The sequence below is a fragment of the Trinickia sp. genome (genome assembly GCF_036503415.1).
GTDB lineage: Bacteria > Pseudomonadota > Gammaproteobacteria > Burkholderiales > Burkholderiaceae > Trinickia.
In genome coordinates this window covers 1-44875 of sequence record NZ_DASXWY010000003.1, presented here as the reverse complement: position 1 = coordinate 44875, position 44875 = coordinate 1, and the positions used below count along the sequence as shown (strand labels likewise).

Here is a 44875-nt window from a genome sequence, read left to right as displayed (position 1 = left end):
ATATGCAGCGCCAGCATCGTCAAGCCCAATGCGCCAAGCGCCAATGCAATCGAGGCAATTCGATCCGCAAGCATCACGACCTCAACCGGGCGAGACGATAGAGCAGGCAGCCACCGGCGCCCTGAAGCCCGAATGCGACATAGACGAGCGTGCGGCCGCCCGCGTCCTGCCACATCGCATTGAAATACTCCGGATTCGATGCGATCAGGAATCCGCCAATGAGGAGCGGCAGCACGGCGAGTACCCACGCCGACATGCGCGTTTCCGCCGACATCGCCGCGAGTTCGCGCTCGGCCTGCTCGAGATCTCGCATGAAGGCGGACATGCGTTCGAGCATGACGTCCGCCCGGCCGCCGTATTTGACGGACAAGCGCAGCACCGCGCCCACGAGCGCGAACTCGCGCAGGCGATAGACGCTGCCGACCTGCGCCAGCGCGCGATCGATTTCCACGCCGGCGCGCATCGTGCGCGCGACGCGCTCCAGGCACTCGCGCAACGGCTCGTCCGTCGTGGCGAGCGCAGCCTGGAAGGCTGCCGGCACGCTGTTGCCCAACGTGATGAGCCGCACGATACCGTCGAGAAACGTCGGAAGCTGCCGCACGATCGAGAGCTTGCGTCGATGCGCACGCGCGTTGACGGCGAGCGCGAGTGCCGCGACGCAGGCAACGCATGCCGCGACGGCCGCGAGCGTGCCCGCGTCGAATGCCACCCAGACCGTGATGGCGCCCGCTAGACCGAACGCAGCCAGTATCGGCATGCGAGCGCCGTCGAGGCCCGCGCGCGCGGCCATGTCGTCGAGGACCCCCCGAAAAGATCCGCGTGGCTCGGACGCGGGTGTGCCGCTGGTTTTCGGGAGAGCGGCACGCCCAAGCGGCCGAGCCGATTTCGGCTCGGCGTTGCCGCCGCGCGATGGATGCGTCGCGGGCTGCGCGAGACGGCTTTCGACGAAGCGCTCCGTGCTGACGTGCTCCTGCCTGCGCACCGCGCGTTGCCACAACAGCAAGCCGAGCGCGGCGCACAGGAGGGCGAAGGCGAGCGCGACGATCGAAGCAACGACGCTAGACACGGAAGCCCCCGCCCATATCGAAGCCGCCGCCGAACGTTCCCCCCGTGGCATGCCGCGCACGCGCGAGCTTCGGCGAATGCGGATGGATGCCGAGCGATACCCAGTTGTCGATCTCCTCTCCGTCGGCGCCCAGAATCGGCTCGTAGCGATACAGCTCCTGCGTTGCGATGATCGTATCCGAGAGGCCCGTCACTTCGGTGACGGACAGAATACGGCGCCGGCCGTTCGAGAGCCGGCCGATCTGGACGATGAAGTCGATCGCGTTCGCAATCTGCCGACGCAGGCTCGACTCCGTTCCCTGGAAACCCGCAAACCCGGCCAGCATCTCGAGCCGATAGAGGCACTCGCGCGGCGAGCTTGCGTGCACGGTCCCCATCGAGCCGTCGTGGCCGGTGTTCATCGCTTGCAGCATCTCGAGTACTTCGCCGCCGCGCACTTCGCCGACGATGATGCGATCGGGCCTCATGCGCAGCGAGTTGCGCAGCAAATCCCGAATCGTCACCAGGCCCGCGCCGTCGAACCCGCCGGGACGACTCTCCAATCGCACCACGTGCGGGTGATTGAGCGAGAGCTCGGCGGTGTCTTCGATTGTGACGATGCGCTCCGGCTCGGGAATATGAAAGGCGAGCGCATTCAAGAGCGAGGTCTTGCCGGAGCTCGTGCCACCCGAGATCAGCACGTTGCAGCGCGCGGCAACCGCCGCCTCCAGCAGTTGGCCGATCTCGTCGTGGTACGTGCCGTTCTCGAGCAGGTCCGAAGGACGCAGCGGGTCCTTGCGGAATTTTCGGATCGAGACGACCGGACCGTCGATCGACAGCGGCTCGATGACCACGTTCACGCGGCCGCCGTCCGGCAAACGTGCGTCGACCATCGGGTTCGATTCGTCGAGGCGCCGGCCGATCGGCGCAAGAATGCGCCGCACGATGCGCAGCAGATGCGCGTTGTCGGTGAAGCGCACCGGCATTTTCGCCAGCATGCCGTGGCGCGAGACGTAGACGTCGCGGTATCCGTTGACGAGAATGTCCTCGACGGCCGGATCGCCGAGCAAGTCTTCGAGCGGCCCGAACCCGGCAAGCTCCTTGGTCAGTGCCTCGGCAATGAGCCGGACTTCAGTCTCGTTGATGGGGATATGGCGCAGCCGCACGAAGCTGTCCATCTCCAGATCGACGAACTGCTTTATCGCGCCGCGCGACCATCGCCCGAACTCCGCCCCGAGTTCTTCGATACGCGTGAGCAAATGCTCGTGGGCGGCGTTCTTGACGTCGTGGAACTGCTGTGTATGGGCGAAGGACGTGCCGTCGTCGGCGAATTCGATCGGGTTTGCCATCGTCTATGACCGCTCGTGAAGGAAAGGGATGAAGTGCCGAAGGCGTTCGAGGACCGACACCGTCGCACGTGCTTCGTGCACGGGCGCTCCGCTCTCCTCCGAGCGCCCGACGACGCGCTGCACGAGCGCGCTCACCGCGCGCACATAGGGGTCCCGCTCCGCCGTTTCCGCGAGCAGTTTGCCCTGATTCGCCGCCTGACCGAGCGGCACGCTGCGCGCCGGCAACGTCGCGACGAGCGGCAGCTCGAGACGCAGTGCGATCTGCTCGGCCGAGAGTCCGAGATGCGGATCGAACTTGTTGACGACGAGACCTAGCGCGCCGGCCTCGAATTGCGCCGCCGTCAATTCGCGGATCAACGAGCTCGCCGAAACGATGGATGCGATCGACGGATCGCAAACAAGCCACACTTCATCGGCTGCGCTTGCAACATGCGCGATGAATTCGATGTTGCTGAAGCCGCCAAGGTCGACGATCTGCTGATCGAAGAACGCCCGCAGCCGGTTCAGCAAGGCCACCGCGGAGGTGAACGAAATCGTGCGCAGCAAGCTCAGGTCGGGCGGCAATGCGGTCAGCGCGAGCCCGCTTGCGTGGCTCGCGAACGCGGTATGGACGAAAGTCTGATCGAACCGCCTCAGGTTACGCACGGCTTCGACGAAATCGAATTCGCCGCGCGCATTCAGGTAGAGCATGGCGTCGCCGGCCGGCAAGCCGAGATCCACCAGCGCCGCCTGATGTCCGGCAGCGGCGCCGCGCCGTTGCAGCGTCACCGCGAGATTCGCCGCGAGCGTCGAGACCCCGACACCGGGCCTCGCACCGATCAGCGCGGTCAGCCGTCCATGGCGTACGACGGGCTCGGCCACGTGCTCCAACACGTTGCGTGCGATACGTGCCGCCTCCTCGGCGCCCGCGCTCAGATCGATGAAATCGCGTACCCCCGCGCGCAACGCGGCCAGCGCGCTTTCGGGCTCGGCGATGGTGCCGACGGCGACGACCTGCAACTGTGGCGCGATCGAGCGCACCGCATGGACGGCCTGTGCCGCCGCGACGGTACGCCCGCCCGAGAAATCGACGAATACCAGTAACGGATCGAGTGTCGCAATGCGCTCGGCGAGCGCGGTGGTCCCGAGTTCCGCTGGCTCGACGGCGCCCACGGCCACGAGCGTATCCGCGAGCCAGCGTATGTTCGTCGCGCTCGCGGACGCGAAGACGAAAGATTCGACGACCGCCCGCTCGGCCAATGGCTCCGCCCTAGCATTCATGCCGCACCTGTTCCCCGGCCCAACACGCCATGTGCCGGGCTCATTTGGAAAAACCCGGGCCCGCGGCGCGCGACAGCGCGCCGCCGAGATAGCTGCGCCACACGGGCCCATCGTGCTGGTCCGCTTGTTCGCCCGGCGTGGCCGGCAGCCGCGCGCCTTTGGCGAGCGGCGAGACGAGATGCGGCGTGACGACGATGACGAGCTCCTTGTCGCTTTGCTGATAGCTAAGTTCCTTGAAGAACGCGCCGATGATCGGCAAATCGCCGAGCAGCGGCACCTTGCTCACGTTCGAGCGCGTTTCGCGATCGATCAGGCCGCCGATGACGAAGCTCTCTCCGTCGCCGAGCTCGACCGTCGTATCGGCGCGCCGCGTCGTAATGGCCGGCACCGATACGCCGTTGATCGTGATCGCGTTCTGGAAATCGAGCTGGCTCGCCTCGGGCGCGACTTTGAGGGCAATGCGCTTTGCGCTCAGGACCGTCGGCGTCAAGGTCAGACCGACGCCATAGGGCTTGTATTGAATGGACGTCGTCCCGAGCGCCTGCGGTACCGGGACGGGGATTTCGCCGCCGGCCAGAAAACTGGCGCTTTGACCCGACAGCGCGACGAGCGACGGTTCCGCCAACACTCTCGCGAGGTTGTTGCCTTCCATGAGGCTCAAGTCGGCAAAGAGCCCATGGCTGGCCGAGTTCAGCACGAGATTGAAGGCCGACGCGATCGGTGCGTTGGTCTGCGCCTGAAAGCTCGATGTCGCGCCACCCGTGAACGAGCTCAGCGCGGACGGCGCGAACGAGCCGAACGCAAAGCCGTTGCTCTGCTTGAACAGGTTGATGCCCGCTGCTTTGAGCACAGCGCGGCTGAATTCGACGACGCGCACATCGACTTGTACGATGCCGGGTGTCTCGATCGTCGACATGTCGACGATACGGCCATCCTTTCCTTTGGCCGCCGTCGCGGCGGCCACGGCTTTACGGTGCGTCTCCATCGTCGGAGTCGAGCCGGAGATCACGGCATCGCCGCCGAAGGCCCGCACGCGCGGCGTCGAGCCGTCGAGCAGCACGGCGCCCGCGGCCGGGCCAACTTCGATCGGATAGACGACGGGCGTTGCCCGCCCCCTCGACCAGACCATCAAGTTGGTGGCACCCGGCGCCTTGCCCACGAGCAACACGCCCCCGGCTCTACGGTTTTCATCGCCTTTCATGACCAGCACATCGGCCACTGCCGGATCCCCGATCGCGACACGGGCGAGCGGCCCCTCAGCGTCGATCTGGCGCTGCTCGCCGACTGCCAGCGAAACGGTCGCCGTGGAAGCCTCCCGCTCGGTCGATGCGCCATTCGTGGTTCTTGCCGCGCCGGCCTGGCCGACGAGACCGAGGAGGCCGATCGCCACGCCGGCCGCCATGACGATGCCGCGAACCACCGCTCCCGCCCATCCGCTCGATGCTGCCACTAGACGCCTGTTTGTCATGTCGTATCGTGTAATCCGTTGCCGCTGGCAGTACGGTTTGCTATTCCCTACAGCGTTGCCCGCCGCGAAGCAGCTTCGTCGCGGGCACCCTCACCTCGGCTCAACCGCCGGTCGAATCGACATGCCCTGCCCGCACCACCTCGACCCGCCCCGCACCGCTCATCGACCGGCGCATCGTTGGCGGCCGAACGGCCGGCGTCGCCTCGACACCGCCGTCGCTGCCCGAAAGTGCACCGAGCGAAACGCCGGCGTCCGCCACCGTCGACGGCCGGACCGCGCCCGCCGCGCTCCCCCCCACTCGCGCCAACGCAGCGCTCGACGAGCGCTGTCCGCCCTCGATGTCATGTGGATTGCGCAGCGCAAGCAGCAAGTGTCCCGCGCTATCGGCGAGGGCGAGGCGATCGACTTCATCCGTCGGCACGGCAAGAACGACGGTGCGCGCGTGCACGTCGTGCGTGTTCGGCCCGCCGCCCGCGGGCTGCGCATCGCCAAATGCGAGCACGCGCACCCGCGAGAGCAGCAGTTTGGCCTGCGATCGCGCGATCTCGCCATGGCCGCCGATACCCGCGCCATCGCGTTTCAAAGTCAGGAAAACGTCGACGACATTGCCGGGACGCACGCGATCGCCCACCGCGCCCGCTTCGTCGACGCGGACCGCCACCGCGCGCTCGCCCGCCTCGACCCGGTCGGCAAACCCCGACGAAAGTTGGCCTTCGAAAACGGGCGTACCCGGTTCGATGTCAGCGAGCGGTACGCGCTTCGAGACGAGCCGCGGTTCGGCGAATGCGCCGCTCGGAAAGGCGCTCACTTTGTCGACACGCAACGCGTCCCTGGCGATGGGCTGCCCTGCCGGCAGCCGTCTTGCCGCGACGACCACGGCAAATCCGGTCTTCGCGACAGACACGGTTTGGGCGGCGTTCGGCGCATGCCTGCCGAGCAGCCAGGCGTAGATTCCGAGCAAGAGCGCCGCGGCGATGAGCACGCCCGCCGACACCTTCGTGAGGTTCAGCATTGCGCCGCCGCGCGAGCGATGTAGCGAGCGCGGCAAAGGCCAGTAGACTCAAACTGTCCGCCCGGCGAAACGTGCGCATCGTTCATAACAGGTTCTCCGGATTGATCTGCGCTGTCGCGGCACTCGTCAGCGTGCCGGGCAATGCCAGGCCCAGCAGCGGCAACGTCGGCACGAGCGGACGGCTCGCGTAGTCGTAGGTCAGCGTCACCTCGACGCAATCGAGCGATGCGTCGTAACTGCATGCCTGAGCCTGAGCCGCGCAATTGGCGGCGCCGCGCAGCCACGCCGCCGAATTCGTTGCCACCGTGCAGGCGCTTTGACTGCGCGCGCTCAGCGCGGCAGCCGCGCTTGACGCGCTCTGATAGTTGAGCGCTGCGCGCGCGCCTTCCTCAGCTGCAAGCGTCAAGCTTTGCTTTGCCACGAAAATCATGCTGTAAGTCACGATGCCGTAGAGCATCACGAACAGCAGAGGGAATACGAGCGCGAATTCGATAGCCGCTGTGCCGTGTTGGCGCTCACGAGCACGGCTATGCATCGCCAACCATAAGGGCTTCAAGGCGCCACTCCCGGCAACGGCGCGCCGAGTAGCGCAATCACCCCCGCTCCGACAAGCAACGCGGCATAGGGCGCCGCACGGCGCGCGCCGACCGCGAAGGTTGGCGCATTCGCGGTACGCCAAGGCTGGCGCGATCGTCTCGCCATGACGATCAGCGCAAGCGCATGGACCGCAGCGGCGAGCGACCCGAGCACCCATAGCCCGATGAGTGCATGAACACCGCACCACGCGCCGAGCGCCGCGAAAACTTTCACGTCCGCCGCGCCCATGACACCCAGCAGGAAAAACGGCAGCAGCACGGCAAAGCCGAGCGCCGCTCCGCCAGCGGCCTGCAGCGGCGCGACGGGGAAAGGCCCCGCCTGCGTCACCGAACAAACCGCAGCCGCAACGAGGCCCGTCGCGACCAGTCCGTTCGAAACCCGCCGGTATCGACAATCTGAAAGCGCGACCGCGGCGGCCCAGCAGATGAACACAGTGCTTCCCGGCTGCATCGTCGAAATGAAACTCAATGTGAATTGGCCGCACCGGCCCGCACGGATTGCAGGACGCAATCCGCGATTTAACTTTCTTTTAGAAAGAGGCTTGCCTTTCGGCGCTATTTGCGCCGCGACTACGGCGTCAGACTGGTGACGATGTTGGTGAACACCGTCACGATACTCGTCTTTACATTGTTCAATGACGCAACGATTGCGAGCGCGATAAGCCCGGCGATCAATGCGTACTCGATTGCAGTTACACCCCGTTCTTGCCTCAGGAAACGCCCGATGAGCTTGCTCATGATGATCCTCGTATTTTTTTTGACGGCGGTCGTGCAGAACAATCGGATTCACGCAGCGGAAGGCCGCGCTCCAGCGCAGCACACTCGCCGAGGCGCGTTTCCCACATGCAAACATCGAATAGTGTTGAAGTTCCCCCCGCATGCTGACGCATGCGGTTCATGCTTTATCGACAAGAGCCGAAAAAGCCGGTGACAGCGCCTTGCTCGGTCCTGTTTCTCGTGTATTTCCGAGTTTTCTTGAAGCTCAGATGTCTTTTACACTGAATTCGTGCACTCGCTAAGTTAGGGGTTACGATAGTTTAGATTAAGTCCACTAGAACTGTAAATCGCAGTCAGCCGCGTTACGGTAGTCATCGTAACGGATGGTGCGTGCCGTTACGTTACACGCGGACTCGGAACACGCAAAAATCATCGTCCGCGTGTTTACTTCGCGCGTCATCATGACTCTCGCAAAGCGCCGCCAATCCTCGATTAGCGGATAAACATCCATTTCGCGCCATCGCTTTGTCTTGTTCGAAAGCCCTCACTGGCATAGCCATTGCAGAGCTACCGCCCGCAGCATTTCTAATCGACAACAAAAGCGGGTGACATCGTGCGAAATCCAAAAAGCGACGGGGCATTCAGGACCCTATTGGCCGCGAGTGTGGCGAGCGCGCTACTTTCTCTTACCGCTTGCGGGGGATCGGGGACCCTGAGTCAGGGACTCGGATCGAAAGGCGGCAGCAGCTCACTCGCCAGTTCGGACAGCGGGGCTTCGGGCGGCGGCAGCGATTCGTCGGCGGGCGGGACGACCGGGACGAGCGGCACGGGCGGGGCGACAGGATCGAGCGGTTCGGGCTCCGACTCGGGAGGCACCGCCAGCGCCAACGCGATCGGCAAAGTTGCCGCCGACGGCGGCGGCATCGTCAGCGCGATCGGCTCGACCGTCTCGTCGATCGGCTCCTCGGCCGGCTCGCAGGCCATCCCGGGCGTCAGCTCGCAGACGGTACAAGACGCCGGTGCCGTGGTGCAGAACATGGGCGGTGCGGTGTCCACCCTCGGCAATGGCATTTCTCAAGGTCTCGGCCAACTGGGCAGCACCGCAAACCCTGTCGGCACGACGCTCGCCAGTGCGGGTCCTGCGCTCGGCCAAGTCGGCTCCGCGATCACGAATGCGGGAAATCTCGTGACCAGCCTGGGCAGCGGGCCGCTCGCACCGCTGTCGCCGCTCACCTCGGCCGTCGGCGGCGGCGTCGCCACGCTCGGCACCTCGATCGGGAATGCGGGGTCGACGCTTGGCGGCGCGCTGTCGAGCGGCCCTGTCGAGCAGGTGACGCAACAACTCAGCACTGCGATCACACCAATCACGACATCGCTCGCTTCGACGACGCAAAGCGTCGGCACGATCACCGGTGCCGGGCAGCCGCTTGCCACTCTCTTGACGACAGCGGGGGGTGCGCTCGGCAAGGCGGGCGCGATCGTCGCATCTACGGGCGGCGATCCCGTGACCAGCGGTCTCGGCAACGTGCTCTCCCCGACTGGCGCTACGGTTGCGGGCGCCGGCGGCCTCATCACGGGAGGCAGCGGCGCAAGTTCGCTGGGCGGCTCGCCATTGGCTCCTCTCGCTGGGGCGGTCTCGGGCCTGACCGGCGCACTCGGCGGGGCGGGAGCGGCAGGCGCGAACCCGTTGGGCGGAACTCAATTGGGCAGCAGCGCCCTCGCACCCGTTACCGGCGCCGTCTCGGCTATCGCTGGCACGGCCGGCACCGGTACTGGCACGACCGGCAGCCCGCTGGCACCTCTCACCAGCTTGCTGAGCTCGGCCACCGGCGCCTTGACGAGCGCGGCCGGCTCATCGAGCGCTGGCCAGTCGAGCCCGCTCTCGGGACTGGGCGCATTGACCGGCGCGCTCACGGGCGGGCTCTCCCGGAAATGAAATTCACGACAACCCGTTGCCCCAGCCCGGCTTGCGCGTCGCGCGGCGGGGCAGCGCAAGCGGCCATCGGCGAGCGCTGCCGCGCTTGCCATTCACGAGCGTGCGAACGGCAAGACGCAATGCACGCGACAGCAGACCACGAGGAGCAGACCATGTCCGATCGACGTCGAGTTTCCATTCATTTCATTCCCGCGCCTTCGGTGCGACTGTGTGCGCCAATTGTTGCCATCGTTGCGGCCTGTGCGCTTGCCGCCTGCGGCAGCGACGGCGTCTCGGTCCCCACCGGACTCAGCGGCAACAACAGCGGCGGCAATGTCACCCCGACCGATCCGCCCTCGCCGCCCACGGCCAAGACAACCGGCACGATCACCACCGTCGGCAAGGTGGCGACCGATCTCGGCGGTGCGATCTCGTCGCTGCCGGTGCCTGGCGCCAGCTCCGGCGTCACTGGCGGCGTGGGCAGCACCGTCGGCGCACTGGGCCCTGTGATCGATAGCACAGCGGATGCGCTGAGCGACGGACTCGGCCAAATAGGCACCACGGCCAATCCCGTCGGCACGACGGTGGCCAAGCTCGGCACGCCGGTCAGCGCGACGAGCGGCGTCATCGCAGGGGTCGCGAAAACGGTCGATGCGCTCGGCACCGGCCCGCTCTCGCCGCTGGCACCCGTCACGACGCCCGTGGCCGGCGCGCTCTATACGGCAGCGAATGGTGTACAGGCGGGCGGGATGATACTGGGCAATAGGCTCGCATCGTCGCCCGTTCAGCAAGTCACACAACCTGTCAGCAACGCGATCACGCCGCTCGTCATCACGCTCGGGCAGACGACGCAAGCCGTTGGCACCACGAGTGGCCTCGGTCAACCGGTATCCGGCGTACTCGCCCAGGTCGGCAACGCACTGCAGGGCGCGGGCACGACTGTCGGCTCGAGTTCGAAGGAACCGCTCGTCGGCGACAGCGGACAACTCGCATCGGTCCTCGGCACCACCATCACGAATGCGGGCGGCCTCGTCAACCCGAACGGACCGAACGGGGCGGCACCGATCCCAGGACTGATCACGAGCCTTGCGGGAAGTACCAACACCTCCGTCGCAGCCGGCAGTGCTGGCAGCGGCGGAGCCGGCAGTCCGCTCGCGAGCCTCACCGGACCGTTGAGCGGGGTGACATCCGGTGCCAGCGGCGGCACGAATCCCCTCTCGGCCCTGACGGGGGCGCTGACGAGCGTCACCGGCGCGCTATCGAGCGCCCCGGCCGCCGGCGCCGGTTCGGGTGCCGCGGGCGTAGGTTCGCTGCTCGGCAACGGCCTGCCCGTTCTCGGGAAACTGCAGTAGCGTCATCGTGCGGGATCGAGGCGCGCCCCGCTTGTCGGGTGCCGCCATCGGTCCACGCACGCAAACGGCCCGAAAACGAAAACGGGCGAAGGTACCGAGTCGGCGCCGGCCTCAGAGCCGGCCCGACGGTATCCATAAAAAGGCCAGACGAGGAACAAACGATGAGGACTACTGAATTCCTGGTAGGGGTCGGGCTCGCGCTCGGCGCGGCGGGCGTGGCAACAGTGACGCATGCGCAAACACGCGCGGCCGCGAGCGGGAACCCGCTTCAGGCGCTGCCGCAAACCCATGCCCCGAGCAACGCACCCAGCGTCACGGTCCAGGTCGAACGGCCGACGCCACAGTTGCAGCAATTGCTGGCATCGCATCTCACCCCAACGAAGATCCAGGTGGAAGGCGTCAAGGCCGTCCCCTTTGCCGAGGTTGCCGGGCACTTCACGCCGCTCGTCGGCAAGGACATCACGATCGGGCAGTTGATCGAGACCGCGAACGAGATCACCCGGCTTTATCAGTCGCGCGGATATGCGCTATCGTTCGCGTTCATTCCGGCTCAGACGTTCGAAAACGGCGTAGTGCGCGTAACCGTTGTGGAAGGATACGTCGCGCAGATCGACATCAAGGGCAATCCGGGCTCGACCGAACGCAAGATTCGCCAGCTTGCCGAGCGCATCCGCAACGAACGGCCGCTGCGTCGCGCGACGTTCGAGCGCAGCGTGAATGCGCTCGGATTGCTGCCTGGCCTCACCGTGACGGCCACGGTACCGGCACCGAAAACGACAGACGGCGCGACGACCCTCGAGCTCAACGTCGCGCGCAAGCCATTGAACTTCAGCGCGGGCATCGACCTGCACCACCCGGGCGTGCAAGGCCTTTTCACGGTCACGGAAAACGGACTGGCGTCGCTCGGAGAGCAGCTCAGCGTTTCTGCTCTCGCTCCCAGGGGCCGCGACGACACCACCTATTACTCGGCCAACGGCGCGGTGCCTTTGGGCAACGATGGGCTCGTCGCGCACATCGACGCCTCGCACTACCGCGGCCATCCGACCGACAATCCGGGCTTGCCTTCGTACGTCGAACGAACGGTGGTCAACGACAAGCTCGCGCTTTCGGCCGCCTACCCGTTCCTATTGCGCGATGCGCACAAGTTGATCGGCACCGTGACCGGCTATGCGTCGCATGACGAAAACCATTACCGCAATACGATCAACGGCGCGCAAATCGGATTACGCTCCCAAGAGCGCGTGCTGCAGGCGCAACTCGATTACACGGGCGTCGAGCCGGGCCAAGTCCGCCGCGCGAGCATCAACGTGGCGCATGCTTTCAATATTCTGGGCGCTTCGAAGACAGCCGATTCGAATGTGCCGGGCGCCGTTCCGACGAATCCGGTATCGCTCACGTTCGTGCGAACGGGCGCGAGTTTTTCTCAATCCAACGAATGGCCTTTCAAAATCGGTACGACCGTTGCGGCTACGGGACAGTTCAGTCCCGACAACCTGCCGACTTCCGAGCAAATCGCATTCGGCGCTCAACGATTCGCTTCGGGTTATCAGCCGGGAGAGGCATCGGGCGATTCGGGATGGGCCGTATCGTTCGAAGTCAACCGTGCTTTTGCGGTGGGGATGCACTACTTGCAGACCGTTACCCCGTATGTGTCGTTCGATATGGCGCGGGTGTACCTACACTCGGGGCCGACATCGCCCAATAAGCTGTCTTCGGTCGCGCTTGGCTTGCGGATCACCGATACCAAGCATTACAGCCTCGATCTCTCGATCGCCAAGGCCGTTGCCGACGCGCCGATCGAAAGCCCATCGCGCAGCCCGCGAATCAACGCCACGTTTTCGTACCAAATGTTTTGACGTCCGAAGGAAATGCCGCGGGAACGAACCAGGACGAACTGCGTGCCCGCTCGAGCCTGATTAGAGGTTCCACTATCAAACCTCAGTCATTTTTTCGTGGGTATGCTGGCCTGATTCCAACAAGCGCGGCGCGACAGACCTATCCGCCACCGCGCGAAAGAAACGACAGCCGACTCACCCCATCAGGAGGACGACATCATGCACTTCCCGCACGACACCCGCTCGATCGCCTTATATGCCGTTAAGCGCATGGCAGCAGCCGGCTTGTTACTGGCCAGCGCCACGATAGCCTTCGCGCAAGGCACCGATTCCCCCGTCGGCGTATGGCAAACAATCGACGACCACACGCATCAGCCGAAAGCGCTTGTACAGATTACGCAAAACGCCGATGGATCACTGAGCGGGAAAGTCATCAAAGGCCTGAACCCCGCGGACTCGCCCGATCGCCGATGCACCGAATGTACCGACGACCGCAAGGATCAAAAAATTCTCGGTATGACGATCATCCGCGATATGAAGCAGGACGGCGATCATTGGGATGGCGGCAACATCCTCGATCCCGAAAACGGCAAAGTCTATCGATGCAAAATGACGCTGGATGAGGGAGGCCGGAAGCTCGTCGTACGCGGCTATATCGGCGTCTCACTGCTAGGCCGGTCGCAAACGTGGAACCGGCAAGCCGATTCGGCTTCGGACCAGGCAAAGAACTGATCGAGCTCACGACAACCTGCTGCGCGAGCGGTCCTGACCATACGGCAGGCTCGCTCGCAGAAGAGCGCGTGGCTCACGCGGCGCGACGCAGTGAAGCCAGATAGGACAACGTGGGCGCATCGATCGTCGAGAAAGCCGGCGCCACCTTTGCCGGATTCAACTTCGCGCGCATACGCGCCCTGACCGACTCGCACAGCCCTTCGGCCGCATCGCCATACAGTTCGCCCAGTACGTGCCTGAACACGCCCGCGTCGTACCACGTCTTGAAGCGACGGTGGCAGGTTTGATAGGAGGGGTACCGGCGCGGCATCGAAGACCACGCTGCGCCGCTATAGATCACCCACAACACGCCATTGAGCACCGCGCGTGTATCGGTGAGGGGACGGCCACGCGCAGGCGCGCGCGCCTGCAATTCAGGAAACAGCGTGACCACACGGTGCCATTGCTCGTCGGTTATTTCGCGGTAAGGGGTCATCTGTGCCTCCTTCGTTTGAATAGAGAGCACAATAGGCCTCGTCCTGGCCGGCGAATATCAGAATAATCCGAATCTGTCCCGCGCCCTGCTTGCGCGCCCTGCTCGCGCGCAGCCAAAGCCCGCCGCCAGCGACCGTCAAGTCAACGAGGTATCGACGAGCCTGCGCGGCGCTTCCAGATATTCCTTCGACTGCATTTCGACGAGACGCGAGACCGTCCGGCCGAATTCATTGGCCATCGGCCCTTCGGGATAGAGCGCTTCGGGCGCCACCGCCGCCGACATCAGCAGCTTCACCTTGTGATCGTAAAAAACGTCGACGAGCCAAGTGAAACGGCGTGCCTCCGATGCCATGCGAGGCGTCATTTGCGGCACGCCGGAAAGCACCACCGTATGAAATCGCGAGGCCAACTCGAGATAGTCGTTTTGCGAGCGCGGCCCGCCGCACAGCGTCGCGAAATCGAACCAGACGACGCCGTCGGCGCGCCGCAACGCTTTCAATTCGCGCTTCTCGATATGAAGCAGCGGGCTTTCATCGGGCACGGCCGCGAGCTGCGCGAATGCCGCTCTCAGCGCACGGTCGGCTTCGGCGCCCAGCGGCGTGTGATAGACGTTGACCTGTGCGAGCGTGCGTCGACGATAGTCGGTACCGCCATCCACATTCATCACGTCGAGCCGCTCCTTCACGAGCTCGATTGCGGGCAGCACGCGATCACGGTGCAAGCCGTCGGGGTAGAGCGTATCGGGATCGTAGTTCGAGGTCATCACGAACTGCACGCCGTTATCGAAGAGCCCGGTGAGGAGCCGATGAAGAATCATCGCGTCGGCAATGTCGGAGACATGGAACTCGTCGAAGCAAATGAGCCGATAGCGCCTGGCGACACGGCGCGCCAGTTCGTCGAGCGGATCGGCCTGCCCTTTGAGCTCCTCGAGCTGCCGATGAACTTCGCGCATGAATTCGTGGAAATGCAGCCGCGTCTTGCGCTGCACCGGAACCACCGCGTAAAAGCTATCCATCAGGAAGCTCTTGCCACGCCCGACGCCGCCCCACATATAGACGCCACGCGGCAGCTCGGGATGCACGAGCAGCTTGCGCAGCGCATTCGAGCGCCGGCTCTTGTAGGTGACCCACTCCGCATAGCATTGCTGCAAGCGATTCACCGCCGCGAGCTGTGCGTCGTCGGCGAGATAGCCACGCGCTTGCAGCTCGTGTTCGTAATATTCGAGAACATTCATCGTGAAGGAACCGCTCGGCCAGCGTCCGGAGCGGGCGCTGTGCGGGGAACCGGGCGCGCCCGCGCACCGGCCCGGACCGGCCGAAGAGGCGCCGGGGATTTCGCCCCGGCCGCTCCTTGGGCCGCTACTGCTTGAGAGGACTGACTACCAGAACTGACTGCCAGGAGTGACTACCGCGACTTACTTGTTGAGCGAACGCTTGTCGACGGCCAGCGCGGCTTCGCGCATCACTTCGGAGAGCGACGGGTGCGGATGGCAGATACGTCCGATGTCTTCGGATGCTGCCTTGAACTCCATCGCGACAACCGCTTCGGCGATGAGATCCGATGCGTTCGCTGAAATGATATGGACGCCGAGCAGCTCGTCGGTCTTCGCGTCCGCGATCATCTTGACGAAGCCCTCGGGCTTCGCCACACCCAGCGCACGCCCATTGATCGAGAACGGAAACTGCCCCGTCTTGATCTCGCGGCCCTCGGCCTTCAACTGCTGTTCGGTCTTGCCGACCCAGGCGATTTCCGGCTCGGTATAGATGACCCACGGAATGCAGTTGTAGTCGATATGCGGCTTCTGACCGTCGATGATCTCCGCCACCAGCACGCCCTCGTCTTCCGCCTTGTGCGCGAGCATCGGCCCGCGGACGACGTCGCCGATCGCATAGACGTTCGGCACCGCCGTGCGGCAGTGATCGTCGACCTCGATGAACCCGCGCTCGTTCGCCTTCAGGCCGATCGACTCGAGACCGAGGTTATCGGTATTCGGCACGCGGCCCACCGATACGATCAGACGATCGGCCTCGAGCGTTTGCGCGTTGCCGTCCTTGTCGGTGTAGGCGATCGTGACGCCCTTGGCGTTCGCCTTCACCTCGCCGATGCTGATGCCGAGCTGAATATCGAGGCCCTGCTTCTTGAAAAGCTTCGCGGCTTCCTTCGCGAGCGCATCGTCGGCCGCACCGAGAAACTGCGGCAGCGCCTCGAGCACGGTGACCTGCGAACCCAGGCGGCGCCAGACCGAACCGAGCTCGAGCCCGATCACACCGGCGCCGATGACGGCGAGCTTCGCCGGAACCGCATCGAATGCGAGCGCGCCTTCGTTATCGGAAACGATCTTGTTGTCGACCGGCACGTTCGGCAGATGACGCGCCTTCGAACCCGTCGCGATGATGACGTTCTTCGCCGTAACGACCTCGGCCTCGCCTTCGCCGCTCACCTCGATTTGCACGCCTGCGTCGCTGTTGCCGACGAACTTGCCATGGCCCTTGAGCCACGTGATCTTGTTCTTCTTGAACAGGAACTCGATACCGCTCGTCATTTTTTCGACGATGCCGTCCTTGCGGGTCTGCATCTTTGCGACGTCCATCTTGACCTCGGACACGGCGATGCCGTGCTCGGCCAGATGATGCGATGCATTTTCGAACTCCTCCGACGACGCAAGCAGCGCCTTGGACGGAATGCAGCCGACGTTCAGGCAGGTGCCGCCGAGCTTCAGCGTGCCGGCCGGGTTCTTCCACTTTTCGATACAGGCGACGCTTTTGCCGAGCTGGGCGGCCCGGATCGCGGCGACATACCCGCCGGGACCGGCGCCGATCACGACGACGTCAAATTGTTGGGACATGACGATCCTTTCGATGACGCGACGACGCGGCATGAGCCGCGCTTCGTCGCGATTTTCAACCAAGCTTTGCTGCGCCCGGACACCGGGCGCGGGGGATTACAGATCGAGGAGCAAACGCGCCGGGTCTTCGAGAGCGTCTTTCATCGCGACGAGCGAGAGCACGGCTTCGCGTCCGTCGATGATGCGGTGGTCGTACGACAGCGCGAGATAGTTCATCGGGCGGATGACGATCTGGCCGTTTTCGACGACCGCCCGCTCCTTCGTCGCGTGGACACCGAGGATTGCCGACTGCGGCGGGTTGATGATCGGCGTCGACAGCATCGAGCCGAACACGCCGCCGTTCGAAATCGAGAACGTGCCGCCCGTCATTTCCTCGATCGACAGTTTGCCGTCCTTGGCTTTCTGGCCGAACTCGGCGATCTTCTTCTCGATCTCGGCAAGGCTCATTTGATCGGCGTTGCGCAAGATGGGGACGACGAGACCGCGCGGCGAGCCCACGGCGATACCGATATCGAAATAACCGTGATAGACGATGTCCGTGCCGTCGATCGACGCATTCACGAGCGGGAATTTCTTCAGCGCATGCACGGCCGCCTTCACGAAGAACGACATGAAGCCGAGCTTCACGCCATGCTCTTTCTCGAATTTGTCCTTGTACTTGTTGCGCAGATCCATCACCGGCGCCATGTTCACTTCGTTGAACGTCGTGAGGATGGCATTCGTTTGCTGCGACTCCAGCAGACGCTCGGCGATACGCTGACGCAGGCGCGACATCGGCACGCGCTGTTCGGGGCGGTTGCTGAGCCACGTGTCGGCCGAAGCCGGGGCCTTGACGTCCGGCAGCGCCGGCTTCGACGCACGCGCAGCCGGCGCGGCAGGCGCCGCGGCCGGTGCCTTCGCGCTCGTGCCGAGCACATCGCCCTTCGTGATGCGGCCGTCGCGGCCGGTTCCCGCGACCTGGTCCGCCGACAGGTTCTTCTCCGCCATCAGTTTATTGGCGGCCGGCGATGCAGCGGCGCCGGCCGTGGCCGTTGCGGTGGCTGCGGCGGGAGCGGCAACCGGTGCGGCAGCGGCTGGAGCGGCAGCAGCAGCCGCGGGTGCCGCGGCGCCGGCCTTGCCTTCCGTATCGATCTTCGCGATCAGTTGCTCGGAGCTCACGATCTCACCGTCGCCGACCACGATGTCCGCGAGCACGCCCGATGCCGGCGCCGGCACTTCGAGGACGACCTTGTCGGTCTCGATCTCGATGAGCGTTTCGTCTTGCGTGACGGCCTCGCCGGGCTTTTTCTTCCACGCAATCATGGTGCCTTCCGAAACCGATTCGGAAAACTGCGGAACCTTGACTTCTACAATAGCCATTTGATTTTCCTGAACTCGTATCTGGTGTGGAGCGCGAACGCTCGCCCGTCCTGCCCGCGCGCTTCGATTGGTCTGGGCGGCATACGGCGCGGGAAAGCGCGCGGCGCTTTCCCGGTTCGCTGTCGTTTAGTTATTTCGCAATCGATGCGCTCTTCAAGCGGCCGAAAGCACCTTCGATCAACGCTTTTTGCTGCTCGTAGTGCTTCGCGTAATAGCCGACCGCGGGCGATGCCGATGCCGGGCGACCGCTATAGGCGAGCTTCTGCCCATCGCGCATGCCTTCCTTCAGGTGATGCTCGATGTAGAACCACGGACCTTGGTTTTGCGGCTCGTCCTGGACCCATACGACCTCGGTGGCATGGTCGTATTTCTTCATCTCCGTTTCGAACTGCTTGTGAGCGAACGGATAGAGCTGCTCCACACGCATGATCGCCACGTCGTTCGCCTTCGCTTCGCGACGATGCGCGATCAGGTCGTAGTAGACCCGGCCCGAGCACATCACCACGCGCTTGACCTTCTTCGCTTCGATAGCGGGGTCGACTTCGCCGATCACCGGCTGGAATACGCCACTTGCGAGTTCCGACAGGTCCGAGATCGCTTCCTTGTGGCGCAGAAGCGACTTCGGCGTGAAGACGATGAGCGGTTTGCGGAACAAACGGATCATCTGACGGCGCAGCAAATGGAAGATCTGCGCGGGGGTGGTCGGTTGCACGACCTGCATGTTGTGCTCGGCGCACAGCTGCAAATAGCGCTCGATGCGCGCCGACGAATGCTCGGGACCCTGCCCTTCGTAGCCGTGCGGCAGCAGCATCGTGAGGCCCGAGACACGACCCCACTTGACTTCACCCGACGAGATGAACTGGTCGATCACGACCTGCGCACCGTTGGCGAAATCGCCGAACTGCGCTTCCCATGCGACGAGCGTATTCGGTTCGGCCGTCGAGTAGCCGTATTCGAAGCCGAGTACGGCTTCCTCGGAGAGCACCGAATCGATGACCGTGAACTTCGCCTGACCGTCCGCCACGTTTTGCAGCGGAATGTAGGTGCCGTCGTTCCAGCGCTCGCGGTTCTGATCGTGCAGCACCGCGTGACGGTGCGTGAACGTGCCGCGGCCCGAGTCCTGGCCCGTGAGGCGCACCGCATAGCCCGATGCGACGAGCGACGCGTAGGCGAGATGCTCGCCCATGCCCCAATCGAGCGGTGCATCGCCGCGCGCCATGGCGCGGCGGTCGTTGATGACACGCTCGACGAGCGGGTGCACTTTGAAGTTCTCGGGAATCGTCGTGATGCGTTCGCCGAGGCGCTTGAGCTCGGCAAGCGGGACGGCCGTATCGGCCGCATCCGTCCACTTGCGGTTCAGGAACGGCACCCAGTCGACCGCGTACTTGCTCTTGTAGTTCGAGAGGACCGGATCGACGGTGTGCTGGCCGGCATCCATCGCCTGGCGATAGGCCTTGACGAAGGCATCGGCGTCTTCGGAGCCGATCACGCCCTGCTGCACGAGCTTTTCCGCGTAGAGCGCGCGCGTACCCGGGTGCTGGGCGATCTTCTTGTACATCAGCGGCTGCGTCACCGCGGGCGTGTCCTGCTCGTTGTGGCCGAGCTTGCGGAAGCAGACGATGTCGATCACGACGTCCTTGTGGAACTGCATCCGGAAGTCGATCGCAAGCTGCGTGGCAAGCACGACCGCTTCGGGATCGTCGCCGTTCACGTGCAGCACGGGCGCCTCGATCATCTTCACCACGTCGGAGCAGTAAAGCGTCGAGCGCGCGTCGCGCGGGTCCGACGTCGTGAAACCGATCTGGTTGTTGATGACGATATGCAGCGTGCCGTGGGTGCCGTAGCCGCGCGTTTGCGCGAGGTTCAGCGTCTCCATGACGACGCCCTGGCCTGCGAAGGCCGCGTCACCGTGAATCTGCACCGGCAGAACCTGCACGCCGCTCTCGTCGCCACGACGATCCATACGCGCCTTCGCCGAACCTTCCACCACGGGGTTCACGATTTCGAGGTGCGACGGGTTGAACGCCAGCGACAAGTGCACCGGACCACCTTCGGTGGAGACGTCCGACGAGAAGCCCTTGTGATACTTCACGTCGCCTGCCGGCAGATCGTCGACGTGCTTGCCTTCGAATTCGGCGAACAGATCCGACGGCATCTTGCCGAGCGTGTTCACGAGCACGTTCAGACGGCCGCGGTGAGCCATACCGATGACGATTTCCTGTACGCCCTGCGCACCGCCGTGGCGCACGACCTCGTCCATCGCCGCGATGAAGCTCTCCCCGCCTTCGAGCGAGAAGCGCTTCTGGCCGACATAGCGCGTATGCAGATAGCGTTCGAGACCTTCGGCGGCCGTGAGCCGGTTCAGGATGTGCTTCTTCTTTTCAGTCGAGAAATTCGGCGTGGCCCGGATCGATTCGAGGCGCTCCTGCCACCAGCGCTTCTGTTCGGGATCGCTGACGTACTGGAATTCGGCGCCGATCGTGCCGCAGTACGTATCGCGCAGCGCTTTGACGATATCGCGCAGCGATGCCTGCTCGAAGCCGAAATACAGATTGCCCGCGCTGAACGTCTGGTCCATGTCGGCTTCGGTGAAGTCGTAGAACGCAGGCTCGAGCTCGGGAATGGAGGGACGTTCGCGGCGCTTCAGCGGGTCGAGGTTGGCCCATTGCGAACCGAGAAAGCGGTAGGCGCTGATCAGAGACTGGACGTGGACTTGCTTGCGCGCCGTGCCCAGATTCTCGCCGGCTTCGCGCGGGATGAAAGCATTGGCTTTCGCGCGCTGCGCAAACGATTCGACGATCGGACCATGCGCTACGTCGTTCGCGTTCGAGCCATCCGACGCGGGCACGTTTTGCAGGGCGTCGAAATACTCCCGCCAATTGTCGGGGACCGACGCCGGATTATCGAGGTATTGCTCGTACAGCTCTTCGACGTACGGAGCGTTGCCGCCGAACAGGTACGAGTTCAGCTGGAATTGCTTCATCATGTTTACGCTCACCTTTTCTTCGAGTTTCTCGAGAAATAGCGGGTTACTCAACCTTCCGCGACACGGCCTGACCGTTTAGCGGATTGCGCGAATCAAGTCTTGCTTGGAAGGACCTAAAACTAGCACCGGGAGGATATCACACAACCGACATTCGAGATGGACATAAGCGCCATTCGATATCGGCATGTGTTCCCTGCTCCAATGAAAAAGCCGCTCGTTTTTCTTTGCGAGCGGCTTTTTTCCGAACAGATGCCATCGATAGCTGGCTCTCGATCAATCGACCGAGGTTTCGCGGCTCGCACGGCGGCGCTCGTGCTCCTTCAAATGGCGCTTGCGCAGGCGGATGGACTGCGGCGTCACTTCCACGAGCTCGTCGTCGTCGATGAATTCGACCGCGTACTCGAGCGAAAGCTGAATGGGCGGAACGAGCCGAACCGCTTCGTCCGTACCGGACGCCCGCACGTTCGTAAGCTGCTTGCCCTTGATCGGATTGACCACGAGATCGTTGTCGCGGCTGTGGATGCCGATGATCATGCCCTCGTACAGTGCATCGCCGGGCTTCACGAACATACGGCCCCGGTCCTGCAGCTTCCAGAGTGCGTAGGCCACGGCGGCGCCATCGTCTTGCGAGATCAGCACACCGTTGCGGCGCTCGCCGAGCGAGCCTTCCTTGACGGGTGCATATTCGTCGAACACATGACTCATGAGTCCCGTGCCGCGCGTGAGCGTCATGAACTCGCCCTGAAAGCCGATCAATCCTCGCGCCGGAATCCGGTATTCGAGGCGCGTGCGGCCGCGCCCGTCGGATGCCATATCGAGCAGCTCGCCCTTGCGACGGCCAAGCTCTTCCATGACCCCGCCCTGGTGCGAATCTTCCAGGTCGACCGTCAGCAGCTCGTACGGCTCGTGCTTCACGCCATCCACCTCGTGCAGGACGACGCGCGGACGCGATACGGCGAGCTCGTAGCCCTCGCGGCGCATGTTCTCGACGAGGATCGTCAAATGCAGCTCCCCGCGGCCCGACACTTCAAAGACCGTTTCGTCGCCCGTGTCGCGCACGCGCAACGCTACGTTATGGTTGAGCTCGCGCATCAGTCGATCGCGAATCTGCCGGCTCGTGACGAATTTGCCTTCCTTGCCCGCCAGCGGCGACGAATTCACGAGGAAGTTCATCGTGAGCGTCGGTTCGTCGACGGTGATCATCGGTAGCGCTTCGGGCGCGTCGGGCGAGCAGATCGTCGCGCCGATGCCGATGTCCTCGATGCCGTTGATGAGCACGATGTCGCCGGCCTCGGCCTCTTCCACCTGAACGCGCTCCAGCCCATGGAACGACAGGACCTGGTTGATCTTGCGGTTCAGGATCTCGCCCTCGGGGCCGAAGCGCACGACGACGGGCTGCCCGGGCTTCACGCGCCCGCGCGTGATGCGCCCCACGCCGATCCGGCCCACGTAGGTGGAATAATCGAGCGAGGTGATCTGCAGCTGCAGCGGCGCGTCCGGATCGGCCGGGCGCACGGGCACGTGCGCAAGAATCGCCTCGAAAAGCGGCCGCATGTCGCCTTCGCGCGCAGCCGGATCGAGCGAGGCGTATCCGTTCAGACCCGACGCATAGACGATCGGAAAGTCGAGCTGCTCTTCGGTCGCGCCCAGCTTGTCGAACAGATCGAACGTTTGATTGATGACCCAATCGATACGCGCACCGGGCCGGTCGATCTTGTTGACGACGACGATCGGCTTCAATCCGAGCGCCAGCGCCTTTTTCGTCACGAAACGCGTTTGCGGCATCGGGCCTTCCACGGCATCCACGAGCAGCAGCACGGAATCGACCATCGACAACACGCGTTCGACCTCGCCGCCGAAGTCGGCGTGCCCGGGGGTGTCGACGATGTTGACGTGCGTCCCTTCGTATTCGACGGCACAGTTCTTTGCCAGGATCGTGATGCCGCGTTCGCGCTCGATGTCGTTCGAGTCCATGACGCGCTCCGCGATCTGCTGATTTTCACGGAAGGTGCCCGACTGACGAAGCAGTTGATCGACGAGCGTGGTCTTGCCGTGATCGACGTGGGCAATGATGGCGATGTTGCGTAGGGCGCGAGTCATAAGGAATCTGAACGGTTTGGGGCGGCGGCTTCATGCCCGAGGTAATCAAAAATTATAGCACGTCGGTGTGACGCAAGCCCCACTGGCAGGCGGGGCCAGACCACCCGGCGCGTGAATCGGGCGCTTCGCCCCGCCAACTGGCCGGCATGTATTCGCGCTCGATGGCATGATGAGCGCCCGCGCGATGAGCCACTCGGCATAAGAAGGTTGCATAGGCAGCTTTTGGCGACTAGAATCATGCCTAGTCAACTATTGCATGCTCACCAGATCATGACCCAACCTCCCGACCAGCTTCTTGCAGAACTGCGCGAATTCGAGCTCGACGAGGTGGTCGGGTATTTGCTCGCCCGGGCGAAGTCGAGCATCTCGAACCTGGTCTCGCAGCGCACGATGAAAGAGCTGGGCATCACGAGCACGCAAGGCAGCATTCTTTTCATGATCGGTTCAGGGCGCTGCCAGCTTGCGGCGGAGCTCGCGCGGCACTACGGGATCGATGCAAGCGCCGTGACGCGGCTCGTCGACCGGCTCGAAAAGCGCAAGCTGCTGCGGCGGGTGCGCAGCAGCGAGGACAGGCGGGCCGTTCTGCTCGAGCTGACGGCCGAGGGCTACGAAATGGCCGCGCACATTCCGGGCATGTTCTGCGACGTAGTCGACCGGGCGCTCAGCGGTTTTACACCCGAAGAAGTCGGCTTCCTCAAAAGCATGTTGAGGCGCATTCTGGCGAATACCTGCGAATCGGTGGACGAGACGCCTCGTTAGCCGCGCCGCGCAAAGTTCGGATTTCGCAGGAATCGTTCGCGTCCGCGAGCACTGCTTCATCGGTGTGATGGCAAGTAATCTCCATCCGGAACCCATAACAACAAGTTGCGATGTCCATCATTTCATTCGAGTCGAAAGGCGATGCAATGAACTCTCCAACCGTGCCGTCCCATGTTGTCGCGCCCGCGAGCGCCATTGCCGCGGCGTTGACCGCGCTCGTCCTCGCCGGTTGCGTCAGCTATGCCGGCATCAAGAGCGACAAAACACCTGCCAGCGCCGCCAGCTTCGAGGCCGCGCAAAGTCTGCCGGCTCAAAGCGGCCAGTGGCCCTCGCTCGATTGGGCCAATCAATTCGGCGATGCGCAATTGCCGAAGCTCATCGACGAAGCGCTCGACGGCAATCCGACGATCGCGCAGGCTCAGGCGCGCCTCGCCAAAGCCCAGTCCTATATCGAGACCTCGCGCGCGGGCCTGATGCCGAAAGTCGAAGGCAGCTATTCGATCACGCGCGAGCGATTCACCGAAAACGGCCTCTATCCTCCGCCGTTGGCGGGCAACTGGGTGACCGAGCACAATGCGCTCGCGAGCGCCTCGTGGGACCTCGATCTCTGGGGCAAGAACCGCGCGCGCCTCGCATCGGCGCTTTCGCAGCAAAAGTCCGCGCAGGCCGACATCCAGCTCGCGCGCATCACGCTCGCCTCTTCGGTCGCGCGTACCTACAACCAGCTCGCACAGCTTTACGCGATACGTGACATCACGGCACGCGAAATCGCCAATCGCCAGGAAGTCAGCGCGATCACGAACGGGCGCGTCGTGGCCGGTCTCGATACCAGTGTCGAAAAGCAGACCGCACTAGGCAACATCGCCTCCACCCAGACGACGCTGTCCGATCTCGACGGGCAAATCACCGCTGTGCGCTATCAGCTCGCCGCGCTGCTCGGCAAGGGGCCCGACCGCGGGCTGCAGATCGCTCAGCCGGCGCTGTCGGCCGGCGGCGCGGTGACACTGCCCGATAACCTGCCGGCCGATCTCGTTTCGCGCCGTCCGGATCTCGTCGCGGCGCGCTGGCAGGTCGACGCGGCACTGCACGATGTGAAAGAGGCCAAGGCCGAATTCTTTCCGGACATCAATCTGGCCGCGGCAGCGGGTCTGGACTCTTTCGGCTGGAGCCGGTTCCTGACGGCCGGCAGCCGCCAATTGCAGGCCGGGCCCGCGATTCACCTGCCGATCTTCGATGCCGGCGCCCTGCGCGCCCAATTGAAGGGGCGGTACGCCGATTTCGATCTCGACGTCGCGAATTACAACCAGACGCTGATCAACGCCCTGTCGGACGTGGCCACGCAGGTGTCGTCGATTCGCGCGATCGACCGTCAGATGAATGACGCGCAACGGGCGCTGGACGCATCGAGCGAAGCTTATCGGCTGGCCGTGATCCGCTATAAGGCGGGACTCTCGCCACAATTGCAGGTGCTCACGGCCGACATCAACCGGCTCAACGCCGAGCAAACGGTGACGAATCTCAAGATGCGCCGGCGGGATCTGCAATTTGCGCTCATCAAGGCGCTCGGCGGCGGATTCGACGCAAACACCGTCGGGCTCGGCGAGCCGGCGCCGCAGGTGCCGGGACAGGCGCGAAGTGCGGCGGCGCCGTCGAGCTGATGAAGGCATGATCCAGGCACGGCACCGATCGACGCGCCACGAGCCGACGAACATTCGAAGACAGAAACTCGAGAACCGGAGAGCATTTCCATGAGCGAGACTCAACAATCCGCCGCGAACGTTCAGACGCCGGCGAACGGAAAGCGCAAGCGGCTGATGGCACTGCTTGTCGGCGTGATCCTCATCGCGGCCATCGCGTACGGCGTCTACTATTTCCTCGTCGCGCGTTTTCACGAGGAAACGGACGATGCCTATGTCAACGGCAACGTCGTGCAGATCACCCCGCAGGTGACGGGCACCGTCATCGCGGTGAATGCCGACGATACGCAAACGGTCAAGGCGGGCGACCCGCTAGTCGTGCTCGACGGCGCCGACGCCCGTGTCACGCTCGCGCAGGCCGAGGCGAATCTCGCGCAAACGGTGCGTCAGGTTCGCGGCCTTTTCGCCAACAACGATCAGTACCAGGCGCAAATCGCACAACGCCAGTCCGATCTGTCGCGCGCGCAAGACGATCTGCGGCGACGCATGGCCGTCGCGCAAACAGGTGCGGTCTCGCAGGAGGAAATCTCGCATGCGCGCGATGCAGTGAAAAGCGCGCAAGCGAGCCTCGATGCCGCCGAACAGCAACTCGCGTCGAACCGCGCGCTGACCTCGAATACCACCATCGCAACGCATCCGAATGTGCTCGCCGCAGCCGCGCGAGTGCGCGATGCCTATCTGAACAATGCACGCAACACCCTTCCGGCACCTGTCACCGGCTACGTGGCGAAGCGTTCAGTGCAAGTGGGGCAGCGCGTCTCGCCCGGCACGCCGCTCATGGCGATCGTGCCGCTCGAGGCCGTCTGGGTCGACGCAAACTTCAAGGAAGTGCAAATCAAGCATATGCGCATCGGCCAGCCGGTGGAACTGACCGCGGACGTCTACGGTTCGTCGGTCGTCTACCACGGCAAGGTCGTGGGCTTCTCCGCGGGTACCGGTTCCGCGTTTTCGCTGCTGCCCGCGCAGAATGCCACGGGCAACTGGATCAAAGTCGTACAACGCCTGCCCGTTCGGATCGAACTCGATCCGAAGGAACTGCACGCGCATCCACTGCGCATCGGCCTGTCCATGCAAGCCGACGTCGACATCAAGAACGACAACGGCAGCCAGTTGGGCAACGCCCAAAACACCGTCTATCAGACGAACGTATTCGACAAGTACGGCGCAGACGCGGACGCGGAGATCGCTCGCATCATCGCGCAAAACGCGGGCTCGGATGCAGCGGCGGGCGTCGCCCGGCAAAAGCCGCCGGCATCCCACGGGACGCGCGGTGCGCAAGTCGCGAGTGGCGCGGCAAAGCTGATGTAAACAAGCAGCCCAACGTTTCCCGTTTCGAGGCATTTACGCAATGGCCCAATCCGCAGCCGCTCCGCATCCGCCGCTCACCGGCGCGCAGCTCGTTATCGGCACGGTCGCCGTGTCGCTCGCGGTGTTCATGAACGTGCTCGACAGCTCGATCGCGAACGTGTCGATCCCGACGATCTCGGGCGATCTTGGCGTCTCGTCGGACCAGGGGACCTGGGTCATCACCTCGTTCGCCGTCGCCAATGCCATCTCCGTGCCGCTGACGGGCTGGCTGACCGACCGCATCGGTCAGGTTCGCCTCTTTCTCGCATCGATCGTGCTGTTCGTGCTGTCTTCCTGGATGTGCGGCCTGTCTCCGACGCTGCCGTTGCTGCTCTTCTCGCGGGTCATCCAGGGCGCGGTCGCCGGGCCGATGATTCCGCTCTCGCAAACGCTGCTGCTGGCGAGCTATCCTCGTTCCAAAGCTCCGCTCGCGCTTGCCATGTGGGCGATGACCACGTTGATTGCGCCGGTGGCCGGCCCGATTCTGGGCGGGTGGATCTCGGACAATATCTCGTGGCCGTGGATCTTTTACGTCAACATCCCGGTCGGCATCGTCGCGGCAGTGGCAACGTGGGCGATCTTCCGCACGCGCGACTCGGCGATCAAGAAGGCACCGATCGACACCGTCGGCCTCAGCCTGCTCGTGATCTGGGTCGGCTCGCTGCAAGTCATGCTCGACCAGGGCAAGGATCTGGACTGGTTCTCGTCGACGACGATCGTGATACTCGCGCTCATCGCCGTGATCGGCTTCGCGTTCTTCGTGGTCTGGGAGTTGACCGCCGAGCATCCCGTCGTCGATCTATCGCTGTTCAAGAAGCGCAACTTCACGGGCGGTACCGTCGCGCTGTCGGTCGGCTATGGGCTTTATTTCGGGAACCTGGTCCTTCTGCCGCTCTGGCTGCAAACGGATATCGGCTACACCGCGACCGATGCGGGTCTCGTCATGGCGCCTGTCGGGGTCTTCGCGATTCTGCTCTCGCCGTTGACCGGCAAGTTCTTGCCACGAACCGATCCCCGCAAGATCGCCACGGCCGCGTTTCTCGTATTCGCGCTCTGTTTCTGGATGCGCTCGCGCTATACGACCGGTGTCGACACCTGGTCGCTCATGCTGCCGACGCTCGTGCAGGGCATCGGCATGGCGGGTTTCTTCATTCCGCTCGTGTCGATCACGCTGTCCGGCCTGCCCGGCAATCGCATCGCGGCCGCATCGGGCCTGTCCAATTTCGTGCGGATCATGTGCGGCGGGATCGGCACCTCGATCTTCACGACGGCCTGGGATCATCGCACGACGTTCCACCACGCGCAGCTGACCGAGCGCGCGAGCGCGTTCGATCCGACGTTCACGCAAGCGATGTCACAGATGGGCTCCGCGACCGGCCTCGACGCGACGCAACGATATGGGCTCTTCGATCGCATGGTGACGCAGCAGGCCGCCCAACTCGGCGTCAACGACCTGTTCTACATCTCGGCGGTGATCTTCGTGGTGTTGATCGGGCTCATCTGGATTACGCGCCCCGAACGATCGGGTGGTGGGGATTCGAGCGCAGCCGCATCGGCCGCGCATTGATCGAGCCTTTCTCAGCTTTTCTCATCACAATTGAGAATTCTCAAAGTATTGAGAAAGCATGATGCAAAAGCATGAAGCGCCTTGTAAATGGAGAAGGGATCTCGCAGGCTCCCCCGCTCGACGCTGAAGAAAACCCTCGACGCCCGCCTTACCCGCCGACGACGAGCCGTTCCGGCGCAAGCACGCCATCCCCAGCACGTGCTACGCCAAGCAAAGCGCCATCGCTTTCACGGTATACCCGCACGCGAACGCTGCCCTCGCTGCTTTCCTGCACCGTCGGCGCGCTCAGTTCCGCCAGGCGAATACGCTGTCCTTGCTGAAACCTGCGCGCGAGGTCTTGCCCGAGCTGCACGGGCGCAAACGTGGAGAGCAACGCGTCGACGGGCTGCAGCATCGCATCGCGCGCGGGCATATCCATATCGGAAAGTGCATCGAGCGTGACCGCATGTTCCAGAGTCAACGCGCCCACCCCCGTGCGCCGTAACGCGACGAGGTGCGCGCCGCAGCCAAGCGCCGCACCGATATCCTCGGCCAGCGTGCGAACGTAAGTGCCCTTGCTGCAGGTGACGCGAAAGGTCACGTCCGGCAATACGCAGCCGGTCACTTCGAGACAGCGGATGGTCACCGCGCGGCCCGCGCGCTCCACTGTCTGCCCAGCTCGCGCGTACTCATAAAGCGGTTTGCCGTCGCGCTTCAGTGCCGAGTACATGGGAGGTACTTGAATGATCTCGCCGACAAAGCGCCGGCATGCCGCCTCGACCTCTGAGCGCTCGACCCGCACCGCCACCGTCTCGAGCACCTCGCCCTCGGCGTCGCCCGTCGAGGTACGAATGCCGAGCCGCATCGTAGCCTCGTAGGTCTTGTCGGCATCGAGCAGATCCTGCGAAAACTTCGTGGCCTCGCCGAAACAAAGCGGCAACAGCCCCGATGCGAGCGGATCGAGCGTCCCCGTATGACCGGCCTTTTTCGCAAGATACAGGCGCTTCGCGCTCATCAGCGCGTCATTACTCGACAGCCCGAGCGGCTTGTCGAGCAGCAACACCCCATCGAGCACGCGACGCGGCACCCGGGGCCTTTGATTCTGATTCATCGGACAGTTGCAAAAAGAGCGGACATACACCGGGACCTCAGTCGGGACTCAATCGTCCTTGGCCCGGCTGGCATTAGCCTCGTCAATCAGGCGCGACATCTCGACGGCCTGTTCGATGGTCTTGTCGAAGTGAAAGTGCAGCGTGGGCACCGTATGGATATGCAGCCGCTTGAACAGCAGATTGTGAAGATGACCCGCCGCGTGGTTCAGTGCGCGCTCGGTTGCCTGAGCGTCGCCCGTCAGCGTCGTGAAATAGACCTTCGCATGCGCGTAGTCGGGCGTGAGCTCGACGCTTTGAATCGTCACGAGCCCGATGCGCGGATCCTTCACCTCGCGCATGATGAGTTCCGACAGATCGCGCTGGATCTGATCGGCAATCTGCACGTTGCGGTTAGGAGAACTACGTTTCTTCGACATGGCGAAAATTCCTGATGCAAACTTTGCGGGCCGAAAGGCCACACAACCGTTCTTGCGGCCATCGTTCGAACAAAGGGCCGCCCAAAAAAACAACGGGCGGGACAGGCTCGTCGCCCGCCCCGCCCCGAGCCGCGCACGTGGCGCTTACAGCGTACGCGCGACTTCGGTGACCTCGAACACTTCGAACTGATCGCCTTCGACGATATCGTTGAAGTTCTTGACCGACATACCGCACTCGAAGCCCTGCTTCACTTCCTTGACGTCGTCCTTGAAGCGCTTCAGGGAATCGAGTTCGCCGGTGTGGATGACCACGTTGTTGCGCAGCACGCGCACCGACGACGAACGCTTCACGACACCGTCCGTCACCATACAGCCGGCCACCGCGCCGACCTTCGGCACGCGGAACACCTGCCGCACTTCGACCATGCCCGTGATGACCTCGCGCTTCTCCGGCGACAACATGCCCGACATCGCAGCCTTCACTTCATCCACAGCGTCATAGATGATGTTGTAGTAGCGAATATCGATGCCGTTGGTCTCCGCCAGCTTGCGGGCCTGAGCATCGGCCCGCGTATTGAAGCCGATGATGACCGCTTTCGACGCCGTGGCCAGATTGACATCCGACTCGCTGATGCCGCCCACCGCGCCGTGCACGATCTGCACGCGCACTTCGTCGGTCGAGAGCTTTTGCAGCGACTGCACGAGCGCTTCTTGCGAACCCTGCACGTCGGCCTTGACGATGAGCGGCAGGTTCTTGACCTCGCCCTCGCCCATTTGCTCGAGCATGCTTTCGAGCTTCGCGGCCTGCTGCTTGGCCAGCTTCACATCGCGGAACTTGCCCTGACGGAACAGCGCGATTTCGCGCGCCTTGCGTTCGTCCTGAAGCACCATGACTTCTTCGCCAGCGGCAGGCACTTCCGACAAGCCCTGGATTTCGACCGGGATCGACGGGCCGGCCGATTTCGTCGCCTTGCTCGTTTCGTCGAGCATCGCGCGAACGCGGCCATAGGCGCTGCCCGCGAGCACGACGTCGCCGCGCGAGAGCGTACCCGATTGCACGAGCACGGTCGCAACCGGGCCCTTGCCCTTGTCGAGCTTCGCTTCGATCACGAGTCCCTTCGCAGGCGCATCCACCGGTGCGGTCAATTCGAGCACCTCGGCCTGCAGCAGCACGTTTTCGAGCAGATCGTCGATACCCGCGCCCGTCTTGGCCGACACCGGCACGAACGGCGAATCGCCACCGTACTCTTCCGGCACGACGCCTTCGGCCACGAGCTCTTGCTTCACGCGCTCGGGGTTCGCTTCCGGCTTGTCGATCTTGTTGATCGCGACGACGATCGGCACACCGCCCGCCTTCGCGTGCGCAATGGCTTCCTTCGTCTGCGGCATTACGCCGTCGTCGGCAGCCACGACGAGAATCACGATATCGGTGGCTTTCGCGCCACGTGCCCGCATGGCCGTGAACGCTTCGTGGCCCGGCGTATCGAGGAACGTAATGACGCCGCGCGGCGTTTCGACGTGATAAGCGCCGATGTGCTGCGTGATGCCGCCCGCTTCACCCGCCGCCACCTTGGCGCGCCGGATGTAGTCGAGCAACGACGTCTTGCCGTGGTCGACGTGGCCCATGACCGTGACGACCGGCGGACGCGGCAGTTGCTCGGCGTCGTTCGCTTCTCCTTCGACGAGCAACGCCTCGGGATCGTCGAGCTTCGCTGCCACGGCACGATGTCCGAGTTCTTCGACGACGATCATCGCCGTTTCCTGATCGAGCATCTGGTTGATCGTGACCATCTGGCCGAGCTTCATCATTATCTTGATGACTTCCGATGCCTTGACGGACATCTTGTGCGCGAGGTCGGCAACGGTGATCGTCTCCGGAACGTGCACTTCGCGCACGATCGGCTCCGTCGGTGCCTGGAAGTTGGCGGCCGCATCCTGATGCTTGCCGCGGCCCTTCGGACCGCCGCGCCAGCCGCGATCGACACCGCCGCTCGAATCGCCGCGCGTCTTGATGCCGCGACGCTTCGCGGCGTCGTCCTGCCAGCCCGCTTTGCCGCCAGGCTTTTTCTTGTCGGCGGAGGGAGCCGCCGGAGTCGTGCTCGGCGCGGCCGCGGGTGCCGCCTTGCGCGCGGCCGGACGGGCCGCCTCGCCCGGCGGGCGCGCGGGCTTGTGCAACGTGCCCTTCGCTTCGGCGGTCTTGACGGCAGGCTCGGCCGGCTTCGCGGGCGCGGGCTCCGGGGCCTTTACCTGCGCCTTGCGCGGCGTATTCATCATCTCGCGAATCGCGCGCGCCTCAGCCTCGGCCGCCTGGCGGCGCTTGGCGATTTCCTCCTGCTCGGCGCGGGCCTTCTCGGCGGCCTCGCGCGCAGCGTCTTCGGCCTTCTTGGCCGCTTCACGCTGTGCGGCGCGCTCGGCGGCGGCTCGCTCGTCCTCGCTCGCACCACGCTCGGCCTGCTCGCGCGCAGCGACTTCGGCACGCTTCGCCGTAGCCTCTTCCTCGGCGCGGCGACGCTCCGCCTCGGCGGCTTGCTCGCGCGCCTGGCGTTCCGCTTCCTCGCGCTCGAGACGTTCTTGCCGCTCCTTGAGCTCCTGCGCCTGTTTCTCGAGCAGCTCGGCCTCCCGGCGTGCCTCTTCCTCGCGCCGCTGCAGCTCGGCGCTTTCGGCGTCGACCGCCTGACCCGCCGCTTCGGCAGCCGCTTCACCGGCTTCATCGCGCTTCACGAACACGCGCTTTTTGCGCACTTCGACCTGAATGGTGCGAGCCTTGCCCGTCGCGTCGGACTGTTTGATTTCCGACGTATGCCGGCGCGTCAGCGTGATCTTGCGCTTGTCCGCGTCCGCCGAGCCGTGCGCTTTGCGCAAGTGGTCGAGCAAACGTGCCTTGTCCGATTCGGACAGCGCATCGTCCTCACTCGCTTTTTGGACGCCCGCAGCCTGGAGCTGCTCGAGCAGCACCCCGGCAGGCATTTTCAGTTCCGCGGCAAATTGGGCTACGTTGTTACTCGCCATTCATTCCTCTTAATGCAAGGACCGATTCCTTGCGGTTAGCATCGGGTCGTGCGACCGGCGCGTGCTAAATCTATCGCCGTCGCGATCGTTTCAGTGCGTCATGGTATTCACTCACTGGAACCAGTGTTCACGTGCTTTCATGATCAACGCTTTCGCGGCTTCCTCTTCCATTCCAATCAATTCGACCAATTCGTCCACGGCCAGCTCGGCAAGCTCGTCGCGCGTCTGTATTTGATGCGCGGCCAGCTTCGCGAGCAAGTCGGAATCGACTCCGTCGAGGCTCTTCAGATCGAGCGAGGCGTTTTCGACTTTCTCTTCGTTCGCGATGGCCATCGTCAACAGCGCATCGCGTGCGCGGTTGCGCAGCTCGTGAACGGTGTCTTCGTCGAACGCCTCGATCTCGAGCATTTCGTTGAGCGGCACATAGGCGATCTCTTCGAGGCTCGTGAAGCCCTCGTCGATCAAAATGTCGGCCACTTCCTCGTCGACGTCCAGCCGCGCCATGAACAGGTCGCGCAATACGCCCCGCTCCTGGTTCTGCTTCTGCGCGGATTCGTCCGGCGTCATGATGTTGATCTGCCAGCCGGTCAGCTCGCTCGCGAGCCGCACGTTCTGGCCGCTGCGGCCGATCGCGACCGCGAGCTCGTTTTCGTCCACGACGACGTCCATCGAATGTTTTTCTTCATCGACGACGATCGACTGGACCGCTGCCGGCGCGAGCGCACCGATCACGAACTGGGCGGGATCCTCCGACCATAGCACGATGTCGACGTTCTCGCCACCGAGCTCGTTGCGCACCGCCTGCACACGCGAGCCGCGGATGCCTACGCAGGTGCCGATCGGATCGATCCGCTTGTCATAGGCGATGACGCCGATCTTCGCCCGCACGCCGGGATCCCGCGCGGCGGCCTTGATTTCGAGGAGGCCCTGCTCGATTTCCGGCACTTCCATTTCGAACAGCTTCATCAGGAACTCGGGCGCGGTGCGCGAGAGCTCGATCTGCGGCCCGCGAGCCGTGCGATCGACCTTCGCGATATAGGCGCGCACGCGGTCGCCCACGCGCAAGTTCTCTTTCGGAATCAGTTGATCGCGGCGCAACAGCGCTTCCACGCGCCCCGATTCGACGATGAAGTTGCCCTTGTCGAGCCGCTTGACCGTCCCCGTCATGATCTTTTCGCCACGCTCGAGGAAATCGTTCAGGATCTGCTCGCGCTCGGCATCGCGCACCTTTTGCAGGATGACCTGCTTCGCGGCCTGTGCGCCGATGCGGCCGAACTCGATCGACGGGATCGGCTCTTCGATGTATTCGTCGATTTCGATGTCGGGCTGCTCTTCGCGCGCCTCGAAAAGCAGGATTTCCTGATCCGGCTCTTGCAGACCGGCCTCGTCCGGCACGACGCGCCACCGGCGATACGTTTCGTGCTCACCCGATTCACGATCGATGTGCACGCGAATATCGACGTCTTCTTCGAAGAGCTTCTTGGTTGCCGAAGCAAGGGCGGCTTCGAGCGCAGCGAACACGACATCCTTGTTGACGTTCTTCTCGCGCGCCAGCGCATCCACCAGCATCAATACTTCGCGACTCATTGTTTCCGGCTCCTAAAATCAACGTGCGGGACGAGGCGCGCGCGGTCCATATCCGCAAGCGTAAAGTCGAGCATCGCGGCGCCTTCTTTCCCAACAAATTCCAAACCGATCGTTTCCCCGTTCGGCGCATGGAGAATGCCCCGGTACGTCTTGCGTCCGTCCAACGGTTTTTTCAGCGTAACGACCGCCTCGCTCCCCGCGAATCGCACGAAATCGGCCAATTTCTTCAGCGGACGGTCGAGCCCAGGCGACGACACTTCGAGCCGCTCGTAATCGATATTTTCAACCGTCAAAACGTGCTGGAGCTGACGAGTGACCTTTTCACAGTCCTCGATCGCGATACCGGAGGGCTGATCGATATAGATGCAAAGCATGCCGCGCCCGGTACGCTCGAGATCGACCAACTCGTAGCCCATGCCCGAGACCGTGGTTTCTATCAGTTCCGTCAGTTGCACAAGTGCCCTCTAAGATATTCGCGCGCGACGCGAACATCTTGCGGGCCGCGCGCCTGGCCGGCGCACGGAAGGTCAGTGCAACCCGAGATGCTGAACCGCAACGGCAAAAAAAAATGGGCTGAACGCCCATCTTCTTCTTACCGGTGGTCGCACCTGAGCCGCACGAAAAAGCCGCACGCCCAGCGACTTCGAGATTCTAGCATTTTTCAAGAGCACGTGCCAAGCACGCGCTCTTGCGAACAGCGCCTTTCTCGAATGCGGACCGCTGGCCGTTACCGGCCCCGCGCCCGATTGCGCGGCATTCCGCGCGGCCCGTTGGCGCTCCCGCCCGGGCGATTGCCGCCGCCCGCAGGCCGGTTGCCGCCGGGGCCGCCACCACCGCCGCCCGGGCCGCGCTTGGCACCACCGGCAGGCAACGCGCGATTGCCATCCACGTCGCCACGTGCGCGTTGCGGCCCGCTCTTGCCCCGGTTTGCGCCCGGACGCCCGCCGAAACCGCCAGGCGCATCGCCGAATCCGCCGCCCGGACCGCGCCGGCCCGGACCGCGGCCCGGCTGCTCGAAGCGGCCGTGCGCCGTCAGCACCGGCTCGCGGCTGATGAAGCCCATCGACGTTTGCATCGGATCCGGTTGGCGACGTTCCTGCGTCGCGCGCCGCGCACCCTTGTCTTCGACCGGCGCCTTCAGCCCGACCGCGCTCATGAGGCTGCGCACCTGATTTTCTTCGAGCTCCTCCCAGCGGCCGCGGCGCAACCCGCGCGGCAGCGAGATCGGGCCATGCCGCGTACGAATCAGACGGCTCACCATGAGGCCGACCGCTTCGAACATCCGGCGCACTTCTCGATTGCGCCCTTCCGCGAGCGCAACGTGATACCAGTGGTTCGTCCCTTCGCCGCCGCCGTCCCGAATCCGCAGGAAGTTTGCTGGGCCGTCTTCGAGTTCGACGCCGTGGAGCAGCTTTTGCCGCGCCCCTTCGCCGAGCTCTCCGACTACCCGAACGGCGTACTCGCGTTCGACGCTATAGCGCGGGTGCATGAACCGGTTGGCCAGATCGCCCGACGTCGTGAGCAGCAACAGCCCTTCGGTGTTGAAGTCGAGCCGGCCGACAGCCAGCCATTTCGCCGTTTTCATCGGCGGCAGCTTGTCGAAGACCGACGCCCGGCCCTCGGGATCGGCATGGCTCACGATCTCCCCGGCTGGCTTGTGGTAGACGAGCACGCGCGGCGGCTTCGTCTGCACACGTCGCTTGACCGGCTTTCCATTGATCCTGACCTGGTCCGTCGGCATGATGCGCTGACCGATATGGGCCGGCTCGCCGTTCACCGATACACGCCCGGCAACGATGAGTTCTTCCATTTCGCGGCGCGAACCCATGCCGGCTTCGGCCAGCACCTTGTGCAGCTTCGGCGCATCGTCATCGGGCGACAGCACCCGCTTTTGCGGTGCCTCGCGGCCGCGGCGCAGCATCGGCGCACGAACGCCAGCCGTCGAGCCGTTGTCCGCATCGAACGCCGGCGACGTCACGTACGAGAACAGGTCGTCGGACCCTCCTGTCGCTGCCGCGCCGGGCGCATCGCCACGCGGTTCCTCGGCACGCTTGCCCTCGCCTGCCGGACGACCGGGGCCGGGACCCGGTCCGCGCTCGCGGCGCCCGCCAGCAGGCTTGCGCGGCGGTTTCCCGCCCGCGCTTCGTTTTTGATCCCGGTGCGGGGGCGCGGCGTCGAGCGCTTCGCCTCCTGGCGCAGCGAGCTCGGCCGGCGCATCCGGCTCCGATTGCGCCGCCGGATCGCCGGCCGCCGGACCGCCGGCCGCCTGATCACCGGCCGCCGGATCGCCTTTGGTCTTGGCCGCCGCACGACGCCGCGCGATGAGACTGCGCGGCCCGCGGCGCAGACCGCGCCTCGGGCGCTCCTCGCCGCCGGCATCCGCCGCCTGGGCCTCTCGCTGGTTGGAGCCGTCGGGTGCCTCTTGCGCGCCCAATGTCTGTTCGCGGCCCGCAGCGTCAATAGCGTGCCCGGACGCGGACAAATCGGTGTCGTGGGTATCTGTCAAAACAACCTCGAATGTCAGAGGGCTCGCACTCGTCGCGAGTGCGGCAAAAATTCGGTTAATTCAGGCACGGCGCGAGGCCGCTTCGTGGTTGGCGAACGGGTCGTCGTCGACGCCATTCACCGAATCGTTTTCGTCATGTTCCGAAGGTGCAGCGGGCGACTCGATCGCACGCAGCGCAGGCGCGGGCACCGCGCCCACCGACGCTTCGCCGTCGCCTTCATCCGCTTGCCGTGGCGCGTCGCCGACATCCTCCGCGCATAAATCGTGCTCCGCGGCGTCGCCCGCGCGCACCGGCTCCGCCGGCTCGTCGTCCGCCGCGGCATCGGCCGTGCCGGCGACCTGCGCCTCGTCAGTCTTGCCGGCTGCGTCGAATTCCTGGCTCGCCGACTCGGGAAACTCGATTGCGTGCTGAGCGAGCGGCGTTCCGTCGAGCTGGGCAGCTGGATCTTCGAGCGGCGGCAGCTCGTCGAGCGCCTTCAAACCGAGATCGTCGAGAAATTGCTTGGTCGTCGCATAGAGCGCGGGCCGCCCGGGAACGTCGCGGTGACCGATGACCTCGATCCAGTTGCGGTCCTCGAGCTGTTTGACCACTTGCGTATTGACCGTGACGCCGCGAATCTCCTCGATGTCGCCACGCGTGACGGGCTGCCGATACGCGATGATCGCGAGCGTCTCGAGCACCGCTCGCGAATACTTCGGCGGCTTTTCGGGATGCAGACGGTCCAGAAAATTGCGCATCGCCGGCTTGCTTTGGAAGCGCCACCCCGACGCCAGCGCGACGAGTTCGACGCCGCGACCGGACCACTCGCTTCTCAAATCCTCGAGCAACGCACGGACTGTGTCCGCCGACAGGCCATCGGCGAAGAGCTTGCGCAACTCGCCGAGCTTCAGCGGTTCTTGCGCGCAAATCAAAGCAGTCTCGAGGACGATCTTCGCCTCTTGGGTATTCATGCAGCTAGGCCAGACCCTGTGTGGTCAAACGAACCGGATCAATCAGACGATGTTGGAACAGAAGACGCGCTCGCCCGATTTTGATCGGTCATATTGATGGGAGCACGGACCGGGGGGCGGCGAATCGGACAGCTATCGAGCCAAGCCCAGCCGGACAAAGCGGCGGCCTTCCGAAGATGGCGCCGCGTGATTGAACGTCATCTTACGCAAAAAGGTTCGGTGCGTAAACGGGCAACCGAGCAACAGGGCCCACAACTGCCCCGCGCGCTTTCACAGACGACCCGAAAACGAGCCGGGACGACAAGCCGCTCGGCCCCGGTGAATCGCCCCGCTCCCTCGACGCGTTGGATTCGAGCCGAAAGTCGCTGCGCGCTGCCGGGTTCGCATCGCGCGCCCGGCCCCGCCACCGATGCTGCAGGTGCAAAAGCGCCCGTGTGGCGCTGGGGTACAAGTCGACCGTCGGGCGCCGGGCCAATTTTGCGCATCGCAATATTCGGGCGCCAACGCACCCACGGCGCGCCGTACTGCACTGGATTGGTGATTGTCCCGATTTTCCCCGGCGGGGATTTGGCGTCTTATACGCCCCTAGCTGATCCCCCGACAGGCCCGCCGCCACGCGCCTCGCGGCGCCCGTCGACCCGCGTGGCACGCTTGTTGCATTGATCGGGCCGCCGAAGCCGGTACGGCGCGCTCGATAGCTTGATTGGCGAGCGCGGCCACAGCCGGCGCACTCGGCACTCGTTTTATCGGGTGTTTCGAGCGTGCGCAGCACGGGGCGGCGCACCGGGTCAGTTTCGCTGAGGTGAGGACATGATGCTGTTCGACGATTTGAGAGATAACGAATGGGCGCTGGTGGAAGCGTTGTTCTGCGCGGAACCCGCACGCAGTGAACGGCGCGGACGCCCTCGCGTGGAAGCACGCGCAGTCGTCAACGCGGTGCTCTGGGTGCTGTCCACGGGCGAGGGCTGGTCGAAGCTTCCGGGCCGCTACCCTTCTCCGCCGACTTGCCGGCGCCGCTTCGACGAATGGCAAGCGGACGGCACACTCGCTGAAATCGTCAAGCGCCTGTCGACCTGCGGACGGCAGATTTCGCTGCGCGGACGTATCGGCGCCTCCACCGTCAAACCGCCCGCGCCGCCCAGCCGCGACCGCCTGCGCGGCGCATTCTGGACCAATCCTGAATCCTGGCGCGCGCCGGTGAAGATGGCCTGATCGGCGCGTACGCGAGCGGGTGCGCCTGCGGCCAAACGCAGGCGAAACATCCATTTACCAATATTTACAGCGCGCTTTCGCGGCCCCGCGTACCTTGCCGGTATGCAGACAAGCCTTTTGCGCGGCCTGCCCGCGAACGTCCTGCTGAAGTGCATACCGTTGCTACTGGGCAGCATGATCGTCCCGCTCGTTATCGCGGCGATCATACCGGTGGGAGACGGCGGTGTACGCAGCAGGGGCGCCCGCGCTCAGCCGCATCCCCCACCGAGCGCGTCGACGACCGTTCCCATGCCGGTAGACGTGCCGCGTGGCGATTTGCGCAGCGATATCGTCCGCAATGCGCGGTCGCACCCCGAAGTATCGAGCCCACCGCCCCCACCGCGCCCACGTAACGTTCGCGATCAGCATTGATTCGGTGTTGGAGGGCGTGATTACGACAGCGAAGGGAACCGTGCGCGTTCGCCGCGGTCCGAGTGAATGCCATGAGCACATCGTGGCAGCAGAAATACACCGGTAGCCCGTATCCTTGCGATACGGGCTTTTTTTTGCCGGCTTTCGCCCGCGTTACGGCGCTAACGTGCGACGTCGACTGCGACGGCCATCTTGAATACGTAGTCGTCGGCGCGGCGCGCATCCCAATCGAGGGCGCGCTCCTCGCGGGCGAGACGCGTGAATTCGGCGCGCCCCTTGTCGGTGAGAACGGCAATATCAACCGGCGCATGAAAGCCCGCGCCAGGGGCGACGGTACGCTGACGCACCGTCTCCATCAAGCCGAGTCCTCGCAGATATTCGAAAACACCCGGGCGCCTGGCCCATGGAACCTGACGGTATTGGACCCGCCTTAGCGCTTCGAGCACCGCTTCATTTGAAAACGTGGCCATCTCGACTCTTTTTCAAATCCGGCCATCGCACAGTTCATGCCTGAGCATGCGCCGCACGGCAAGGCCGCACTGGGTGCGGTTTGCCGATTCGGGAGCGATGGTCCGGAACATCCGGCGTCGCCGTATCATCGATACTGTCCGTGATTTACGAGCCCCATTTGGGGGGGCGGCGCCCCATGACATCGGCGTCGCCGATGCGCCGCGGCTGGATCAACCGCCAGCTCACTCGTGGATCCCGAACCCATACGTTACCGCATTCGAATTGATCATATTCACTTTATTCGCGCTTTTTTTTGCAGTTTTCGTACTGTGGCGCCGCGCACGCCTCGCCCTCGGTCCGTCCGCCATCCTTCTGTTGTGGCTGCTCGCCGCCGGGTGGCTCGCGGCGCCTTTGCTCAACGCGGTTCAGGCACGCGCGCCCGACTCATCTCCTATCCGATTCGGTTCACGCACGGTCATCGTGCTGCTGGGAAGCGGTACGGAGTACGACGCCCGCGACCGGCTGATACCCAAGAAGGACGCCTCGGCTCGCATCGCGAAAGCCGCGTCGGTGTATGCCGAATGCAAAACGGCTATGCCGCACGGCGAATGCCGTGTCCTCGTGAGCGGCGGCAATCCCCAGCGACATGAGGCGAGCGAAGCCGATACCTATGCGCCGTATCTGCTGCGCTCGAAAGTCGCGCGCGCAGACCTCGTACTCGAAAACGCGAGCCGCAATACTTACGAGAATGCCAAGTACGTGGCGCATATGCTGCGCGATCGACATTACGATTCGTTGATACTCGTCACGTCGGCTTACCAGATGCCCCGCGCGCTGCTGGATTTCGACCGCTTCGGGCTCCCGGTACAACCGGTCGTTTCCAACGCGCGCGAAGTGCGATGCGGCGCGCTGCCACGCTTGTCGAACCTGGTCAATGCCAATATCGCGCTGCACGAACTGATCGGCATCGCCCAATTCCATGTTTACCGGGCCTTGGGGTGGTTTTGATAAAGGCCACTACAATGGAAGCAATGCGGCGATCGGATGTAACGACATGTAACGGAGCGTCTCTTTTGCCTTACAAAGGAGTCTGGCTCCGAATATGCTCGCTAGAATGCAGTGTCCCGAGAACGGGCAGAATCTCGACCATCACCTATCTACCTTTTTCGCACGGAGGCAAATAATGAAGAAAGCGTCACTGACTGTCCTGGCTTCTCTTTCGATGCTCGCCGGTGCCGCCTATGCGCAGACGGAAGGCGTCCAAATGAGCACTGACCCGGCCAAGGCTGCAGAGGTCGAGCAGCGCGCGCAGGCACTTCAGTCGCAGCAGGAAATGCAGCCACAAGAGACGATGCCGATGGACCATACGAAGCCGATGCGGCATCACAAGAAGGCAATGAAGCACAAGAAGGCCGAATCCGGCGAGTGAAACCGTTGCGGGGTGAGCCCCGCGCAACAGGCAACGACAAGCCGAACCGGCCTCGCCGGTTTCGGCTTTTTTTATAGCCGGAACCGTCCGCCCCGCTGTGCTAAAGTCGCGCTCCGATATTTCTTCGCCAATACTCTCGACGCACCCCGGTGCGGAGGAAAAGCATGAGCAACATCCAACTGGACATCGAATGGACCGAGGCCGCGTCGCGCAAGATCGAGAAACTGATGCCGCGCGGCTCGCAAGAGGCGTTTCTCGCATTGCCGCCTATCGAGTGCCTGCCCGTGGAAGGCGATGTACTCTTTCTCGGGCCCGCGGGCAAACAGCAGCCGTTCATCGTCGTCGAGCGTCAATACCATCATGACGGCGAAGCCGATTGGACCATCGTTCTGATTCTCGACGTCCCCGATACCGCGCATTGACCTGACGTTGGGTTGGCTAAGCCGGCCGCACGACAATCCTCTGGCCACGAAAAAGACCCGCGTTCCGAAGAACGCGGGTGAAACCGTCGCCCTACGAGGATGGGCGACGGGGCCATCGTGTCCGGCATGCTTTCTCCCGCCGGCCATGCCGTTGCCATTCGTATCGCACCGCATGTGGCTCGTCCGCGGCTGCCGGCTCAAGAGAGAGCAGCTAACATGCCAGTTGCTCCCGCAACTGCCAAGTCGCTGATTCACATCGACAAATTACCGCGACAAAGCGCAAAGCCGACGCAGGGGCGCCATGTTACGGGGTAACGTCACGTGACAAAGGCCGTGACGTGAGCCGCCCATGGCCGATTCATCCCGTAGCGACGACGGTCCGCACAAGAAAAAACCCGCCTTGCGGCGGGTTTCTACTGGGTGCTTCCTCGGGAGCGATGCGTAATCAGTGCAATTGGTCCTCGAGCAGTCCCATGATTTGTCGGGCCTGCGGAGTCGACTCGATATCGCCTTTATCGTCGACGACAGCAATGCGAGTTTGATTCGGCGTCAGCGCACGCACGTTGATGCGGTATTGCTTGGCGATCTTTTCCTTCTTGCCGTGGAACACCTGGTTCCAGAAGCCCTGCTTATCCGCGCTCAAGTCTTTCGGATCGACGTAGCGGATGTAATAGAGGCCGCGCGTGCGGTCTTTGTCATCCACCGTAAAGTTGCTTCGGTCTAGCGCGATCCCTACGCGAATCCATGCGTTGTCGTAGCCCTCGCCAAGTTCGACCTCGGACGTTGCCGCCTCGCTGCTCGCCGCTTGCTCTCGCTTGCTGGACTGGGCGGTAAACGCGGCATTTTGCGCGGCAATCGCCGCAGCATCGGACTTCGCCTTGCCCGCCTTGGCAACGTCCGCATCTTCAGCGGGTTCCTCGCCGAGCTGGCTGGCGCCGCGCGAATCGGCCCGCGCGAGCGTTGCCATGAGACGTTTCAGATACTCGGTCTCGAGCGCCGGATCGTTCGGCTTCGGCTGCCATGTGCTCGTATCGTTGTGGACGCCTTCGAGCGCTTCGCGCATGCCCTTCTGACTCACGAACACATAGGTGCCGCCATTGGGCGCGGTATCGAGGCGCGTCCGATACTTGTTGCGCTCCGCGGCGACGTACGAGTTGCCCATCGCCTTCGACAGCGTGTTGCGAATGAGGCCCTGGTTCACTTCGGGGCGCGTCTCATTCCAATCCGTTTCCATGACGTGCTTGTCGCGCTGATCGACGACGAGCAGGAAGCCCTGTTCCTGCCAGAAGCGCCGCACTTGCGGCCAGACCTGATCTGGCGTTTTGCCGTCGATCACGAGCCAGCTCGCGGTACCGTCGCGTTGAATGTGCATGCCGGCGACGGGGGGCACCACCGCGGTTTCGGACGGGGCGGCCTTCTGCACCTGACGCAGCGAGGAAAGCGAAGTCTGCCCGCCGAGAGGCGGCAGCGAACGCTGATCGGAAGTCTCCTCGAGCAGGTTGGGGGGAACGGCAAGGGATGCCTGCTTCGATTTCGAATCGCTCCGGTAGTCGACCTGGGTCGGCGACGGGGAACTGCAACCGGCAACGAGGCTGCCGGCCAAAACGAGAGCTGCGAACCGCGAGGTAAAACGAAGATCAGTCATGTTCGGGAAATCCTTGCGCTTTCGCCACGGGTATTTCCGTGGATCAGCCGCGCATTTTACCGGTCCCGGACCATCGTGTGTAAAACCGGCGCCGCGCGCCCTATCGTTCGCGCTCGGAAGGCCCGTTCGCGACGGTCAATGTCGCGGTTCGCCGTGCGAAAGAATCCAGCCCAGCGCGGCCGATTTTGCTGCTTCTTCAGCCTCGGCTTCAGTGGCGAACGGGCCTTGCGTCACATGCACCACATGCCGTTCGGCTTCATCGGTGCCGTTACCGCCTACCCGAAAGCGCGCCGCGAATCCCTGCGCCGCGGCGGGCACCACTTCGATGTCGACATCGACGCCCTCGATCCGATGGGTCACGAATCCGTCCATCTCTATCTCCTTCATCGCGCTGGCGTTCGACGATCGTAGCATTTGCCACGCCGCGCTTGTACGGGGTTCTTCAACCGCTGGTGGATTCGTCGTCGGCATCAGCGTCCGCAGGTTTGGCCATCTCTGTCGGAGCGAGCCAATGCGTCGAGACGAGAGCGTCGCCGTTGAACGTGCATTCGAGCGCGGCGGCCCGGCTGCGCGTTTTGGCGGGCGCAGCGCGGGCCGCCGCGACCGCGCCCGATGCCGCCGCCGATACCTCGCTTGCCGCGGCGGGCCCCTGCAATGCCCCTTCGACGACGACTCGCGAGCCGCCGATGCCCACGCCTACATTCGAAATTTTGAGGCGATCATGCGGGGCGGCTCGAGCGAGCTCACTGCGCATCCGCGTTTCGCAAGCGCTCGGGTTTTGATAAAGCGTACAGCCGCCTGCCAGAAATGGCATGACGAGGAGCAGCCCGGCGAGCGGCGCGATTCGGATCTTGTTCATCGGCGGATCGATTTTTGTGGGCGATCATTTTAACGCTGTGAGCGCTGGCGTGCGTCGGGCTGCGCCGATGGTAGAATCGCGTCCACCCTGCCCGGGTGATGAAATTGGTAAACATAGCGGACTTGAAGCAATTGAGTGCCCGGCTGGAAACGGTCGGTGCAGAACCCTTCAAATTCGGCGAACCCCCTGGTGCATGACATCTGTTCGTTATGGATGTCAGGCGGCCGAGGCAACGCCGAGCCAAGCCCGGTGTGCGTCGTCACCGATGCGCGCCGCGGAAGGTGTAGAGACTAGACGGGGGGCGCCTAATGCTGCGCGGCACATCTCGAAAATGTGCGCGGCGATGGCGAAGGCATAGTCCAGCGCACAAACGGCAATGCAGTCCCTGAGCGCATCGCCGGCATCGAAAGATGCAGTGTGATGAAAATCCGCCGCCTAACGGCTTGCCGGTTCGATTCCGGTCCCGGGCACCA

The 44875-nt window shown here is 63.9% G+C and carries 37 protein-coding genes and 1 pseudogene; 12 read left to right on the top strand and 26 right to left on the bottom strand.

The window, feature by feature from the left end; genetic code table 11:
- Nucleotides 1-73: 73 nt before the first annotated feature.
- From VGL01_RS00285 to VGL01_RS00245, 9 genes are all read right to left on the bottom strand, one after another.
- Complete coding sequence (locus tag VGL01_RS00285; RefSeq protein ID WP_331565905.1) at nucleotides 74-1066, bottom strand: type II secretion system F family protein; 993 nt, start codon at nucleotides 1064-1066, stop codon at nucleotides 74-76.
- On the bottom strand, nucleotides 1059-2393 hold the full coding sequence (locus tag VGL01_RS00280) for a CpaF family protein (RefSeq protein ID WP_331565903.1): 1335 nt from the start codon (nucleotides 2391-2393) through the stop codon (nucleotides 1059-1061). Before VGL01_RS00280 ends, VGL01_RS00285 begins: the two co-directional genes overlap by 8 nt.
- Nucleotides 2394-2396: 3 nt before the next feature.
- Nucleotides 2397-3653 carry a fimbrial protein gene (locus VGL01_RS00275; protein WP_331565901.1) on the bottom strand — a complete coding sequence of 419 codons (1257 nt, stop codon included), beginning with the start codon at nucleotides 3651-3653 and terminating at the stop codon, nucleotides 2397-2399.
- Between the two features lie 40 nt (nucleotides 3654-3693).
- Nucleotides 3694-5055, bottom strand: a complete 1362-nt coding sequence (locus VGL01_RS00270; RefSeq protein WP_414720131.1) for a type II and III secretion system protein family protein — start codon at nucleotides 5053-5055, stop codon at nucleotides 3694-3696.
- A gap of 166 nt (nucleotides 5056-5221) precedes the next feature.
- Nucleotides 5222-6133 (bottom strand): Flp pilus assembly protein CpaB, encoded by a 912-nt coding sequence (gene cpaB, locus VGL01_RS00265; protein ID WP_331565897.1) that lies wholly within the window; start codon nucleotides 6131-6133, stop codon nucleotides 5222-5224.
- An 82-nt stretch (nucleotides 6134-6215) separates the two neighbouring features.
- On the bottom strand, nucleotides 6216-6668 hold the full coding sequence (locus VGL01_RS00260; RefSeq protein ID WP_331565909.1) for a TadE family protein: 453 nt from the start codon (nucleotides 6666-6668) through the stop codon (nucleotides 6216-6218).
- Nucleotides 6669-6685: 17 nt separating this feature from the next.
- Complete coding sequence (locus VGL01_RS00255; RefSeq protein ID WP_331565907.1) at nucleotides 6686-7180, bottom strand: A24 family peptidase; 495 nt, start codon at nucleotides 7178-7180, stop codon at nucleotides 6686-6688.
- A gap of 119 nt (nucleotides 7181-7299) precedes the next feature.
- The gene (locus tag VGL01_RS00250) at nucleotides 7300-7467 is read right to left on the bottom strand and encodes a Flp family type IVb pilin (protein WP_331565895.1); all 168 of its coding nucleotides are present in this window, start codon (nucleotides 7465-7467) and stop codon (nucleotides 7300-7302) included.
- A 696-nt stretch (nucleotides 7468-8163) separates the two neighbouring features.
- Nucleotides 8164-8484 (bottom strand): hypothetical protein, encoded by a 321-nt coding sequence (locus tag VGL01_RS00245; RefSeq protein ID WP_331565893.1) that lies wholly within the window; start codon nucleotides 8482-8484, stop codon nucleotides 8164-8166.
- Here VGL01_RS00245 and VGL01_RS00240 point away from each other — a divergent pair.
- The 4 genes from VGL01_RS00240 (at nucleotide 8471) to VGL01_RS00225 (ending at nucleotide 13280) form a co-directional block, all read left to right on the top strand.
- Nucleotides 8471-9382 (top strand): collagen-like triple helix repeat-containing protein, encoded by a 912-nt coding sequence (locus VGL01_RS00240; RefSeq protein WP_331565891.1) that lies wholly within the window; start codon nucleotides 8471-8473, stop codon nucleotides 9380-9382. The two genes, VGL01_RS00245 and VGL01_RS00240, sit on opposite strands and share 14 nt — an antisense overlap.
- 152 nt (nucleotides 9383-9534) lie before the next feature.
- Entirely contained in the window at nucleotides 9535-10713 is a 1179-nt protein-coding gene (locus VGL01_RS00235) for a collagen-like triple helix repeat-containing protein (protein ID WP_331565888.1), read from the top strand.
- A 161-nt stretch (nucleotides 10714-10874) separates the two neighbouring features.
- The gene (locus tag VGL01_RS00230) at nucleotides 10875-12569 is read left to right on the top strand and encodes a ShlB/FhaC/HecB family hemolysin secretion/activation protein (protein WP_331565886.1); all 1695 of its coding nucleotides are present in this window, start codon (nucleotides 10875-10877) and stop codon (nucleotides 12567-12569) included.
- 198 nt (nucleotides 12570-12767) lie between these two features.
- Nucleotides 12768-13280: a DUF2147 domain-containing protein gene (locus VGL01_RS00225; protein WP_331565884.1), complete on the top strand. Its 513-nt coding sequence runs from the start codon at nucleotides 12768-12770 to the stop codon at nucleotides 13278-13280.
- 73 nt (nucleotides 13281-13353) lie between these two features.
- On the opposite strand, the gene VGL01_RS00220 is transcribed toward VGL01_RS00225, so the two are convergent.
- The 6 genes from VGL01_RS00220 to typA form a co-directional block, all read right to left on the bottom strand.
- Complete coding sequence (locus VGL01_RS00220; RefSeq protein WP_331565882.1) at nucleotides 13354-13755, bottom strand: transposase; 402 nt, start codon at nucleotides 13753-13755, stop codon at nucleotides 13354-13356.
- Nucleotides 13756-13890: 135 nt separating this feature from the next.
- Nucleotides 13891-14988 (bottom strand): cell division protein ZapE, encoded by a 1098-nt coding sequence (zapE, locus tag VGL01_RS00215; RefSeq protein WP_331565880.1) that lies wholly within the window; start codon nucleotides 14986-14988, stop codon nucleotides 13891-13893.
- A gap of 180 nt (nucleotides 14989-15168) precedes the next feature.
- On the bottom strand, nucleotides 15169-16599 hold the full coding sequence (gene lpdA / locus VGL01_RS00210) for a dihydrolipoyl dehydrogenase (protein ID WP_331565878.1): 1431 nt from the start codon (nucleotides 16597-16599) through the stop codon (nucleotides 15169-15171).
- A gap of 96 nt (nucleotides 16600-16695) precedes the next feature.
- Nucleotides 16696-17958 carry a 2-oxoglutarate dehydrogenase complex dihydrolipoyllysine-residue succinyltransferase gene (gene odhB, locus VGL01_RS00205; protein WP_331565876.1) on the bottom strand — a complete coding sequence of 421 codons (1263 nt, stop codon included), beginning with the start codon at nucleotides 17956-17958 and terminating at the stop codon, nucleotides 16696-16698.
- A gap of 130 nt (nucleotides 17959-18088) precedes the next feature.
- Nucleotides 18089-20944: a 2-oxoglutarate dehydrogenase E1 component gene (locus VGL01_RS00200; protein ID WP_331565874.1), complete on the bottom strand. Its 2856-nt coding sequence runs from the start codon at nucleotides 20942-20944 to the stop codon at nucleotides 18089-18091.
- 273 nt (nucleotides 20945-21217) lie between these two features.
- Nucleotides 21218-23044, bottom strand: coding sequence for a translational GTPase TypA (gene typA / locus VGL01_RS00195; RefSeq protein WP_331565872.1), 1827 nt, complete (start codon nucleotides 23042-23044; stop codon nucleotides 21218-21220).
- Nucleotides 23045-23314: 270 nt separating this feature from the next.
- On the opposite strand from typA, the gene VGL01_RS00190 reads away from it, so the two are divergent.
- From VGL01_RS00190 to VGL01_RS00175, 4 genes are all read left to right on the top strand, one after another.
- Nucleotides 23315-23803 (top strand): MarR family winged helix-turn-helix transcriptional regulator, encoded by a 489-nt coding sequence (locus VGL01_RS00190; protein WP_331565870.1) that lies wholly within the window; start codon nucleotides 23315-23317, stop codon nucleotides 23801-23803.
- A 146-nt stretch (nucleotides 23804-23949) separates the two neighbouring features.
- Nucleotides 23950-25461 carry an efflux transporter outer membrane subunit gene (locus tag VGL01_RS00185; RefSeq protein WP_331565868.1) on the top strand — a complete coding sequence of 504 codons (1512 nt, stop codon included), beginning with the start codon at nucleotides 23950-23952 and terminating at the stop codon, nucleotides 25459-25461.
- 90 nt (nucleotides 25462-25551) lie between these two features.
- Nucleotides 25552-26808, top strand: a complete 1257-nt coding sequence (locus VGL01_RS00180) for an EmrA/EmrK family multidrug efflux transporter periplasmic adaptor subunit (RefSeq protein ID WP_331565866.1) — start codon at nucleotides 25552-25554, stop codon at nucleotides 26806-26808.
- A gap of 40 nt (nucleotides 26809-26848) precedes the next feature.
- Nucleotides 26849-28414 carry a DHA2 family efflux MFS transporter permease subunit gene (locus VGL01_RS00175; RefSeq protein WP_331565864.1) on the top strand — a complete coding sequence of 522 codons (1566 nt, stop codon included), beginning with the start codon at nucleotides 26849-26851 and terminating at the stop codon, nucleotides 28412-28414.
- Nucleotides 28415-28562: 148 nt separating this feature from the next.
- On the opposite strand, the gene truB is transcribed toward VGL01_RS00175, so the two are convergent.
- From truB to scpB, 7 genes are all read right to left on the bottom strand, one after another.
- Nucleotides 28563-29504, bottom strand: a complete 942-nt coding sequence (truB, locus tag VGL01_RS00170) for a tRNA pseudouridine(55) synthase TruB (protein WP_331565862.1) — start codon at nucleotides 29502-29504, stop codon at nucleotides 28563-28565.
- 48 nt (nucleotides 29505-29552) lie between these two features.
- Nucleotides 29553-29921, bottom strand: a complete 369-nt coding sequence (gene rbfA, locus VGL01_RS00165) for a 30S ribosome-binding factor RbfA (RefSeq protein ID WP_331565860.1) — start codon at nucleotides 29919-29921, stop codon at nucleotides 29553-29555.
- Nucleotides 29922-30065: 144 nt separating this feature from the next.
- On the bottom strand, nucleotides 30066-32930 hold the full coding sequence (gene infB / locus VGL01_RS00160; RefSeq protein ID WP_331565858.1) for a translation initiation factor IF-2: 2865 nt from the start codon (nucleotides 32928-32930) through the stop codon (nucleotides 30066-30068).
- A 111-nt stretch (nucleotides 32931-33041) separates the two neighbouring features.
- Entirely contained in the window at nucleotides 33042-34517 is a 1476-nt protein-coding gene (gene nusA, locus VGL01_RS00155) for a transcription termination factor NusA (protein WP_331565856.1), read from the bottom strand.
- The gene (gene rimP, locus VGL01_RS00150; protein WP_331565854.1) at nucleotides 34514-34972 is read right to left on the bottom strand and encodes a ribosome maturation factor RimP; all 459 of its coding nucleotides are present in this window, start codon (nucleotides 34970-34972) and stop codon (nucleotides 34514-34516) included. Before rimP ends, nusA begins: the two co-directional genes overlap by 4 nt.
- Before the next feature lie 272 nt (nucleotides 34973-35244).
- Nucleotides 35245-37023 (bottom strand): 23S rRNA pseudouridine(2605) synthase RluB, encoded by a 1779-nt coding sequence (gene rluB / locus VGL01_RS00145; RefSeq protein ID WP_331565852.1) that lies wholly within the window; start codon nucleotides 37021-37023, stop codon nucleotides 35245-35247.
- A 60-nt stretch (nucleotides 37024-37083) separates the two neighbouring features.
- Nucleotides 37084-37974, bottom strand: coding sequence for an SMC-Scp complex subunit ScpB (gene scpB / locus VGL01_RS00140; RefSeq protein ID WP_414720130.1), 891 nt, complete (start codon nucleotides 37972-37974; stop codon nucleotides 37084-37086).
- A gap of 813 nt (nucleotides 37975-38787) precedes the next feature.
- Between scpB and VGL01_RS00135 the strand changes: the two are divergent.
- A pseudogene (locus tag VGL01_RS00135) lies at nucleotides 38788-39183 on the top strand (transposase); the annotation flags it as partial.
- 575 nt (nucleotides 39184-39758) lie between these two features.
- Here the strand turns inward: VGL01_RS00135 and VGL01_RS00130 are convergent.
- Nucleotides 39759-40067 carry a hypothetical protein gene (locus tag VGL01_RS00130; RefSeq protein ID WP_173256190.1) on the bottom strand — a complete coding sequence of 103 codons (309 nt, stop codon included), beginning with the start codon at nucleotides 40065-40067 and terminating at the stop codon, nucleotides 39759-39761.
- A 262-nt stretch (nucleotides 40068-40329) separates the two neighbouring features.
- Here VGL01_RS00130 and VGL01_RS00125 point away from each other — a divergent pair, with 262 nt between their 5' ends.
- The 3 genes from VGL01_RS00125 (at nucleotide 40330) to VGL01_RS00115 (ending at nucleotide 41898) form a co-directional block, all read left to right on the top strand.
- On the top strand, nucleotides 40330-41055 hold the full coding sequence (locus VGL01_RS00125) for a YdcF family protein (protein ID WP_331565850.1): 726 nt from the start codon (nucleotides 40330-40332) through the stop codon (nucleotides 41053-41055).
- Nucleotides 41056-41230: 175 nt separating this feature from the next.
- Nucleotides 41231-41476 carry a hypothetical protein gene (locus VGL01_RS00120; protein ID WP_331565848.1) on the top strand — a complete coding sequence of 82 codons (246 nt, stop codon included), beginning with the start codon at nucleotides 41231-41233 and terminating at the stop codon, nucleotides 41474-41476.
- Nucleotides 41477-41640: 164 nt separating this feature from the next.
- Complete coding sequence (locus tag VGL01_RS00115) at nucleotides 41641-41898, top strand: DNA-binding protein (RefSeq protein ID WP_331565846.1); 258 nt, start codon at nucleotides 41641-41643, stop codon at nucleotides 41896-41898.
- A 445-nt stretch (nucleotides 41899-42343) separates the two neighbouring features.
- Here the strand turns inward: VGL01_RS00115 and bamC are convergent, their stop codons facing one another.
- From bamC to VGL01_RS00100, 3 genes are all read right to left on the bottom strand, one after another.
- A complete protein-coding gene (bamC, locus tag VGL01_RS00110; protein ID WP_331565844.1) occupies nucleotides 42344-43543 on the bottom strand; it encodes an outer membrane protein assembly factor BamC in 1200 nt (399 codons plus the stop codon).
- Between the two features lie 135 nt (nucleotides 43544-43678).
- Nucleotides 43679-43915 carry a hypothetical protein gene (locus tag VGL01_RS00105; RefSeq protein ID WP_173256194.1) on the bottom strand — a complete coding sequence of 79 codons (237 nt, stop codon included), beginning with the start codon at nucleotides 43913-43915 and terminating at the stop codon, nucleotides 43679-43681.
- A 70-nt stretch (nucleotides 43916-43985) separates the two neighbouring features.
- Complete coding sequence (locus tag VGL01_RS00100) at nucleotides 43986-44402, bottom strand: hypothetical protein (protein ID WP_331565842.1); 417 nt, start codon at nucleotides 44400-44402, stop codon at nucleotides 43986-43988.
- Nucleotides 44403-44875 lie beyond the last annotated feature (473 nt).

Bases quoted from the DNA above. Each gene is read 5' to 3' on its own strand.
- VGL01_RS00260 (WP_331565909.1), bottom strand. From the start codon at position 6,668: ATGCATAGCCGTGCTCGTGAGCGCCAACACGGCACAGCGGCTATCGAA.
- VGL01_RS00175 (WP_331565864.1), top strand. From the start codon at position 26,849: ATGGCCCAATCCGCAGCCGCTCCGCATCCGCCGCTCACCGGCGCGCAG.
- VGL01_RS00100 (WP_331565842.1), bottom strand. From the start codon at position 44,402: ATGAACAAGATCCGAATCGCGCCGCTCGCCGGGCTGCTCCTCGTCATG.
- VGL01_RS00245 (WP_331565893.1), bottom strand. From the start codon at position 8,484: ATGTTCTGCACCACGGCACCGGCGTCTTGTACCGTCTGCGAGCTGACG.
- truB (WP_331565862.1), bottom strand. From the start codon at position 29,504: ATGAATCAGAATCAAAGGCCCCGGGTGCCGCGTCGCGTGCTCGATGGG.
- VGL01_RS00270 (WP_414720131.1), bottom strand. From the start codon at position 5,055: ATGGCGGCCGGCGTGGCGATCGGCCTCCTCGGTCTCGTCGGCCAGGCC.
- VGL01_RS00120 (WP_331565848.1), top strand. From the start codon at position 41,231: ATGAAGAAAGCGTCACTGACTGTCCTGGCTTCTCTTTCGATGCTCGCC.
- VGL01_RS00235 (WP_331565888.1), top strand. From the start codon at position 9,535: ATGTCCGATCGACGTCGAGTTTCCATTCATTTCATTCCCGCGCCTTCG.
- VGL01_RS00200 (WP_331565874.1), bottom strand. From the start codon at position 20,944: ATGATGAAGCAATTCCAGCTGAACTCGTACCTGTTCGGCGGCAACGCT.
- lpdA (WP_331565878.1), bottom strand. From the start codon at position 16,599: ATGTCCCAACAATTTGACGTCGTCGTGATCGGCGCCGGTCCCGGCGGG.
- bamC (WP_331565844.1), bottom strand. From the start codon at position 43,543: ATGACTGATCTTCGTTTTACCTCGCGGTTCGCAGCTCTCGTTTTGGCC.
- zapE (WP_331565880.1), bottom strand. From the start codon at position 14,988: ATGAATGTTCTCGAATATTACGAACACGAGCTGCAAGCGCGTGGCTAT.
- infB (WP_331565858.1), bottom strand. From the start codon at position 32,930: ATGGCGAGTAACAACGTAGCCCAATTTGCCGCGGAACTGAAAATGCCT.
- VGL01_RS00275 (WP_331565901.1), bottom strand. From the start codon at position 3,653: ATGAATGCTAGGGCGGAGCCATTGGCCGAGCGGGCGGTCGTCGAATCT.
- VGL01_RS00220 (WP_331565882.1), bottom strand. From the start codon at position 13,755: ATGACCCCTTACCGCGAAATAACCGACGAGCAATGGCACCGTGTGGTC.
- VGL01_RS00255 (WP_331565907.1), bottom strand. From the start codon at position 7,180: ATGCAGCCGGGAAGCACTGTGTTCATCTGCTGGGCCGCCGCGGTCGCG.
- VGL01_RS00185 (WP_331565868.1), top strand. From the start codon at position 23,950: ATGAACTCTCCAACCGTGCCGTCCCATGTTGTCGCGCCCGCGAGCGCC.
- odhB (WP_331565876.1), bottom strand. From the start codon at position 17,958: ATGGCTATTGTAGAAGTCAAGGTTCCGCAGTTTTCCGAATCGGTTTCG.
- VGL01_RS00180 (WP_331565866.1), top strand. From the start codon at position 25,552: ATGAGCGAGACTCAACAATCCGCCGCGAACGTTCAGACGCCGGCGAAC.
- VGL01_RS00280 (WP_331565903.1), bottom strand. From the start codon at position 2,393: ATGGCAAACCCGATCGAATTCGCCGACGACGGCACGTCCTTCGCCCAT.
- rbfA (WP_331565860.1), bottom strand. From the start codon at position 29,921: ATGTCGAAGAAACGTAGTTCTCCTAACCGCAACGTGCAGATTGCCGAT.
- VGL01_RS00115 (WP_331565846.1), top strand. From the start codon at position 41,641: ATGAGCAACATCCAACTGGACATCGAATGGACCGAGGCCGCGTCGCGC.
- VGL01_RS00105 (WP_173256194.1), bottom strand. From the start codon at position 43,915: ATGGACGGATTCGTGACCCATCGGATCGAGGGCGTCGATGTCGACATC.
- typA (WP_331565872.1), bottom strand. From the start codon at position 23,044: ATGACTCGCGCCCTACGCAACATCGCCATCATTGCCCACGTCGATCAC.
- scpB (WP_414720130.1), bottom strand. From the start codon at position 37,974: ATGAATACCCAAGAGGCGAAGATCGTCCTCGAGACTGCTTTGATTTGC.
- cpaB (WP_331565897.1), bottom strand. From the start codon at position 6,133: ATGCTGAACCTCACGAAGGTGTCGGCGGGCGTGCTCATCGCCGCGGCG.
- nusA (WP_331565856.1), bottom strand. From the start codon at position 34,517: ATGAGTCGCGAAGTATTGATGCTGGTGGATGCGCTGGCGCGCGAGAAG.
- VGL01_RS00130 (WP_173256190.1), bottom strand. From the start codon at position 40,067: ATGGCCACGTTTTCAAATGAAGCGGTGCTCGAAGCGCTAAGGCGGGTC.
- VGL01_RS00225 (WP_331565884.1), top strand. From the start codon at position 12,768: ATGCACTTCCCGCACGACACCCGCTCGATCGCCTTATATGCCGTTAAG.
- VGL01_RS00190 (WP_331565870.1), top strand. From the start codon at position 23,315: ATGACCCAACCTCCCGACCAGCTTCTTGCAGAACTGCGCGAATTCGAG.
- VGL01_RS00250 (WP_331565895.1), bottom strand. From the start codon at position 7,467: ATGAGCAAGCTCATCGGGCGTTTCCTGAGGCAAGAACGGGGTGTAACT.
- VGL01_RS00230 (WP_331565886.1), top strand. From the start codon at position 10,875: ATGAGGACTACTGAATTCCTGGTAGGGGTCGGGCTCGCGCTCGGCGCG.